This is a genomic window from Pseudomonas sp. B7 (assembly GCF_016735645.1).
GTDB classification, from domain to species: domain Bacteria; phylum Pseudomonadota; class Gammaproteobacteria; order Pseudomonadales; family Pseudomonadaceae; genus Aquipseudomonas; species Aquipseudomonas glycinae.
Window position 1 is genome coordinate 339,650 of sequence record NZ_JAERRE010000005.1, and the last position, 53,273, is coordinate 392,922.

The following is a 53,273-nucleotide window of genomic DNA, read 5'->3' on the forward strand; positions in this document are numbered from 1 at the left end:
CGAAGGCTTCCAGCCATTGCGCGGTGTCCTGTTCGCGACGGCCGTTGGCGCCGCTGATCATCGTGTGGGCAGCGGCGCCCTGGCCGAGAACCTGACCGCTGACAGCGTCGAGGATGATGGCTTTGGTGCCTTGGGTGCCGCAGTCGATGCCGAGGAATAGTTGTTGTTTGTGCATGGTGTGAACCTGTTGGTTTTTTGGCGACTTCTAAAGCCACCCCTCACCCCAACCCTCTCCCCAGAGGGGAGAGGGGGGAAAGGGAGCAGATTTGTATCGGTTTCAAAACCTGAGTTCGACTCAAAACGTTCAGGTCGATGTACCTCAACAGTGCACCTCGATCGGCTCCCTCTCCCTCTGGGAGAGGGCTGGGGTGAGGGGCTTTTCAGGCCAGAATACGCTCGAGAGTCCGAGTGACGCCTTCTTCACGCAAGCTATTCAGGCACCACTCGAACGCCGCAACAAACTCTGGCGAACGCGGTATCGCCACCCCGAAAATCTCCTCAACCCCCAATAACCGCTCAGTGATCAAAGCATCCTCTGCCACCAACCCCTGACAGAACGCCGCCCGAGGATCAGGAATCGAATAAGTGTCGCCATTTTCATCCACGCCCTTCAGGTAAAGGGCCCAGGCCGCCACCACCAAGGCCGCGCGTTTGGTCTCGCGCCCATCGGCAATCAACCGATTGATCGTCGGAATGGTGAACTTGGGAAACTTCGACGAGCCATCGGAGCAAACCCGTTCAAGCTGATCGGCAATCGCCTGATTGGAGAACCGCGCCACCAGCGTGTCCTTGTACTCGGTGAGGTCGATGCCCGGCACCGGCGCCAGCTGCGGAGTCACGTCCAGGTCCATATAGGCGCGCATGTAGCGCACGAACAGCGGGTCGTTCATGGTTTCGTGAACGAAGCGGTAACCCTTCAAAAAGCCCAGGTAAGTCAGCGCCAGATGGCTACCGTTGAGCAGTTTGATCTTCATCTCTTCGTAGGGGGAAACATCGTCGGTGAACTGCACGCCGACCTTTTCCCAGGCCGGGCGGCCGTTGACGAACTTGTCCTCCAGCACCCATTGCACAAACGGTTCGCAGACCACCGGCCAGGCGTCATCGACGGCGTGCTTGTCCGCCAGTTGCAGGCGATGGGCGATGCTGGTCATCGGCGTGATGCGATCGACCATGGCGTTGGGGAAGCTGACGTTGGCGTCGATCCAGTCGTGCAGGTCCGGATCCAGCGAAGCAGTAAAGGCCAACAGTGCCTTGCGGGTCACCGCGCCGTTGTGCGGCAGGTTATCGCACGACATCACCGTGAACGCCGGAGTGCCCGCCGCACGCCGCTTGGCCAACGCCGCACAGAGGAAACCGAACACGGTTTTCGGCTGTTGCGGGTTCGTCAGGTCGTGCTGAATCTGCGGCAGGTGCGCCATGAATTCGCCGTTGCTGTCGTCGATGCAATAACCGCCCTCGGTGATGGTCAGCGAGACGATGCGGATCTGCGGATCGGCGAGTTTGTCGATCAGCGCCTGGGCGCTGTCCTCGGCCAGCAGCATGTCGCGGATCGCGCCGATGACCCGGACTTCGGTGTCGTCGCTGTCGCCCAGTTCGAACAGGGTGAACAGGTAGTCCTGCTCCTTGAGATCGTCGCGGGCGCGGCGGTCTTCGGCGCGCAGGCCAACGCCGCAAATCGCCCAGTCCAGTGCTTCGCCGGTGTTCATCAGCGCATCGGTGTAATACGCCTGATGCGCGCGGTGGAAGCCGCCGACGCCAATGTGGGCGATGCCTTGGCGGGTGTCGCTGAGGCTGTAGGCCGGCAGTTTCACTTCGGCGGCCAGGCGGTTGAGGTTTTGCTGGTTCAGTTTCATCGGGTCAGTCTCGAAATCAGGCGGCCGCGCGCAACGGGCGGGTCAGCGCCACGCCGTTGGCATCGAACAGATGGCAGTGGGAGGCGTCCAGGTGCAGGTTCAGTTGTTCGCCGTAACGGCTCGCCAGATCACCGCGCACGCGCATGGTCAGGGCTTCGCCGGCGTTGGTCTTGACGTGGCAGAAGGTGTCGCTGCCCAGTCGTTCGCTGACGTCGGCGGTAACTTGCAGGGTGCAATCGCCCGCTTGCGCCAGTTCCAGATGTTCCGGGCGAATGCCGAGAGTCACGGCGCTGCCGACGCTCAGGTTCGACGCGTTGAACGGCAGGGTGATGCGGGTGCCGGCGTCCAGCGAGACTTCGCAGCTCGCGCCGTCGATACGGGCGATCTGGCCTTTGAGGAAACCCATTTTCGGCGTGCCGAGGAACCCGGCGACGAACAGGTTGGCGGGGTGGTGATACAGCTCCAGCGGCGAGCCGACCTGTTCGATCTTGCCGCCATTGAGCACCACGACCTTGTCGGCCATGGTCATGGCTTCGACCTGATCGTGGGTCACGTAGATCATCGTGGCTTTCAAATCTTTGTGCAGGCGCAGCAGTTCCAGACGCATCTGCACCCGCAAGGCGGCGTCGAGGTTGGACAGCGGCTCGTCGAACAGGAAGATTTTCGGGTTGCGCACGATCGCCCGGCCGATGGCCACGCGCTGACGCTGGCCGCCGGACAACTGTTTTGGCTTGCGCTCGAGCATCGGTCCGAGTTCGAGAATGCGCGCCGCTTCGCCGACTTTCTTCTCGACTTCAGCTTTCGGCACGCCGGCCAGATCGAGGGCGAACGACATGTTTTTCTTCACGGTCATGTGCGGGTACAGCGCGTAGGTCTGGAACACCATCGCCAGATCACGCTTGGCCGGGCTGACTTCAGTGATGTCGCGCCCATCCAGTTCGATGGTGCCGCCGCTGACCTCTTCAAGGCCTGCGATCAGTCGCAACAGGGTGGATTTGCCGCAGCCCGACGGGCCGACGAACACCACGAATTCCTTGTCGTTCACTTCAAGGTCGATGCCCTTGATGATGGAAAAACCTTCGAAGCCTTTTTGCAGATTCTTGATTTTCAGGTTGGCCATGGTGGCGCTCCTCATGCGAGTTCTTATTTCACGGCACCGAACGACAGGCCGCGCACCAGTTGTTTCTGGCTGATCCAGCCGAAGATCAGGATCGGCGCGCAGGCCAGGGTCGAGACGGCCGACAACTTGGCCCAGAACAAGCCTTCGGGGCTTGAGTAGGAAGCGATCAACGCGGTCAGTGGCGCGGCTTTGGACGAGGTCAGGTTCAACGACCAGAACGCCTCGTTCCAGCACAGGATCAGCGAGAGCAGTACGGTCGAAGCCAGGCCGCCCTTGGCGATCGGCAACAGCACGCGGAGCATTTCCTGGGCGAGGGTGGCGCCGTCGAGGCGGGCGGCTTCGAGGATGTCCTTGGGGATGTCCTTGAAGTAGGTGTAAACCATCCAGACCACGATCGGCAGGTTGATCAGCGTGTAGATCACGATCAGCGCGATGCGCGTGTCGAGCAGGCCGAAACTCTTGGCCAGCAGGTAGATCGGCATCAGCACACCCACCGGAGGCAGCATCTTGGTGGAGAGCATCCACAGCAGCGTGCCTTTGGTGCGCTGGGTTTCGTAGAACGCCATCGAGTAGGCCGCCGGCACCGCGATCAGCAGGCAAAGAGCCGTGGCGCTGAAGGAAATCACCACCGAGTTCCAGGCAAAACTGAAGTAGTCGCTGCGCTCGTTGATGTGCAGGTAGTTCTCCAGCGTCGGCGTGAAGATGAACTGCGGCGGCGTGGCGAAAGCGTCGATTTCGGTCTTGAAACTGGTCAGCACCATCCAGAAGATCGGGAAGAAAATGATGATCGCGATGGCCCAGGCCAGCGTGCCGAGCAGCAGGCTTTGCAGCCGGCGGGATTGTTGAAGAGTCATGGCAGGCCTCAGGCTTTGTCAGTCAGGTTTTTGCCGATCATCCGCACCAGAATGATCGCGGCGATGTTGGCGATGACCACGGCGATCAGGCCGCCGGCCGAGGCCATCCCGACGTCGAACTGCACCAGCGCCTGGTTGTAGATCAGGTAGGCGAGGTTGGTCGACGCGTAGCCGGGGCCGCCGTTGGTGGTAGTGAAGATTTCGGCGAACACCGACAGCAGGAAGATGGTTTCGATCATCACCACCACGGCAATCGGCCGCGCCAGGTGCGGCAGGGTCAGGTGCCAGAAGATCGCGATCGGGCCAGCGCCATCGAGGCGCGCGGCTTCTTTCTGTTCCTGGTCGAGGGACTGCATGGCGGTCATCAGGATCAGGATCGCGAAGGGCAGCCATTGCCACGAGACAATGATGATGATCGACAGCAGCGGGTAGTGCGCCAGCCAGTCCACCGGCTGCGCGCCGAACAGTTTCCAGAGGTAGGCGAGGATCCCGGACACCGGATGGAAAATCAGGTTCTTCCAGATCAGCGCACCGACCGTGGGCATGATGAAGAACGGCGAAATCAGCATCACTCGCACGATGCCGCGACCGAAGAATTCGCTGGCTTCCAGCAACGCACTGATCAACACGCCGAACACCACGCTGATCAACAGCACGCTGCCTACCAGCAATAAGGTGTTGGTGGCACCGGGCATGAAGCCGGAGTCGGTCAGAAAGTAGGTGAAGTTTTCCAGCCCGACGAATTCGTTGGTGCCCGGGTCGAGCAGGTTGTAGCGGATCATCGAGAAATAGACGGTCATGCCCAGCGGCACGATCATCCACAGCAGCAACAGGGCCACCGAAGGGCTGACCAGGAACCAGCCGGGATTGGCCACGCGGCTTTTGCGCCGGGGCTGCGACAGGTCGATGTGGGCTTTGGCAGTTGAAGTATTCATGGTGATCACAACCGTTTTAAAAGGCAGACTCGATCCACTCTGGGAGCGAGCCTGTTCGCGATGAGGGTGGTCCATCCGCCACATTTATTGAGACCGGATTACCGCTATCGCGAGCAGGCTCGCTCCCACATGGAAATGCGCAGGATTACTTCGGATAACCCGCGCGCTTCATCTCGCGTTCGGTGGTTTGCTGGGCGGCGGTCAGCGCTTGGTCGACCGTGGTCTGGCCGATCAGTGCGGCGGAGAACAGCTTGCCGACCTGTGTGCCGATCCCCTGAAACTCGGGAATGGTCACCAGTTGAATGCCGATGTACGGCACCGGTTTGAGGGTCGGTTTGCTCGGGTCGGCCGCTTTCAGTGATTCCAGCGTGACTTTGGCAAACGGTGCGGCGCTCATGTAAGCGTCGCTGTAGGTCGAGGCGCGAGTGCCCGGCGGTACGTTGGCGATGCCGTCGGTCTTGGCGACCAGTTCGCCGTACTCTTTGGAGGTAGCCCAGGCGCTGAATTGCTTGGCGGCGTCCTTGGCCTTGGAGCTGGTCGGAATCGCCAGCGCCCACGAGTACAACCAGGCCGAGCCTTTGTCGGTGACCTGATGCGGCGCGTAGGTGAAGCCGACGTGATCGGCGACCTTGCTTTGGGTCTTGTCGGTGACGAACGAGCCGGCGACGCTGGCATCGACCCAGATCGCACATTTGCCGCTGTTGAACAGGGCGAGGTTCTCGTTGAAACCGTTGCTGGAGGCGCCCGGCGGGCCGGATTTCTTCATGGTGTCGACGTAGAAGTTCAGCGCGTTTTTCCATTCCGGACCGCTGAATTCCGGTTTCCATTGCTCATCGAACCAGCGCGCGCCATAGGCGTTGGCCACGGTGGTGATCAGCGCCATGTTTTCCCCCCAACCAGCCTTGCCACGCAGGCAGATGCCGTACTGTTCCTTGTCCTTGTGGGTGAGCTTTTCGGCGAAGCCGGCGATCTGTTCCCAGGTCGGGCGCTCCGGCATGGTCAGGCCGGCGTCCTTGAACAGGTCGGTGCGGTAATAGGTGATCGAGCTTTCGGCGTAGAACGGCAGGGCGTACAGCGAACCCTTGACTGACAGGCCTTCGCGTACGGACGGGAACACATCATCGAGGGCGTAGCTGGCCGGCAGATCCTTCATCGGCTCCAGCCAACCCTTGGCCCCCCAGAGTGCGGCTTCGTACATGCCGATGGTCAACACGTCGAACTGACCGCCTTGGGTGGCGATGTCGGTGGTCAGGCGCTGACGCAGGACGTTTTCTTCCAGCACCACCCAATTGAGCTTGATGTCCGGATGCTCGGTCTCGAAGGTTTTCGAGAGCTTTTGCATGCGGATCATGTCGCTGTTATTGACGGTGGCGATGGTCAGGGTCTGGGCGCCAAGGCTGACGCTGCTGAGGGTCATGCAGGTGAGGGCCAGCAGAGCTTTTGCAGTGGGTTGCATCGTGCACTCCTTTTCTGCACCCGGCGGGGGGCAGAAGGACAGTTATTGTTTTTGTGTTCTTCCGGCGGGGGAAGAATGTGCACTGATTACAGCCTTCTGACGAAGGGCTGACAAATCATCCCTAGCACTTGAATCGATACTTTTTTGCACTCGGGATTGGCGCGATAACCGCAGGGAAGGGCGTTTCAGCATGGCGAAGGGCGCGAAACCGTACAGATTTTCCTGCTCAGCCGTGGTTTTGCTCGGTCAGGCGCTGCACCACCAGCCGCCGGTAATGCGATGGCGTCATGCCTTTGAGCTGCTGAAAGCGCCGATTGAAATTGGAAATATTGTTGAAGCCCGACTCGAAACACACCTCGGTCACCGGTTTGTCGCCATCGGCCAGTAACTCGCAGGATTTGCTGATGCGCAGGCGATTGACGAATTCGATGAAATTGCGCCCGGTGGCCTGCTTGAACACGCGGCTGAAATAGGTGGGTTTCATGCCCAGGTGCTCGGCGACTTCCTCAAGGGGTAGCTCGCGGGCGTAGTGGGCGAAGATGTAATCCACCGCGCGGTTGGTGCGGTCGATGTTGTGCTCGTCGGCCAGTTGCGGGGTGGTTGCGCCGGACAGCAGTTGGTAGTCGTCGCACGCCGCCAGCAATTCCATCAGGATGAAAAAGTGCCCGAGACGGGTGATGCCGGTTGAATCGGCGATGCGTTGCATCAGGGTCATGGCCTGGCGAATTGTCTGCGGCGAGCGGAATTCGATGCCGTACTGCGCACGTTCGAGCAGCGGTGCCAGGGTCTTGAGTTCGGCGAATACCTGATGGCCGCTTTCGAACAGTTCATCGGTGAAGTTGACCAGCATGTCGCGTTTCTCGACCACTTCATCTTCGGCCACCTGGCTGATCCAGTTATGCGGCAGATTCGGGCCGGTCAGGAACAGGGTCTGTGGATAGAAGTTGCCGATGTAGTCGCCGATGAACACCTTGCCCGAACTGGCGACGATCAGGTGCAGTTCGTACTCCTTGTGAAAATGCCAGCGCACCAGCGGGCAGGGGAAACCGTGCTGGCGATAGATGATGGACAACCCGTTGTGGTCATCCATCAGCTCATAAGAAGGGTCAGTCACGCGGGCTGTTCGGGTCATGGCAGAGCGCTTTTATTGTTATCGCCCGGTGATCATGCCTCGTTCCTCGTCGGTTGCGCCAGTTTCCATTGCCGCTCAGAGCGCCCGTTCTCGGGCTTTCATCAAGTTGGCAATCCGGCAAATCTCTACCAGGTCCGACTCTTCGATGAAGTCGACATTGATGATGTTGCACTTCAATGCCCAGTCACTGTTGTCCAGATCGAACCATTCGTTCAACTGGTCATGGATGTCGACGGGACCGCCCAGGTAGGTATAACTGGTGGCGGACAACGACCAGGGACGCCAGGAGCCCGGTGGATTCTGCATGACACTACCGATGAACGCCTTCAGCTCGTCAGGCGTAGTCGTATCGGTGCCTGACCACTTATGGCTTACATAATCGTGGAATATCGTGTGATCAAGTTCTATGCCTGGACCGGCAGCGAACACTCGCTGTTGCGGGCTGGCGCGCTTCAGCTCCCGCAGGCTCAGGGCCGCGTTCCAGCGCGGGATCAGTCGATGCCCGAGAAAACTGCTCATTATTTTATTGAAGTAGTCGTGGTCGAAGTCTTTGCCATCAAGTTTGTGGAAATCAAGAACAATGAACTCGTCAGGGTTTTTTTGCAGAAAAAGTTCTACGTCGTTGATCAGTTGCCCTAATGTCCGAGAGTTTCGAAAACCATTATGGTGAAGAATGAATTTTTTTGGACCTTCCGCACTGGCTTCATAGCTCAGGCGAATATCCAGCGCTCTGGAACCATTGTGCAGTTGGGCGTAAAAGGTATCGTGCTGACATACCAGCCAATGGCGAGACGGGGAGAGCGGGTAGTCGGCGCGCCAGTCACTGCCTGCGTTGTGGGTGCCGGGCAATGTCAGTTCAGCGATTGTCAGTGTATCAATGGCGGGCGTTGCGCCCATCCAGTTATTGGTGCTCATTTATGCATCCTGCTTGAATTAAAGATTAGTTGATCATCCAAACTTTTTGTTTGAATGGCACTTGCAGGATGTTTATAGCGTTTAACTTTTTTTATGGCTATTGGTGGATTGATACAAGTTATTGGAGATTGTTTTTATAGTTTTCCGTCGTGTCATGTGTTCCGGTTTTTTGCTTCGATCCACTGCGCCATGTACTGAGTACTCTTGTGTGCGTGATGACGCAACATGCTGCCTGTAAAGTTGTTTTTTCTTAGTTGCGCCAGATGTTCACGGCAATATTTTATTTTCTCAATAAGAGCAGGGCCATGAATCGCTTGTTGATAGCGATCACGCAATAGCGTGGTTCCTTGAGTTTGAACTGTTTGCCACAGAACCTCGTCCTTGTAGAGCTGAACCGCTGCATCGGCGAACGCCCGCGCCGACTGCGTCACGGCTCCTGGCCAGAGATGATCCGCGTGCATCCCCTCAGCACCGATCGGCGTCGTCACGCTGGGCGTTCCGCAGAGCATGGCATCGATCAGCTTGCCCTTGATGCCGGCGCCGAAACGCAGGGGGGCCAGGCAAATCCGGGCATCGGACATGACCTGCAATGCATCCTCCGCCCAGTTCATGATGTGAAAACCCTGGGACGCATTGTGCAGCGCTGTTGCCTTGGGCGGCGTATACGCGCCGTAGACATGTAATTGTGCCTTGGGCAGTTGATCGCGAATCAGCGGCCAGACTGTCGTCTTCAGCCACAGAACGGCGTCCCAGTTCGGGGCGTGACGGAAATTGCCGATACTGAGGAAGTGCGCGCGCTCCTCGAAGGGTTTTGACGGTGTGCCGAGTGGTTCGACCATCAACGGACACCAGTGCAACAACTCCGGTGGCAGCTTGAACTGTTGCACCAGCAACTCGATTTCCACTGGCGAGATCATCAGGTTCAGATCGCAACGATAAAGCGCGGCGATCTCGCGCTTGGCCAGATCGGTTTCGGCCATCAGTTCGAACTCTTCGGCGAGCGCCGGGGCAAACAATCCTCGGAAATCGTTGGCGTCGTCGCTGAGCTTCAGTCGATCTTTCAAGCGCTGGTGTCGAGCATGCCGCAGGCTCTGCAGGTCCGACGTTTCCAGAACGCGCAAGGCAGCGGGGCAGTGTTTCTCCACTCGCCAACCGAACTGTTCTTCGATCATGAACTGGTCGAACAACACGATGTCCGGGGCCAGTTCACTGATAAACACATCGAAACTGCTGTTGTTCAGTTCGATCGGTACTTCGTGAATGCCCAGCGCAGTCAGATCGGCGCGGTGCTCACCGGTACCGGCCGGGCTGGCAAAGGTAACTTGCCAGCCTTGTCGCAGGAACGTCTCGAGAATCTGCATCACATGTCCGCTCGCGGCGGAGGAGCGAGGTTCCGGCCAGACGTAACCAATGACGAGGACTTTGGTTGCGGGCTGACTCATGAGTAACGATTCCTGGGACAAAGGGACAAAAAAAGGCGCGCGAATTAGAACACAATGCGCGCGCCTGCCAATCCGCTTTTTATCAGATCGGTGCCTTGCTCAGTTTGAGTCGCAACGAGCCGTCGATGAAGCCAAGCCTGTTGGTGTTTTTCAAGCCGTTCTGAATGCGAGCGAGATTGAGCAAGAACGTTTCCCGGTGTGTCCGTGCCTGATCGAGCATTGATACCGCCAGTGAGTAGGAATCGGCGTTGAGCAATGCCGGATGCTTTTTAACGAGCGACGGCAGCGTATTTTCGATAAGCCCCAACAACTCGAAGCCCTCATCATGAGTGGCCCGGAAATGCGGATTGGAAAGGTTTTTAGGGTGCGCTTTGTGAGCATCCTTGGCGAAATCCAGCAATCCGGCCACGTCCATATCGGCAGGCCCGGCGCCGGCCTGTTTCAATTGCCCGTAATACAAGTCCAGTGTGTCCGGCGCGCCGTGAGCCATTTCATGAACCAACACATCTCCAATCCGGCCATCGTCGTACTTGGCCATACGGTAATAGTCGTCCAGTCCGTCGGGGTAGATCACCAGAAATCGCTCCGGAGGGTTTTTCAAGTACGAGCCGTCGAGGACGCTGGCCTTCCAGCGCCTGTAAACCGGCGGCCGCAACGCAGCGTTGGCTTCCGAGCCTTTTTTGAACGACATGTTGGCAAGCGTGACGTAATCCAGATCGTTGCGCATGTTGTGCAAATTGGCTTTCACATGCCTGAGTACTTCATCGGAATCATTGCCAAAGACGTGCTTGAGCACCGCGCGCATGTCAGCGTTGTCGTTATCCAGGAGCATCAGAACAGCATTATCGAGTTTTGATTTGGCTGTCGGCAGGGCTCTTTTCACATAGGCCCGGGTATAACTGAAGGGTTTCGAGCGACCGAAGAGTCGGCGAAGCGGCGCCAAGGGCGAGGCTTTAAGGTTTCTCAACTTGGGTCCCCAGGCACCGCCAACCCTGTGATTCAGTGCATACCAGTCACTGTTTCGCTGAAGTGCCAACAGACTGACCGCATCCCCCGGATTATTCGCAGCCTTCCAGGTACCCTGAAACAGGTCTGATTTCTGCGCAGCCTTGACCAGATCGTAGGATTGCGCGCTTCCAGTCAGTTTGCGCAACTGGCCGGTGGCGGTTTCCAGAGTGTTCAGCCCGTATTTGCTCAGAAGCAGCACGCCCTTTTTGGCCAGGCGCCCACCTTGCACAGCCAACGTCGGCAACCCGTCCAGCGGGTTGAAAATGGACACCGAAAAATGCGCCCCTGCCTTGGCAATGCTCAGAGCCTTGGCGGTCGTCGAGGTGGTCTTGCCGGCGATGCCGGCAATTGTGGCACCGAAACCGACAACCAGTCCCAGCAACGCCAGACCGTCGAGAATGCAGCCGCCGATGCCCTCGGTTACTTGAGACGCGTCGCCGGATCGCAGGTCCTCTATACATTTCTTGAAAGGCACGATGACATTGATGATGGCTTCATTCACCTGATCATTTTCGGCGCGTATTTGCTGCAGTTCGGTCTTTGCGTACAACGATGAATACAGTTCGTCACGAGTGGCCACCGGGTGATTGCCCAGTACCCCCTGCGCCAAGGATTGGAAGGCTGCGGAAAAGAAAAGCGGAACCGGATGCACTGCCTCGGACGTCAGGGTGAAATGCCAAAGCTTTTCCACGACCGCGCCAGACTTCACACCGTGTTTCGGCTCGCTGCCATTGAGATAGGCATCGAGGTCAAGAGGCCATTGGCGCTCGGGTTTTTTGGGCTGAAAGTCCGTGTCCGCGCCTTTGTAGGACAGTGAAGGCTCTTCATACACAACCCCGGTGGAACGCAACATGTCGGCCAGCTCCGGACGCTCGCGACAAAGTCCCCTGAGAGAGAACAGTTCATAACAATGGAATGCCTTACCGTTTTGGCAGCCCAGAATAATGCCGTAACGCCCCTTGGCAGCATTGCGATGGCGTTGGGTTTCTTCAAATGGATTGAGCGTGTTTACCGACTTTCGAACGGTATATAACGTGATGAAACCATTGGCCAGCATTGTCCTGTCACGTTTGGGCAAGTTTGACACTGCCATTTTGATGATGGACTGGAGGCTCTTCTGCAAAGTTTGATGGTATTGCTCAAAAACCTCGTCGAACAGCGAGTCGATTGGTTCCAGTTCGCCGAGCCGTGAGAAGGCGTTAGCGGGGGGATTGAATGCCTCGGTGGTTATGAACTTGTCCGTCAACTTGCCGTCAACGACCAGATCACCTGACAGGTAGAGGTCGAGAATCGAAACACGGAGTCTCTCTATTTTTGAATGTTCGCCGTTTGCATTACTCAGGCTGACAGGATGATAAAGCAGTAACCATTCCAGAATGTTGCGTTCACCCAATGACGGGTCGAACCTGGCTTTGAATACTCGTTGTTCAAGATAATCGCCTGCCGGCAAAACGCGTTTCAGCGCTTGCAGTGCCAACTCCCGTCGATCAGGCGGAACAACCGAAATACCTGTTTCGACCTCATTCAATGCTTCGGCATATTCGCTGAAACGGTTGGCGGCGATGATGAAGGCATCTACGTCATATTCATTTTCCATCGTCGCAGGCAAGACACCGTTGAGCATTGCCCACTGGATAACCGGTGTGATGGTTGCCAGTTCGTGCATCGCACGTTGAGCGCTACTGACGGGCGACAGTTCAGAAAATGCCTTCACCCGGGCGTAGGTCATCAGGCGCGAAGCGCCGGGCGCAGCGAGCTCAATCAGTGCGACCGCCTGGGACAGAATGACCCAGCCAGGCTTGCCGATCGTCAATTCGACGGGCATTTGCTGAACGAGGAACTGGGGTGCCGCGCCTGCCAGCAACAGGTGTGCGGCCAAAGGCCCCAGTTCAGGTTCCAGCTGCGTTTCGACGATCAGTTGTTTTTCAAATGCCTGCACCACCTGCGAAGGGGGCCTCAAAGCATTGTCCGGTTGATACAGAGCAAACCCGGCGATTGTTTTCGCATGCCGTTCGACATCGACTTTCAGATCCAGAATCAACGCGGTGGCTGCCAGACATTTGATTTGTCGTTTCGCCACTTCCCGGTCAGCTTGTTCCAGGTGCCATTGCAGCCGCTGATGCAGAACTTCACCCAGCATCCTGGCTTTCGGCGAATCGAGAAAGCGTTCCAGGTAGTCGGCCGCGCGTTCGCGCCGACCAACTTCAGGCACCTGGCGCAGATCGTCCGTTGCAATGAACTTCAACAGACTGGACTGACCTTGCGTGAGTTCGTCAGTGACCAGCGTGATGGTTTTGCGTGCCTCTGCCGACAGGTGAAAAGGCGAGTCGACGGGTTCCCCCAGCAATTGATAAAAGTCGGCTGTATCCGGGCTTTGCGGAATTTCGAACTGAAGAAACTCGACCAGATTACGCACTTGTTCAACATTGCCGGGCAGGGTGTATTCATGAAAGCGAAGCCACTGATCGACTGCAAAAAACTCCCCGGAAAAAACACAGCCGCCGGTTTTTACCGCGCAGTCCCCCAACATCAGGATGTCATTGAGCAAGTCGGTGCTAATGGCGGGGTCGTTGGTGATATCAACCCATCCATCCTTGATCAGGATCCTGAGTCTGGCCTGCTCATCAATACAGACAACAGTGTCATCAGGCAGGGAATGTTTCTGCGCAAGGAAAGCAAAGTCCTCGGTTTCAAGCATCTTTGACAAAGCGACGCGGGCAAATTCCAGGGCATTATCAAACGTCGTGCCGGACAAACGGGGCACCGTGGTGTCGCGCAAGTCGATGAGTTCAGTGTCCGGGCGTTTTCCTGCAAGGGTAGAGAGGCTTGAAGCAATGCTGGATTTTTCTGTTTGATCAAGCTTTCGACGCGAGGCAACATTCCCGAAATCGAATGTAGCGTCGTCTATATCCAGCAGGCTTGTGCCCTGTGCAAGTTGCATAAGCAATTTGTCCTTGATTTATATTCTGAATTAGTTGTCCTCGGCAGTTATGCGAAAGTTGGTGGTGCGTAAAAAACACAACTACGGAACGGCCGCAGAATAGTTTTGTTCTGCGGCTGATGAACAGTTGTAGTTGGTTTCAAAGTTGGTCAGGGCAGACCCGGGATCCGCCCTTTGAATAGTTCGGGAATGGAAGTTGAAACTTTCAGGAACACTCAAGTACGGCTTTGACTTTGTCTCGTAACTGATCGATTGAAAACGGCTTGCCGATCACATGCATGTCCGCCGGCACTTCAATGGCCTCGGCATAACCACTGGCAAACAAAATCGGCAGGGCCGGGCGAATGTTGCGAGCTTCGGTGGCCAGTTGGCGGCCATCCATGATCGGCAGACCAACGTCAGTCATCATCAGGTCGATGTGCTGATTCACATCCTTGAGGATGTCCAGTGCCTGCTCGCTGCCATCCGCCTCCAGAACCTTGAACTCCAATTCCTCCAGCACGTCGACGATCAGCATGCGCACGATGGCATCGTCTTCTACTACAAGGATGGTGGACACAGGGCTGGACATAATGGCGGCTCTCAAGAATGGGGGGGGGGGCGCCGGTCGATCAAAAATGCCGGGCTCTTGCATGAGTAAGTGGCGCATGGCCACAAGTTCCCGAGTGGATACAAAAAAAGAATAGGCGCAAACGGGCGGGCAAGGATACCTGTAGGCCCGCGATTCGGCGTAGGCAAATGTAGGAAAACAGTACTAAAGCAGTGAGAAAAATGGATCCATACCGCCGTTTTGGGGCAAACTCCCTGGTTTTCAACAGTTCGACAAGGCTGCCACATGTCCTCTCCGTCTTCGGTTGATGAGCAACGGTTCCGCAAACTCCTGAGCCGCAACGTCAGTTTGCCGTTGGGCGTCGGCGTCATCAGTGCCGTGTTCTTCGTTTCGCTGATCACCTATTTGTTGTCGGTTATCCAGTGGGTGGAGCACACCGACCGGGTGATCAATAACGCCAACGAAGCGGTGAAACTCACCGTGGATCTGGAAACCGGCATGCGCGGGTATCTGCTCAGCGGCGACGAGCATTTCCTCGATCCGTACGAGACGGCCAAGCCTCGCATTGCTGTGGCTCTGAATACCTTGCTCGAACTGACTGCCGACAATCCGGCTCAAACCGACCGCCTGCGTCGTCTTCAGGCGCTGCAAACCGAGTGGGCGACGTATGCGCAGTCGATGATCGATCTGCAACGCGCGAGCGGTGATTACAAGTCCGCGGTCAAAGCGGGGAAGGGCAAGCGCCTGACCGACGAAATACGTAAACAGTTCGAAGATGTAATTGAAACCGAACAGTTGCTGCGTGCTTCACGCAACGAAGACGTGCGCCGCACCACGATCTGGAGCATCAGCCTTTATCTGCTGTTTGTGGCCGGTATCAGCGGTCTGCTGGCCTATGTCGGTCGGCGCGATCTGGTCAACCTGTCGCAAAGCTATGGCGCGACCCTGGCGGCGCAAGAGGCCAGTGCAAAACGTCTGGAACAGCAAGCCTGGTTGCGCAACGGCCAGACCCAGCTCGCCGAGCAAGTGCTGGGGCAACTGACGGTCAATCTGCTGGGGCGCAATATTCTGCAATTCTGCGCCCAGTATCTCGGCAGCGCCGTGGCCGCGTTGTATGTGCGCGAGGAACATGGCGGCCTCAAACGCGTTGCGACTTATGGCTTCTCCCGCGAACAGGAACAACAGAACCAATCGATCTACAGCGAAGAAGGTCTGGTCGGGCAGGTCGCTCAGCAGGCGCGGTTGATTCGTCTCGATTCGGTGCCGTCCGACTACTTCAAGGTCAGTTCCGGCTTGGGCGAAGGCCTGCCGCACAGTGTGCTGGTGGTGCCTACCAGTGATGACGAACGAGTCAACGGCGTGATTGAGCTCGGTTTCCTGCGTCCGCTCACCGATCGCGATGTGGCGCTGCTGGAATTGATCGCCGGCAACATTGGTACGTCCATCGAAGCGGCGCGTTATCGCCAACGTTTGCAGGAAGTACTGGCCGAAACCCAGCAACTCAACGAAGAGTTGCAGGTACAACAGGAAGAGCTGAAAACCGCCAACGAAGAGCTGGAAGAACAGTCGCGGATTCTCAAGGAATCCCAGGCGCATCTGGAAACCCAGCAAGTCGAGCTGGAGCAGACCAACGAACAATTGGCCGAACAGGCCCAGACCCTGGCCGAGCAGCGCGACGCCATGGATCAGAAGAACACCGAGCTCAATCAGGCGCAGGTGCAGCTCGAAGAACGCGCCGAAGAGTTGCAGCGTTCGAGCAAGTACAAATCCGAATTCCTCGCCAACATGTCCCACGAACTGCGCACGCCGCTGAACAGTTCGCTGATCCTGGCCAAGCTGCTGGCGGAAAACCCGCAGGAAAACCTCAGCGCCGAGCAGGTCAAGTTTGCCGAGTCGATCTATTCCGCCGGCAACGACCTGCTCAACCTGATCAACGACATTCTCGATATTTCCAAGGTGGAAGCCGGCAAGCTCGAAGTGATGCCGGAAAACACCAGTGTCGCGCGCCTGGCCGACGGTTTGCGCGGGATGTTCGAACCGCTGGCGGCAGACAAGCAACTCGCATTCAGTGTCCAGTTGCAGCCCGATGCGCCGAGTACGCTGTTCACCGACCGCCAGCGTCTGGAACAGGTGATCAAGAACCTGCTGTCCAACGCCGTGAAATTCACCGAGCACGGCACCGTCAGTCTGACCATTGCCGGTCAGCCGGACGGCCGCATCGCCTTCATCGTGCGCGATTCGGGTATCGGGATCGCGGCAGACCAGCAGGAAAGCATTTTCGAAGCCTTCCGTCAGGCCGACGGCACCACCAACCGCAAATACGGCGGCACTGGCTTGGGCCTGTCGATTTCCCGGGATCTGGCGACGCTGTTGGGCGGCTCGATCAGCGTCAGCAGCGCGCCGGGGCAGGGCAGTGTCTTCACCCTGGTGCTGCCGCAGCACTACCGCGAACCGGGCGACGCGCCTGTCGCGCCGCTGACGTTCAGCCCGCCAGCCGCCGCTCCGGTCATGGCATCCGCTGTAGCGGTTTCGCCGCTGGCCTCTGTCGAGATTCCGCGCTTCAACGATGACCGCGATAAAGCGCCGTTCAATACCCGCTGCATTCTGGTGGTGGAAGACGAACCGAATTTCGCCCATATCCTCTACGACCTCGCCCATGAACTGGGTTATCAGTGCCTGGTTGCCCACGGCGCCGATGAAGGCTATGACCTGGCGAAAGAGTTCGTGCCGGACGCAATCCTGCTGGACATGCGCCTGCCGGACCATTCGGGCCTGACCGTTCTGCAACGCCTGAAAGAACACGCCGAAACCCGGCATATCCCGGTGCACGTGATTTCCGTGGAAGACCGCGTCGAAGCGGCCATGCACATGGGCGCCATCGGTTACGCGGTCAAGCCGACTACCCGTGAAGAGCTCAAGGACGTGTTCGCCCGTCTTGAAGCGAAGCTCACCCAGAAGGTCAAACGCGTGCTGCTGGTCGAGGACGACGATCTGCAACGGGAAAGCATCGCTCGGCTGATCGGCGACGACGACATCGAAATCACCGCCGTCGGCCTGGCGCAGGACGCACTGGAGCTACTGCGCACGACGATCTTCGATTGCATGGTCATCGACCTGAAGCTGCCGGACATGCTTGGCAACGACCTGCTCAAACGCATGTCCACCGAGGACATCTGCTCGTTCCCGCCTGTCATCGTCTATACCGGGCGTAACCTGACCCGCGACGAAGAGGCCGACCTGCGCAAGTATTCGCGTTCGATCATCATCAAGGGCGCCCGCTCGCCAGAGCGTCTGCTGGACGAGGTCACACTCTTTCTGCACAAAGTCGAATCGCAGTTGTCCCATGAACGGCAGAAGATGCTCAAGACCGCCCGCAGTCGCGACAAGGTCTTCGAAGGCCGCAAAGTGCTGCTGGTGGACGACGATGTTCGCAACATCTTCGCCCTGACCAGTGCGCTGGAAACCAAGGGTGCAGTCGTGGTGATCGGCCGAAACGGTCGTGAAGCGATTGAAAAACTGAATGAAGTCGAGGACATCGACCTGGTGCTGATGGACGTGATGATGCCGGAAATGGATGGTTTCGAAGCCACCATGGAAATCCGCAAGGATCCGCGCTGGCGCAAGCTGCCGATCATCGCGGTGACGGCCAAGGCCATGAAGGACGATCAGGAGCGCTGCCTGCAGGCGGGCGCCAATGATTACCTGGCCAAGCCCATTGACCTGGATCGCCTGTTCTCGCTGATTCGCGTGTGGTTGCCGAAGATGGAACGCATTTAGTGGAACGTAGTAATCCCGTTGAACGAAACAGTGAAATCGAACTGCGGCTGTTGATTGAGGCAATTTATCTCAAGTACAGCTATGACTTTCGCGATTACTCCGGCGCCTCGATCAAGCGCCGGGTGCAACATGCGCTGAGCCAGTTCGAGTGCGCGACCATCTCGGCCCTGCAGGAGAAAGTCCTCCATGACCCGACGGCGTTCATGCAGTTGCTGCAATTGCTGACGATCCCGGTCAGCGAGATGTTCCGCGATCCGTCGCACTTCCTGGCGATCCGTCAGGAGGTGGTGCCGCTGCTCAAGACCTATCCGTCGATCAAGATCTGGATCGCCGGTTGCAGCACCGGCGAGGAGGTCTACTCGATGGCGATCCTGCTGCGTGAAGAAGGCCTGCTCGACCGCACGATCATCTATGCCACCGACATCAATCCGCGCTCGCTGGACAAGGCCAAGCAGGGGATCTTTTCGATGGAAAACGTGCGCGCCTACACCGCCAACTACCAGCAGGCCGGCGGCCAGCGCTCGTTCGCCGACTACTACACTGCTGCCTATGGCTACGCGATTTTCGACAAGAGCCTGTGCGAAAACGTGACCTTCGCCGATCACAGCCTGGCGACCGATAGTGTATTCTCCGAAACTCAATTAATTTCATGTCGTAACGTGTTGATTTACTTCAATAAAAAACTTCAGGATCGAGCGTTCGGATTGTTCCATGAGTCGTTGTGCCATCGTGGATTCCTGGTATTGGGCAGCAAGGAAACTTTGGATTTTTCCGGCTACTCCAACCAGTTCGAGCCGCTGGTGAAACAAGAACGGATCTACCGCAAATCATGAACAGTGCAGCGGATTTGCCTCGGGTCGAGGCGATTGTGGTCGGAGCTTCCGCCGGTGGCGTCGAGGCTTTGTTGACGATGCTCGGTTCCTTGAGGGCCGGGTTCGGACTGCCGATCATTATCGTGCTGCATCTGCCGGAAGAGCGCCGCAGTCAGCTCGCCGAGGTGTTTGCCCGGCGAGTGGCGCTGCCGGTGGCAGAAGCCATCGACAAGCAGGACATCACACCGGGCACCGTGTACTTCGCGACGCCGGGTTATCACCTGTCGGTGGAGCAGGACTTCAGCCTGTCGCTGAGCCTTGAAGACCGCCTGCATCATTCGCGGCCTTCGATCGACTTCCTGTTCGAATCCGCCGCCGATGCCTACGGGCCGGCGCTGGCCGCCGTGTTGCTGACCGGCGCCAACCACGATGGCGCGCGGGGCCTGGCGCAAGTCAAACGCCTGGGCGGCCTGACCATCGTGCAGGACCCCGACGAGGCGCAGGTCGCCACCATGCCTCGCGCGGCACTGAAAACGCATCAACCGGATTACATACTTCCCATACACGGCATCGGCCGTCTGCTTGTCGAGCTGGAACGAATCGCATGCTGAGTAATATCCAGGCAAAACTGCTGATCGTCGACGATCTGCCCGAGAACCTGCTGGCCCTCGAAGCGCTGATCAAACGCGAAGACCGCACCGTCTATAAAGCGTTATCGGCGGACGAAGCGCTGTCGCTGCTGCTGCAACACGAATTCGCCATGGCCATTCTCGACGTGCAGATGCCCGGCATGAACGGCTTCGAACTGGCCGAGCTGATGCGCGGCACCGAGAAAACCAAGAACATCCCGATCATCTTCGTCAGCGCTGCCGGCCGTGAACTCAATTACGCGTTCAAGGGCTATGAAAGCGGCGCGGTAGACTTCCTGCACAAACCGCTGGATATCCACGCGGTGAAGAGCAAGGTCAATGTCTTCGTCGACCTTTACCGCCAGAGCAAGGCGATGAAGCAACAGGTCGAAGCCCTCGAGCAGAGCCGCCGCGAACAGGAAGCGCTGTTGCTGCAACTGCAAAGCACCCAGGGCGAACTGGAGCAAGCGGTACGCATGCGCGACGATTTCATGTCGATCGTCGCCCACGAAGTGCGTACGCCGCTTAACGGCCTTATCCTCGAAACCCAACTGCGCAAGATGCACCTGGCTCGGGACAACGCCGCCGCGTTCACCCTCGACAAGATGCACGCCATGGTCGACCGCGACGAGCGCCAGATCAAAAGCCTGATCCGCTTGATCGAGGACATGCTCGACGTGTCGCGGATCCGCACCGGCAAGCTGTCGATCCGACCGAGTCGCTTCGACCTCGCGCAGCTGGTGGGCAGTCTGCTGGAGAATTTCGCCCAACAGATCGAGGCCGCCGAGACTGAGGTCAGTTTCACTGCCGCCGAACCGGTGGAAGGCCAGTGGGACGAATTCCGCATTGAGCAGGTGGTGTCGAACCTGCTGACCAACGCCTTGCGTTATGGCGGTAAAAGTCCGATCCAGGTACGGGTCTATCGCGAAGGCAATGAAGCCCGGGTTGAAGTTCAGGATCAGGGCATCGGCATCAGCGAGGAGAACCAGAAACGCATTTTTCAACAGTTCGAACGGGTTTCCGCCAAAACGGTGGTGGCCGGCCTCGGGCTGGGGCTGTTCATCTCCGAGCAGATCGTCGCCGCCCATGGCGGCTCCATCGTCGTCGAAAGCAAGATCAACGAGGGCGCCCTGTTTCGCGTTTGTCTGCCGCTCCAGGAAAACGGCAAAACAAACGCAACCTCTGAGTGACCACACGGTCGTATCAGCAGCTATTGACCGAACAAAGGCTTCCCATGAGCGTAGATGCACAAGATGTAGTACTCGTCGTCGAGGACGAACCGGTGATCCTGATGGTCCTGACCGATTATTTGTCAGGCCAGGGCTATCGCGTATTGCAGGCCGAAAACGGCGAGCAGGCGTTCGAGATTCTCGCGAGCAAGCCGCATCTGGACATGTTGATTACTGATTTCCGCCTGCCTGGCGGGATCTCCGGCGTGCAGATCGCCGAACCTGCCGTCAAATTGCGCCCTGATCTGAAGGTGATCTTCATCAGCGGCTATCCGCAGGAAATCCGTGAGACCGGCAGTCCGATCACTCGTCGTGCACCGATCCTGGAAAAACCGTTCGATCTGGATGTGTTGCAGGAGAAGATTCAGGAACTGCTGGCCTGAGATCCAGCTCTTAGCAGGCGTTTTCAGGGTTAGGCGTACATTCCTCTTCCGCCTGGTCTGCCGGGTTGAATGTAAAAGTGGCATTGCCTGAGGCGGAGGTTGGTAGTGTGATTTTGATGATTGGCTTAAACATTCCATTGGTTGCTTTGAAAAAATCGCGTTGGTCGTGTTGCGCGCCAGCCAAGCCAGTCGTGGTATAGAAAAACGCCAGAATGGGTAATTGATCGGGAATGTTTTGTGGCCACGTTTCTAAAACCAGTTCATTTTGCTCACCGAACCACTCGGGTCCCAGCATGTTTCTTGCGCGAATGGTCTGGTAAAACCGATCGGCAGCCGGCGTGGCTTTAACTACATTGAATCCGCATTGATAGGTGTGCGGATAACCGCCTGGAGCAGAGGCCCAATGAGCCATCCATTTTTCGGCAGTATCGATTCCGATAATCTCGCAGCTTCGGCTTTGATTGGGATGGTCTGGGTGGGCTCCACAGGGCGTTAGTCGACGCTGTGTCCAGCCATCGATAGGGAAACTGCAAAGAGGTTTCAACTGGATTTTGCCGGGTAAAGCTTCTGCGAGGGGTGCCACGATAAATCCGTTTGTCATTCCATAAGCAAGCCTCGAAAATTTTGAATCTTTGCGCAAGTAAGAGGCCGATACCCCTCCATTCCGTTGTGAAACGGGACTGGGATTCCATGAAAAGTAATTCGGAGAAGGGACAGTCCCTCTTATAACTACGCCAGAACAGTCGAATGCCGCCAGAGTTCCGCAGGTTGGGCTGTCATTCGAATAGTTGGCAGTTAGAGTCGCTGCGACTTGTGCGCCACTCTGCGAAGCGGTCAATGAAGTCTGACTGATACCCGCTCGATTTACTGACGTTTGCGGTGGGGCTTGTGTCTGTTCCAGGGTCTGACAAGACGCGATGGATAGCGTCATCAAAAGCACGAGCGCTTTTTTAAGCTCCATGTGTTCCTACCTCACAAGTTGGTCTTCAGGCCCAATGCCCAAACTCACCAGCCAAGCAGCGAGAGACCTTCTTGAAGTGGATTTCAACATCATGAATAGATGTCGAATAGCTGTCAGAGTTGACAGGTTTCGAGCATGCAAAAGCGGCCTATGCTTCGCAGTTGGCCGCTTATGGGAAGTTACCGTCTGTCAGGGAGGACAAGGAGCAAAGCGTCACCCGCGAATCATCTCCCGCACCTTCGCCGTCAGCAGGTCGAACGTGAACGGCTTGGTGATCATCTGCATGCCCGGGTCGAGGAACCCGCCGCGCACTGCCGCGTGTTCGGCATAACCTGTGATGAACAGGACCTTCAGGTCTGGCCGGTATTGCCGGCCGATTTCCGCCAGTTGCCGACCGTTCATGCCCGGCAGACCGACGTCGCTGATCAGCAGGTCGATGCGCTGCTCCGAATCCAGAATCGGCACGGCACCGTCGGCATCGCTGGCTTCGACAAATCCGTAACCCAATTCACTCAATACCGCACTGACCAGCACGCGCACGGCCGGGTCGTCTTCGACGATCAAGACGGTTTCGCCTTCCACGGCGTCGGGCGCCTGTTCCATGTCCGTCGGTGCGTGAGGCAGCGATTCGCCCTGGAAACGCGGCAGATAGAGTTTGACCGTGGTGCCCTCATCGATCTTGCTGTCGATCGACACATGCCCCCCGGATTGCTTGCTGAAACCATAGATCATCGACAGGCCCAGGCCTGTACCCTGGCCGATCGGCTTGGTGGTGAAAAACGGGTCGAACGCGCGATTGATCACACTTTCGGGCATGCCGCAGCCGTTGTCCGTCACGCTCAAAACGACATAATCGCCGGGTTCCAGGTTGCTGTAAGCGTCGGTGAAATCCCGCTCAAGCACCTGATTTCCGGTCTCGACCACCAGGTTGCCGCCATCGGGCATCGCGTCACGCGCGTTGATCACCAGGTTGAGCAGGGCGCTTTCCAGTTGATTCGGATCCGCCTCGGCCACCCACAATTCTTTATGCAGGCGCATGTCCAGCTGAACGCTTTCGTTGAGGCTGCGCTGCAGGAGTTCACCCATCGATTGCACCAGATCGTTCATCTGTACGGCTTTGGAATCCAGCGATTGGCGACGGGAAAACGCCAGCAGACGATGGGTCAGACCGGCGGCGCGGTTGGCCGAAGTCACTCCGAGATCGATCAGGCTGTCGAGATCGTCAAGCCGGCCACGAGCCAGTCGCCGACGCAGCAGTTCGAGACTGCCGATGATGCCGGTCAGCATGTTGTTGAAGTCGTGGGCGATACCGCCGGTGAGTTGACCGACCGCTTCCATCTTTTGTGACTGACGAAGAGCTTCTTCGTTGTGCCGCAGTTGCGCCGTGCGTTCCTCGACTTGTTGCTCGAGGGTTTCGAGGGTTGATTGCAGGCGCCGCTCGCTATTGCTCAGGTCGATCAGGCGATCGCGGGCCTCGTATTGTCGTCGTCGCCCTCGCAGGGCCGTGGAGATCAGGCTGACCAAGGTCACCGGATGGAAAGGGCGCTCAAGAAACGTCACGTTGCCCAGTAATTTGCTGAGCTGAGACGAGGGGCCCTGTCCTGAGCCGCCATGGTGTGTCAGTAGCACAATCGGCAGGTCTGACCAGGCGGGCTGTTGATCGAGATATGACAGCAGGGATTCCAGCTCCGGGCCACGCAGGGCCTCGGCGGCGATTAGCAGTAACCCGGCGCCGGGTTCAAGTTCGGCACAGAGCGTAGCCAGATCGGGCGTGATCAGACCACCGTAGCCGGCCTCGTTGAGGATCATCAGCGCAACCTGGCTGTCGCGCCCCAGGGGCGCAAGGATCAGTGCTCGTTCCGACAGCGGCACGGTGACGGTCACAAGTTGTCATCCTTGAGCAGCGGATTACTCGCGCCGAGGTAAGTAGGCACGCCGCGCAGTACGCCCTGGAAGGCGTCCAGCGGTTCACCGATGGTCATGCCACGCTTGGAAATACGGTACTCGCGAATGGTTGATTCGTGGCTGCCGGTGCGTTTCTTGATAATCGAAATTGCCCTGCGAACCTTGCCGAGGGCTTCGAAATAACGCAGCAGAATCACAGTGTCGGCGAGGTAAGTGATGTCGACCGGGGCCTGCATGTCGCCCACCAGTCCATGCTGGGCGACGGTCATGAACGTCGCGGCGCCCTTGCGGTTCAGGTACAGCAACAGTTCATGCATGTGCAGCACCAGGGCGTTCTCTTCCGGCATCGCGGCCTGATAGCCGTTGATGCTGTCGATCACCACGGTCTTGATGTCACCTTCATCGACGCAGCGTCGAACCCGGTGAGAGAACTCGCCGGGGGACAATTCGGCGGCGTCCACCTGTTCGATCAGCAGATTGCCGGTGGCCTGCAACGCCTTGAGGTCAATGCCGATGTTGTTCATGCGCTCAAACAGCAAGCCCAGCTCTTCGTCGAAAATGAACAGGGCGGCCTTTTCTCCACGGGCCACGGCCGCCGCCGCGAAAATCATCGTGATCAAGGATTTGCCCGTGCCCGCCGGTCCGAGAATCAGCGTGCTGGAGCCGGTTTCGATACCGCCACCGAGCAAGGCGTCCATTTCCTTGATTCCGCTGGACAGTTGCAGCCGTGGGTAATCACCCCGATGTTCCGCCGCCACCAGACGCGGGAAGACGTGCACGCCATCGCCCATGATGGTGAAGTCATGAAAGCCGCCACGGTATTTCTGGCCACGGTACTTGATCACCCGCACGCGACGGCGTTCGGCGCCGTAGTTGGGGGTCAGTTCTTCGAGGCGGATCACGCCGTGAGCGACACTGTGAACGGTTTTGTCGAGGGATTCGGTGGTCAGGTCGTCCAGCAACAATACCGTGGCGTCGTAGCGCACGAAGTAATGCTTGATCGCCAGAATCTGTCGACGATAGCGCAGGGAGCTTTGCGCCAGCAGGCGGATTTCCGAGAGGCTGTCGAGCACAACCCGGGTGGGCTTGAAGCGCTCGACCACTTCGAAAATCTGCTTGGTTGCCTCGCCCAGCTCAAGATCCGAGGAGTACAGCAGGCTCTGATGATGCTCGGCGTTCAACAGACTTTCCGGGGGCGTCAGCTCGAAAATTTCGATGTTTTCGTTCAGTTCCCAACCGTGGGAAGCCGCGCCCTGGCGCAATTCGCGCTCGGTTTCGGACAACGTGATGTACAACGAACGTTCGCCGGCACGGGCGCCGGCCAGCAGAAAATGCAACGCGACTGTGGTTTTACCGGTTCCAGGCTCGCCCTCCAGCAAGAAAACGTGACTGCGGGACAGACCACCGGCGAGGATATCGTCCAACCCTTCGATGCCGGTGGCGGCTTTTGCACTGATCAACGCGTTCGATGTAGACAAAAAATGCCCTCTCATGACTAGGGGAAACGAGGCAGCGGGCGCCGGACGCCGTTTTGCACTGCCTGATTACTTGACCTTTTGCCGAGACGGCGGTTCCGAGTTTCTTGCAGGTTGCGTCGAGAAGGTCGCTAGAGACCTTGCTGCAACGAGGGATCGTCAGGGTTCATCTGTTCGAGCTGGGCCAGCAGAATCTGTACGTTCTGCAACTGGCCGCTTTCTTTCCAGTAATTGATCAGCAGCACCCGCGCCTTGCGGTCGGCAGGGTGGCGCTGGACGATTTCCTGCAACTGCTTTTGCGCCGCTTCCAGTTCTTCGGCGCTGTGCAGGGTGGTGGCGAGGTCGTAGCGATAGTCTTTGTTGTCGGGCTCCAGTTCCACGGCTTTGGACAAGCCGAGCAGGGCATATTCGCGTTGATCATGGTGCAGCAGCCAGAGGCCCAGGGCATGCTGCAGATAGGCCGAATCGGGCTGGGCCTTCAGCTGTCGGGCCAGCAGTTGCCGGGCGGCATCGCTCTGTCCCTGACGGTCGAGCACTTCGATCTGCATTACCAGCGCCGGAAGGTTGCCGGGATCCAGGCGCAAGGTCTGCTCCAGTGCTTGCTGTGCCTGTTTCAGTTCGGCGTTGTGCAGATACAGGCGCGCCAGCTGCGCATAGTTGGCGGCGCTTTCCGGCTGGCTCTTGAGCGCTTGCTCCCACACGTCGATGCCTTGCTGGAGCGGGGCGAAATACAGGCCCAGCTGATCCGGCGACAAGCCGAGCAGGGCGTTGATCGCAGCAAAGCGTACGGTTTGATCCTCATCGTCGAGCAACGGGCCCAGCAGCAGACTGCGCTGGCCGCCCGGCACCAGGCCGGTCACGCTTTTTATTGCCGCCAGCCGGACCTCCGGCGATTGGTTTTGCAGATCGGCATCCGCCAGTTTCAGGGCCTGGGGGCTCGGGTAATTGGGTAACTCCGCATGCAGCCAGACGCGACGTTTGACCGACAGGTCCGGACGTCCCAGTTGCTGGTACAAAACCCGCGCGGCACCCGGCTGGCCGGCGCGAGCAGCGGCCAGCGCTTCACTGTAACCATGCTTGATCGCTTCCGGCACCACGGGCGCGGTACTGCGCAATGACAGCCAGGCCACAAAGAGGGCCAGCACAAGGCCGAGGCTGATGAGCAAATAGCGGCGAGACTGAGGCATGCGAATTTCCGAAACTTTCGTTTTGTAGCGGAGGTCGCAAGCTTCTGTCAGCTCGCGCCGTGAGTCAAACCCTCTCCCCGATATGACCTACTACAGGCGTTGAATCGACCTACAGCTTGTGTCGACCCTGTTTGCCGTCATGCCCTCCATGCAGTGTCTACGCTTGCAGAAGTTGTTTCGAAGAGGCTACCCATGCAATCCCTGCTTATTTATTTCAAGGCGGTGATCCACCCCAGCCAGGCAGTGCTGCTGTTTGGTTTGCGCACGATTGCCGCCGGATTGCTGACGTTGTACCTGGCGTTCCTGTTCGATCTGGACCAGCCGAAGTGGTCGATCATGGCCGTGGTGATCATCAGCCAGCCCTTGGCCGGGATGGCGCTGGCTCGCAGCTTCGGACAAATCATCGGAACGACCCTCGGCGCGATGGTGGCGGTGCTGCTGATGGCGATCTTTCCCCAGGCACCGTTGCCATTCATCACGACCCTGGCGCTGTGGCTGGCCCTGTGCACGGCCGGCGGCACGTTATTGCGCTACACCAGTTCCCAGGCGTTCGTGCTCAGCGGGTACACCGCCGTAGTGGTGGCGCTGCTGGCGATTCCGGATCAGGACGGCACCTTTTTGCTGGCGGTGACCCGGGTCACCGAAACCTTGCTGGCGGTGGCATGCGTTTGCGTGGTCAGCCTGCTGACGGCTCGGCCGGAGGCGGTATCGCGCAACTATTTCGCGAAGGTCGATCAGGTGATCAGACTGGTCGCCAGCCATTCAGCCGCGGTGCTTCGAACCGAAGAAAGCGAAGCGGACTTTCAGCGTCGGCAAATGCAGCTGCTGGGGGAAATCAGCGCTCTTGAAGGGCTGCGCCGGCATTTGTATTTCGATGCTCCGCGTCTGCGCAGCGCCAACAATCTGGTTTTGTTACTCGGCAATCAACTGATGCTGCTGACTTCGCGCCTCACCGCGTTGCGTCACCAGCGGGAATTGCTTACCGAGCGCTGGGAGGGCGATCTGCCGCTGGACATCCAGCAATTGCGCGCCGAGGAGCTGGCACTTCTTGATCAGCTCGCACAGCAAGGGCGCTCATTGCCGGCCGAGGTGCGGCACCAGTTCGTCGCGCTGCAACAGCAATTCGAAGCGCTGGCCTACAAGGCCGAACAACTGATGGAAGACATGAGTGCAACCCTGCGCTCGCTGGCCTGGGCGCTGCGCTGGGAACAGGCGCGGCTGTTGCAGCAGCTGGAGCAGATTCTCGAACTGAGCGACGCGATACAGGAAGGGCGGGAGGCCAGCTGCATGTTCCGTGGCCAGTCCAGCCCCTTGCACCTGGATTTCACCCTCGCAACGATGAACGCCATTCGCGCCTTCAGCGCGTTGCTGGTAGCCGGGCTGATCTGGATCGAAACCGCGTGGGACGGCGCGCGGGGCGGAATGATCCTGGTGGGGATCCTGTGTTCGTTGATGGCGACGTTTCCACGCCCATTGGTTGCCGCGCAGAGTTACGCCCGAGGGCTGGGACTGGCCTTGGTGGTGTCGGCCTTCTATCAGTTCATGCTGGTCCCGGCGATCAGCGATTTCGAGATGCTGGCCTTGCTGCTTGCGCCTTTGCTGTATGTGATCGCAGTCGGACTGTCCAGCCCGGCCACCGCCGGTATCGGCATGGGCCTGGGCCTGTCGAGTTTCCTGATGCTCGGGCCGCAGAACGTCGGCACCGGGCAGAACACCGCCATCCAATGGTTCGAATTTGCCGGCGCCTACGTCAGTGCGGCGATACTGGCTCTGATCGTCTACGCCTGGATCTTCCCGTTCCGCCCGGCCTTTCGAATCAGGCGCTTTTATAACGAGGCGCGGGAGCAGGTCTATCAACTGACAAAAAGCCCGGCTACCGACGAACAGCAATTCGCCTTCGAAAGTCGCATGGTCGATCGCCTGACCTCGATGCTGGGGGTGTTGCCAGCCGCCAATGATCGGGACATGCAGCGTTTGTATGAAATCAGTCTCGCCTGTGTAGCGCTGGGCGTGGCCATGCACCAGCTCAGGCAACAGGCACAGAACAATACTCTGCTCACTGACGCATTCGTTCGGCAGCTGTCGACGGCATTGCGTCAGACCGGTCGTTTTGTCGCCGGCCGACCAGATGTGCGCCTGACACCGTTACTGACTACGCTGCAAGCGCTCGGCGATGATCTGGATGCCTTGCATGTCGCCACCCATGAGCACTTGTGGTCGGTCTTTCGCATGCGTGTGGCCCTGTTGATCGTGGTGTCGTTTCTGGAACGACATGGCGAGCATTTGCAGCCCGACAATTCTGTAGGAGAGCCCGTCCTTGCCCATTGATTTCGAGATTGGCGGCGTCTACCTGCCTCCCATTGCCCAGGCCCTGTTAATGGCCATACCGGTTTTTCTGGTGCTCGACTGGGGTTTGCGCCGGCTTGGCGTCCTGCGTTTTGTCTGGCACGAGGCGCTGTTCGAAGGCGCCTTGTACGCCTGTGTATGCGCCGCACTGATTTTGCTGATGGGAGCCTGAAATCTTGAAGACGTTGCTTACTCGATTGACGACATTGGCGGTGGTGCTGCTGGCAATCGTGCTTGGCTGGTTCGCCTGGGAACATTACACCCGGGCCCCGTGGACGCGGGATGCGCGGGTGAGGGCGGATGTGGTGACGCTGTCGGCGGATGTTTCGGGTCGCATCGTCACGCTCGCCGTGCAGGACAACCAGCATGTCGACAAGGGGCAATTGCTGCTGGAGATCGACCCGGCTCGCTACAGCCTGGCCGTCGAGCATGCGAAACGCTCGGTGGAGGTCTCGAAGGCCACGCTTGGGCAGTCACAAGCAGCCATTGTCGCCAGCGAGGCATTGCTCAAACAACGCCAGAGCGAAGAACGTCGGCGACGAACGCTCAAGCAAGGGTTCGCGATTTCCGGGGAGGAATGGGAGAAGTCCAGTACCGACGTGGCCGTGGCCCAGGCGGATCTGTTGCGCAATCAGGCGAATCTCGGTCTGGCCGAAGCCAACGTGCAACTGGCGATTGCTGCATTGACCGAGGCTGAACTGGATCTGCAACGTACCCGAGTCGAAGCGCCGGTCAGCGGATATGTCACCAATTTGTTGACCCGTCAGGGGGATTACGCGGTGGCCGGCAGTGCCTTGCTGGCGCTGGTGGACAGCAGCTCCTTTTATGTCAGCGGCTATTTCGAAGAAACCAAGTTGCCAAGAATCGAGGAGGGTGACCGGGTGCGGATCGAATTGATGAGCGGGGAAAAATTCGGCGGCACCGTGCAGAGCATCGCCTTCGCCATTGCTGACCGGGAAAACGCGCCGGGCAGTCGATTGCTGGCCAACATCAACCCCAGCTACACCTGGGTAAAACTGGCGCAACGAGTACCGGTGCGGATCGGTATCGATCCCGATTATTCAGGCAAGGACCGACTGAGAGCCGGCACCACAGCGACAGTTACGGTGCTGGAAAACCCTGAAAGACAGGCGCAAAAAAGCCCCGCGACCGAATGATACGCGGGGCAAAAAATTTGGTTGGTTGCGGCCAACCAAAGGAGCTCTTTAAAAACTGTTACTTGCTGGCGACCGTCTCTGGCTGCCAGCCACCACCAAGAGCCTTGTAGATCGCGACGATGCCGCGGTACAGATCCACTTCGGCCTGGGCCTGGCTGTCTTCGGCGTTCAGGCGTTCACGCTGGGCGTCGAGCAGCACCAGGAAATCGGTGGTGCCTTCGCGGTAGCGAATCTCGGCGAGGTCGGCAGCCTTGCGGCTCGATTCGCTTTGACGGATCAGCGAAATCAGACGTTGCTGACGTTTGCCGTAATCACTGAAGGCGTTTTCCGACTCTTCCAGTGCCAGCAACACTTGCTGCTCGTAGGTCGCCAGTGCGCCTTCGGCATCGGCATCGGCGCCGCGCAGACGGGCCCGCACGCTACCGAGGTCGAACGCTGCCCAGGTAATGCTCGGGCCCAGCGCCCAGGCGTTGGCCGCCGAAGAACCGATCTGCGAGCCACGTCCGGCCGTCCAGCCGAGGAAACCGCTGAGGCTGACCCGAGGAAACAGGTCGGCCTTGGCCACACCGATACGCGCCGTGGCCGAAGCCAGTTTGCGTTCGGCGCTGAGGATGTCCGGACGACGTTGCAGCAGTTCGCCCGGATCACCGATCGGCAAGGCCTTGGCAATCGCCGGCAGGTCTTTCGGGCTCAAGTCGACGGTCAGTTTGTCCGGACGTTCACCCAGCAGGGTGGCGATGCGGTTTTTCTGCCGGGCCTGTTCCGCCTGCAATTGCGGCACGCTGGCTTCGACCGACGCCAGACGAGCATCGGCACGTTCGACATCGAGCTGATCGCCAACGCCGGCGTCACGCAGGCTGATGGTGATCTTGCGCGACTCCTGCTGGTTGTTCAGGTTGGCCAGGGCGATCTTTTCCCGCAATTGAGCGCCGCGCAGTTGACCGTAAGCGTCTACCAGTTCGGCAATCATGGTGACTTGCAGTTGGTACAGATCGGCTTCAGCCGCTTGCTGGTCGGCGTCGCTGGCTTCCAGATTGCGCTGGATGCGTCCGAACAGGTCCAGCTCCCACGCCATGTCCAGGCCCAGGTCATAGCGTTCACTGTTGACCCGTTTGGTGGTCTGGCCCGGAATCTGACCTTTGGCCAGATCGCTGCTGGCGCGGCTGGTGATGGTCGGCATCGCATCGTTGCTGACGTCGTCGCGGATCGCCCGGGCGGCTTTCCAGCGGGCGAACGCCACGCGCAGTTCACGGTTGCCTTGCAGCGATTGGGTCACCAACTGGTTGAGAGTCGGATCGTCGAACTGCTGCCACCAGATGCCTTCGAATTTCGAACGGTCGAAGTTCTTCTGGTCGGCGGCGCCGTCGGTGGCGGACGTTATGTTCGCCGCCTCCGTTGTCGGGGTCTTGTAGTCAGGGCCGACGGCGCAGGCACTCAGGGCCAGCACCAGCAGGCTCGGCAGAAAGACTTTCAGACTCATGGGTGCGCCTCCAGTGGCTTTTGAAGATTTTGCGCCTTGGCCGCTTTGCGCGCTTCACTGCGCTCCACGAAGTTGCGGATCAGCACATAGAAGACAGGGGTCAGCAGCAGACCGAAGAAGGTCACACCGAGCATCCCGGAGAACACCGCCACACCCATGGCATGACGCATCTCGGCACCGGCACCGCTGGAGAACACCAGTGGCACAACACCCATGATGAACGCGAACGAGGTCATCAGGATCGGCCGCAGACGCAGACGGCAGGCTTCCAGTACAGCAGCCAGCGGATCCAGGCCTTCCTGCTGTTTGTCCTTGGCAAACTCGACGATCAGAATCGCGTTCTTACACGCCAGGCCCACCAGTACGATCAGACCGATCTGGGTGAAGATGTTGTTGTCGCCGCCAGAGATGATCACACCGGTGATGGCCGACAGCAGGGTCATCGGTACGATCAGGATCACTGCCAGTGGCAGGCTCCAGCTTTCGTATTGCGCCGCGAGTACCAGGAACGCCAGCAATACGCAGAGCGGGAATACGAACAGCGCAGTGTTGCCGGACAGAATCTGCTGGTAGGTCAGGTCGGTCCACTCGTAGGTCATGCCGTTCGGAAGTTCATCCTTGAGCAGTTTCTCGATGGCTTTTTCGGCCTGGCCGGAGCTGTAGCCCGGGGCTGCCGCACCGTTGATTTCAGCGGTGATGAAGCCGTTGTAGTGCATCACGCGATCCGGGCCCGAGGTGTCGCTGACCTTGATGAAGGTCGCCAGCGGGATCATTTCGCCCTTGTTGTTGCGTACTTTCAGCTGGCCGATCTGGTCGGATTCAAGACGGAACTGCTGCTCTGCCTGAACGTTGACCTGATAGGTACGACCGAAGCGGTTGAAGTCGTTGGCATACAGCGAACCCAGGTAGATCTGCAGGGTGTCGAAGATGTCGCTGACGGCCACGCCGTGGGTCTTGGCTTTTTCGCGGTCGATGGCGGCATCGACCTGCGGCACGTTCACGGTGTAGCTGGTGAACAGGTTGGCCAGTTCCGGAACGTTATGGCTCTTGGCAATAATGTTCATGGTTTCCTTGTACAGCTCTTCGTAGCCCAGGTTACCCCGGTCTTCGATTTGCAGGCGGAAACCACCGATGGTGCCCAGACCCTGTACCGGCGGCGGCGGGAAGATCGCCATGTAGGCTTCCTGAATCCCGGCGTACTGGCCGTTCAAGGCACCGGCAATCGCACCGGCGGACATGCTCGGGTCTTTACGCTCGTCGAACGGTTTCAGGGTCACGAACACGATGCCGGCGTTCGGGCTGTTGGTGAAACCGTTGATCGACAGGCCCGGGAACGCTACGGCACTTTCCACGCCTGGCTGCTTCAGTGCCAGGTCGGACATGCGCTTGATCACGTCTTCAGTGCGGTCCAGGCTCGCGGCGTCCGGCAGTTGCGCGAAGGCCACCAGGTATTGCTTGTCCTGGCCGGGTACGAAACCGGTCGGTGTGCTGGAGAAACCGAAGAAGGTCAGCACCATCAGGCCTGCGTACAGGAAGAGGGCGATGCCGCTGCCACGGATGACCCGGCGTACGGTGCCGACGTAGCCATGACTGGCACGGTCGAAGAAACGGTTGAACGGACGGAACAGCCAGCCACCGAAGATCTTGTCCAGCACTCGCGAGAAGCGGTCTTTCGGGGCGTCATGACCTTTGAGCAACACAGCGGCCAGTGCTGGCGACAGGGTCAGCGAGTTGAACGCCGAGATCACGGTCGAGATCGCGATGGTCAGTGCGAACTGCTTGTAGAACTGACCGGTCAGGCCCGAGATGAATGCCGCCGGTACGAACACCGCACACAGCACCAGCGCCGTGGCAATGATCGGGCCGGTTACTTCACCCATGGCCTTTTTAGTCGCATCGAAGGGGTTGAGCCCCAGTTCAATGTTCCGCTCGACGTTCTCCACCACCACGATGGCGTCGTCCACCACGATACCGATCGCCAGTACCAGACCGAACAGCGACAGGGCGTTGAGCGAGAAGCCGAACAGGTGCATCACTGCAAACGTACCGATCAACGATACCGGCACCGCCACCAACGGAATGATCGAGGCGCGCCAGGTCTGCAGAAACAGGATTACCACCAGAACCACGAGAATCAGTGCTTCGAAGAGAGTGTGAACCACCGCCTCGATGGAGCCGCGTACGAAGATTGTCGGGTCATAGACGATGCTGTAGTCCATGCCTTGCGGGAAGCCTTTCTTCAACTCTTCCATCTTCGCCCGAACGTCGTTCGAAATATCGATGGCGTTGGAGCCTGGGCGCTGGAAGATCGGGATCGCTACGGCCGGCTGGTTGTTCAGCAACGAACGCAGGGCGTACTGGCTGGAACCGAGTTCAACGCGAGCGATGTCCTTCAGGCGAGTGATTTCACCATCCTCGCCTGCACGAATGACGATGTTCTCGAACTCTTCCTCGGTGACCAGGCGGCCTTGAGTGTTGATCGACAGCTGGAAGCTTTGCGCAGTCGGGGCAGGAGGAGCACCCAGTTGACCGGCGGCAACCTGACGGTTCTGCTCACGAATGGCGGTGACAACATCAGTCGCGGTCAGATTGCGCGAAGCGGTCTTGTTCGGATCGAGCCATACACGCAGCGAGTAGTCGCCCATACCGAACAGCTGCACGTCACCCACACCACCGAGGCGAGCAAGCTCATCCTTGATGTTGAGGATCGCGTAGTTGGACAGGTACAGCATGTCGTAGCGTTTGTCCGGCGAGGTCAAGTGCACAACCATGGTCAGGTCGGGCGACGCCTTGTCGACGGTGATACCGATGCGCGTCACTTCCTCGGGAAGTTTCGGCTCGGTCCGGGTCACGCGGTTCTGTACCTGCACCTGCGCGTTGTCCAGGTCAGTGCCCAGGGCGAAGGTGATGGTCAGGGTGATCTTGCCGTCAGCGGTGGATTGCGAGGACATGTACAGCATGTTCTCGACGCCGGTGATGGCCTGCTCCAATGGAGCGGCCACGGTTTCACCGATGACTTTTGGGTTGGCGCCCGGGAAGTTGGCACGCACCACCACGGTCGGTGGCACGACTTCCGGGTATTCGCTGATCGGCAACTGGAACAGCGAAATCGCACCGGCGATCAGGATCAACAGCGAAAGCACCGCTGCGAAGATCGGCCGTGAAATGAAGAATTGGGAAAAATTCATCGGAGTTGTCGTCCCTTAACCGCGTGGGGTCGCAGCAGCCAGTTTCACAACCGAACCCGGCGCGCCTTTGGCAGGTGCGACTTTAGGCAGGTTGCTGGCTTCCAGCGCTTGTCGTTGTTGAGCGAGAGCGGCAATGGTTTGCTCGCTGGCCATCGGGATCACTTCAGGCGAAACCGGGGAGCCAGGGCGAACCCGTTGCAGACCCTTGACGACGATCGTGTCGTCCTTGTTCAGGCCGCTGCGCACGATACGCAGCCCTTCGATCTTCGGACCGAGTTCAACGGCGCGGTAGGCGGTCTTGTTGTCGCCATCCATCACCAGCACGAACTTCTTGCCGAGGTCGGTACCGACCGCTTCGTCGTTGATCAGCATGGCGTTGTAGGTGCCGCTGCCGACCAGTTTCAGGCGTGCGTACAGACCCGGGGTGTAGCTGCCGTCGCTGTTGTCGAACACCGCGCGACCACGGATGGTGCCGGTCTTCGGGTTGACCTGGTTGTCGATAAAGTTCATCTGGCCCAGGTGCGGGTTGCCGTCTTCATTGGACAGGCCCATGTACACCGGGGTGGTCGCGCCGCGCTGACCCTGACGGGCGAGTTGGGTGTATTTGAGGAATACACGCTCGTCGGCGTCGAAGTAGGCGTAGACCTTGTCGGTGGACACCACGCTGGTCAGCGGGGTGGTATCGGCAGTCACCAGGTTACCGGCGGTGATCTCGGCACGGCTGACGCGGCCGCTGATTGGCGCGGTGACGCGGGTGAAGCTCAGGTTGAGTTTGGCCAGATCCAGTTGCGCTTGCAGGGCGCCGACAGCGGCGCGTGCTTCCTGTGCAGCGCTGGTGCGCGAGTCGGCCAGTTCAGCGGAGATGGCGTTGCTGGCACGCAGGCGTTCGCCTCGGCCGGCTTCGTTTTCACTGCGGGTGGCGTTGGCGCGGGCCTGGGCAACCAGAGCTTCGAGGCGGCGGACCTCAGCCTGGAACGGACGCGGGTCGATCTGGAACAGCAGGTCGCCTTTCTTGACCAGCGCACCTTCGGTGAAGGCGACTTCGTCGATCTGGCCGGAGACCCGCGGACGGATTTCAACGGTTTCCGGCGCCTCGAGGCGCCCGGTGAATTCGTCCCACTCGTTGACCGGTTGTTCCAGCACCTTGGCCACACTGACTTTGGCAGCGGGCATGGTGGCGGCAGTTTCCGGAGTCTTGCCGCACGCGCTCATCACCAGCACGGCCAACAGAGCCAACGGGAAGCGCAAATGTTTGAGTGATTGTTCCATGGATGCATCCGCCAATGTATTGAAGATGGGCGGATGATGCTCGGCGGGTAGGTAGCAAACGAATCGAATGACACGAAGGTAACTATCATTCGGAATGATATAAACCCGAGGGAAGCCCTCTAGCATGCACCTTTCGTTAGGGGGCTATCAATTGGTTTCAGGGCAATTCTGTGTTGCCCGGCGTGCAAGAGTCGGGGTGAAGTTGTGGGGTGAGGATTATCTGACGATTAATAAATGGTGGCGAGACCGCAAAGATCTATCCACACGCCGGCAGTGATGGCACCATGCGATCACTTTCAAGGGACGGAATGACATCAGTGGCGCCAACCTATTTCACCCAAGACCAATTCCAATGCTTGCGTACCTGGCATGACAGGCCTTTTGACAAAACCGATGCTTCTCACCGGCAAGCCTATCGTCAATTGCGCGAAGCCTATGACATCACCAAGGATTGGGCGTATGCATTGCAACATCGCGTCTTCCCCGATAGCACAGCCCCCCGCGTTATTCGCAGACCCATAAGCCAGTGGTACAGAAAATTTTTGGGCTACAACTGGGCCCGTATCTACCCTCGCAGGGATGCTCCCCTGGGGCTGGCTTATACCGTAGGGATTGATGCCACCAAGGGCTTCGTCGTCAAACTCGATCTGGTCGACACAAAAATTGCAGATGATGGCTTGCGCGAACGTTATGAGAAGTTGCGTGGCCCTTTTGGAGCTTCACCCATTGTCGCGATCTTGCCGGCTGAAGAAGGCCTGAAGCGAGGCTTTCACGGCATTGTCGAATGGAGCGCCGCGGCTATTACACACTTTGGAATCGGATACGACGAAATGGCTGACCAACTTGGCTTGACCACTGCACCCACCGACGCCGAAATATTGAGGCACTTCGAGGTCAGCAAGGATTTCAAACTGCGGCAACCACAATGGAGCCGCGAGACGACACAGTTATTTGTGCGCTTGGCCGTCGCGATACATAGAGTGGGTTTTGATTGGTGGTCTACAAAGTCTACTAACGCCCAGTTGGTATTCGGGTGGAAGCAGAAGAGCGCGATAAGGGGATCATCGGTCGGAGTGCTGTTCGTGCAAGCGAATCGTGTGTCGGTCAGGTGGGTCTCATTCGGTGACGTGAGTACGATATCGAAAAACCTGGAACTGAGTGAGGAGCTGGTGGCATCGGTCGAAGCGGTAAACGCCCAGAAGACTGGTGTCTGGCCCCAGCAAATTCAACAATCCAATCGTCCTGGCTTCTGGCCGGATGATTACAGCAGCGAAGAAGAAGCCGGCGGGGAGGAGGGCGAGCAGCCAGTTGGCCTCGTATTGACCGTGGGAGCTACCGCCCCACGCAATGAAATCTATTTTGGTCCTCCGGGCACTGGCAAGACCCGCACGCTGCAACATTTGCTCAGTGGCAAATACACATCTGCCGATGGGATAAAACGCTATGAGTTTGTGACCTTTCACCAGTCCTACGGCTACGAAGAATTCGTTGAAGGCCTGCGCCCGGTGCTGGTCGATTCAGAGGGGCCGACGGTTGATGGAAACGCTGAATCAGCCGCTTCAAAGGATGTACGATACGAGATCAAAAAAGGTGCCTTTCTTCGACTGTGCGAAAAGGCCCAGGCCGATCCACACCAGCAATACGCGATGGTGATTGACGAGATCAATCGCGGCAACATCAGCAAGATCTTCGGTGAGTTGATCACGCTGATCGAAGCCGACAAGCGCAAGGGTGGCGAGTATGAGGTGACACTAACATTGCCTTACTCGGGCAAATCGTTCAGCGTCCCCTCAAACGTTGACGTAATCGGCACAATGAACACCGCTGATCGTTCGCTGGCGCTAGTTGATACGGCATTGCGCCGGCGCTTTGAGTTCGTCGAATTGATGCCCGATCCTCGTGTGCTGACCGAAATCAAGGTTGTCAGTGGAGAGCATGAAATACAGCTTGATCGTTTGCTGACGGCACTTAACGCACGCATCGAGGCGTTGTATGACCGTGAACATACGATCGGACACGCGTACTTCACACCGTTGAAAAACCTTGTCCCTGAGGCACGTTTCGAGGCGCTCGTCACCATTTTCCGGACACGTATCCTTCCACTGCTGGAAGAATACTTTTTCGAGGATTGGCAGAAAGTCCGCCTGGTACTGGGCGATAACCAGAAAACCGACGAAGCGCTTCAGTTTGTCCACGAGCGAAACGCCGACAGGGGTTCCAAAACGCTGTTCGGCACCCGTGATGATCTGGATGAATACTCGTTGCGGCCTCAATACCGCTTGAATAAGGAGGTGTTTGGTAGCCCGCCAGCCTATGTCGGTGTCTATGCGACGTTTGCTGAATGACGGCGATACAGATTTTCGAGTTCGATACGCTGGTCGCCTCGGATGAAGACTCCAATGGCACGACTGTTCCCCTTAAGGTCTTCGCTTGGCTGGAAGAGCAGTGCCTGACCCCTGACGAACGCGCTCCGGTCTGGTTGAAACTAACCAGTCGGCAGGGCCGGCGCGCCATTCGGTTCAGCAATTACGTTGGCGTGCTGCGTGCTCCCTGCGGTTATCAAATCGAGATCCTGCCCAAGATCGGTCGCGATATGTGTGCGGACAGATCACGCAGATTGCTGATCGATATGCTCAAGTGCCTGCGCGGCTTTCGCCATATCAAAACGTCGAACGCTGATCTGAAAATGAAACACATGCCGCTGCTCGAGGTGTTCCTACGCCAATTTCTTGAGGCCGTGCGACATGTCGTGAATCGGGGATTGCGCAGCGACTACAGCGCTCGGCAGGCTAACCTTTCCAGCCTGCGCGGCAAGCTGTTAATGGCCCCTCACCTGGCGCAGAATCTGCTGCGCCGTGACCGGTTCTTTACCGAATTCGACGAGTTCATCCAGGATCGAGCAGAAAACAGGCTTATTCATAGCGCCCTGCGCAAAACGCTGAATATGTGCAAAACGCCCGATAATCAGCGGTTGGCGCGAGAGTTGAGTTTTGTTTTTGCCGAAGTGCCCCTGTGTAGCGACATCAGCCAAGACCTCAAGCGCATACGGCTTGACCGAGGCATGGCTTATTACGAGCCTGCGCTTGATTGGGCGCGATTCATCCTGCAGGGCGACAGTCCGGTAGCAGGCGCAGGCAAACACGACGCGCCTTCATTGCTGTTTCCCATGGAGGCATTGTTCGAAGCCTACGTGGCGAAACATCTTAAAGCTCAAGTTCAGCAAGGTTTCACTCTGCGGACCCAGACCAGCAAGCACCATCTCGTGAGCCATCGGCAACAGGACTGGTTTCGCCTCAAGCCGGATCTGCTGATCGAGCAGGGCGCTGAGCCCCATATGGTGCTTGATACCAAGTGGAAGCTTCTGGACAGCATTAAAGGCAACAGTCGTGAGAAATACCTGCTCAGCCAGGCCGACTTTTACCAGTTGCATGCGTATGCACATGTCTACCTGAAAGACGCCGGCAATGTTGTGTTGATCTACCCATGGACAGATTCATTTGCGGAACCGTTGCCGGTATTTCACTTCAGCAGCTCGAATGACTTAAAACTCTGGGTTCTACCTTTTTGTATCGAGAACCGCAGGTTGTTGCTGCCAGAGCAGTCTGTCCTTGATAAATACCTTTCTCGCTGAGAGCAAAACGCCGGAACCAAGACGTCTATGCGACAGAAGTGAACTTGACAGTCGTGATGGCAAAATGCAATTTGTGGGCTGAATTGGATCCAGCCGAAAACAACAGGGAACGATATGAGTAAGGCTCAAGATTTCTCCAGGCTATATGCCCGCGTAGCCAGCGACATTGCCACCGCGCTGGATGATGTCTCCAGGCTTGATGTGAGTAATGACAAGGGCAATCTCCACCTCGCCAGCGTCAAGGAAAAGCTCGGCGAAATGAAGTCGCGTTTTGATGGCGAGATTTCCTATCTGGAAAAGCACGCCGAGTGGGATAACTTCACCATTGCCTTTTTTGGCGAAACCAACGCTGGCAAGAGCACCATCATCGAGAGTCTGCGCATCCTCTTCGAAGAGAAGAAACGCCAAGCCCTGATTCAGCGCAACCAGGCGACCGCGGCTGATATTCAAGCGGTGTTCTCGCACAAAAGCGATGAGCTCATCGAAGAGCTCAGTACTCGTTATGTGAGCTTCTGTGAAGATATAGCTGCACTGGGCGACGACATCGGTGCGCTGGTCAATCAGACCCAGCGCGATCTGCAGACGACCCGCCAGCAGCTCGAACATACTCGGCAGGATTACGCGTACTGCAAAGAGCGCCTGAGCCTTGCCGTCAGCGATCTCGACAGCACTCGTCAGGCATTGCAAGCCACCGAAACACGTCTGGCTGACAGCCAGAAAAACCACACGCAAACCCAGAGCGAGCTGCAGCAGACAGGCTTACAGCTTCAGGGCGTGCGTGGCGACCTTCAGCGCCTTGAGCAACAGTTGGTGGAGAAGGGCAGTCAGTTGCAGGCCACCCAGGCGCAATTGAGCGAGTGCCAACGTCAGAGTGAGTCTGCCCGTATTTCGCTGGAGCAGCGGGCCAGGATGAAGCTGGTATTCGGATTAGTGGGAGGGATTGTGTTGGGAGCCATTGCAGGTGCCCTGGGTTATGCGCAATTGCTGTGAGCCATTGCATTGATGCCCTTGCAATGACCTTCTCTTCGTAGAATCCGGACCTACTCATGCACGAACAACACTCTTTGAGCGAGCTGGTTAGCGACAGGCTCCCGACATTGCTCACACAACAGAAAGAACTCGAAAGCCTGCAGCGTTGTGCCGGCCAGGTCGACGGCGAGATCGTTGGCACCGGCCAAGCAGACTTCACCCAGGACAACGTGATCTACCAGTTCTGCCATCAGGGCAAGAACTTTCACCTTATCGACGTCCCCGGTATCGAGGGTAACGAGTCGAAATACGAAGCAATGGTTCAGGCGGCCATCGCCAAAGCCCATCTGGTGTTCTACGTAAACGGCACCAATAAAAAACCAGAGGCCGAGACCGCCCGGAAGATCAAGCACTACCTCAATCGCGATGCCAAGGTGTATGCGATTTGCAATCTGCGCGGCAAGGCGGACTCCTACGAGTTCGACAGTGACCGTGAATCGCTTGAGCTGACTCATAAAGATGCCGTCGCGACCCGCGAACAGACTCGTGAGGTGCTTGAAGACATCCTGGGTACCGAACTCGTTAGCGGCTGCCAAAGCCTGCAAGGATTGCTCGGTTTTACGGGGGTCGCATTCGATGAGCGTGGCCTGACCAGCATTCACCCCGCTCGAACCGACCTGCTCAAGTCGCAACGTGCCTACAAACAGGACTTTGTCAGCCAACAAGCGATGCGTAGCTTCAGCCAGTTGGATCAGTTACACCAGGTCATCGGCGATGGCTGCGCCAGTTTTGAGGTCGACATCGTCGAAAGTAACAAGCGCAAAGTGCTGCGCCTGCTGCAAGACACCATCGCGGACCTGCAGAAGCAACGAGACGAGCATCAGGCAGTCTGCGCCCGGATCGGTGTGGAAGTTCTCGAGTGCCAAGAGGTCATTCGCAAAAGTTTCCAGGACCTAGCGAGCAGCTTCGGCTCCAAGCGCAATAGCGCACTGGATCGGTTTTTCAATGATCTGACTTCGGAGGCGCGCGAAGCTGTCGAAGTGCACTTCAGTGACAAGGATGATGTCGAGCGTGTCATTCAGCGCCACGTCAGCGACGGACAGTCACAACTGTCCAATAGGCTGGAGGAGATCCAGGAGCAGTTGCTTGAAGACCTGTCCCGGACCATCGAGCGTGCACTCAAGCGCCTGCAGGAAAATGCCGAGCGAGTGAGTTTCCAGCAGCGTTTGAGCGAAGCAGCGAATAACTCCATTTCGCTGTCCAGTGCCATGGACGCCATCAGTTTCAATTTCTCTGACGTAGGCAGTTTCCTGCTGAGCGTCGGCGGCTATGCCTTGAGCGGGTTCAGTATCGGTACGTTTTTTCCGGTGATCGGCAACATCGTCGGAGCGATTGTCGGCGGCGTGATCGGCGTGTTCGCCGCGGCGTTTGGTTACTTCCTCGGCGGTCGCGGCAAGAAAATTGCCGAAGCCCAGGAGCAAGTCGCCAAGGCCATCAAGGCCGAGCGTGAAAAGGTAACGAAGACCTTCAAGCGTGATACCGAAGACATGCTGGCGAAGATCAAGGACAAAATCGAAAGCTCAGTCTTGAGCCAATTAACGGACGAACGCCGCAAGATGGCCGACGTCACTCGCTTGTTCGATGAAAAGATCGCCTCGATTCAGGCACTGAAAAACGAGGTGGGAGATAGACCCTATGGAACAATTTAAACAGTTCAATGCCAGCAAGACCGAGGTGATCAAGTCGCTCGACAACCTCCAGAAACTGGTGGGCGCGCTGGAGGCACTTGGGCTGGACGTCTCTCAGGACATCGAAAAGATCAGGAAGGCGATCGGCGACGTTCAGTCCGATGCCTTGCGTATCGCTTTGCTGGGTGCATTTTCCGACGGCAAGACCAGCGTAGTTGCCGGCTGGCTGGGCCAGGTCATGAAAGACATGAAGATCGACACCAATGAGTCTTCGGACGCATTGGCGATCTATCGTCCCGACAATCTTCAGGACCGTTGTGAGATTGTTGACACTCCCGGTCTGTTCGGTGACAAGGAAAAGGCAGCTGAAAACGGCGCGCTGGTGCAATACGGCGATATCACCAAGAACTATATTTCCGAGGCGCATCTGATCTTCTATGTGGTCGATGCCACGAACCCGCTCAAGGAAAGTCACCAGGACATCGTCCGCTGGGTACTGCGCGATCTTAACAAGTTGAGTTCGACCATTTTCGTCATCAATAAAATGGATGAAGTTGCCGATCTGCGCGATGCCGAAGAGTTCGAGCAGCAGAGCACAATCAAAAAGAACAACCTGCTGGATAAATTGCAGCGTTTTGTCGACCTCTCTGCGGCCGAGCGTGATGCGATCAATGTGGTCTGCGTAGCCTCCAACCCGAATAGCCGCGGACTGGAGTTCTGGCTGGAGCAAAAGGACCTGTATGACCAGCGCTCGCGAATCAGCGAACTCAAAGTGGTGACGCAACAAGTACTCGATGGCAGCGGTCGTGAAACCCTGATCAAGAAGACCGGCATCGATGTCGTGCGTGATGTGCTGGGCAAGAAAATCGCCCTGGCTCAGGACGAGTTGATCAAGTTCAGGCTGTTGGCCGATAACCAGCGACGTGATTCCGCACGCATCCAGGAGGACATTGCCGAGGGCAAACGGAAAGTCCTAGCGACGGTCGGCAACCTCTACGAAGAGTTGAACAACCTCGAAACCGATTTGCTTAACAGCATTCGCACATTGCCGCGCGACCAGGTACGCGCCTTTCTCGAATCGCAGATTGGTTTTTCGAACAATGATATCGGCGAGAAGCTGCGCTTTCGCATAGATCACCTGTTCAGCACCGCATTCAACCAGTCCTCAAGCATCATGAGCGGCATCAGTGCCAAGATCGAACATCAACTAGACAGCTCTTCGGACTTCGCCGACAGCATCACCGCGTCGGCGTTGTCAGCGTCGAGCCGTGCGCTGACGGCCGTATCGAAAATTCCTGTTGAAAGCATCAAGAGTGGCGTATTCCTGGCCCGTGAGACCCTGAAAAACCTCACCGGCTATGTCTACAAATTCAAACCTTGGGAAGCAACCAAGCTGGCTGCCAACATCAGCCGGTGGGCCGGCCCGATTGGTGCAGGCATTCAGGTGTTGACTGACGTCATTAGTGTTGCCCAGCAGCAGCGTGCGGAAACCGAACTGAAACAGTTGCAGGGCGATTTGGCCGAAGTGGTCAAAAGCTACTTTGCCGAGCCAATGAAACTGCTGATGGATCACGAAAAAGTCATGGATATTTTCGCGCCACAAATCAAGGCGTTCGAGAAGATCCTGGTCGAGCAGGAAGCTAGCCTCGATGACCTGCGCAACCGCCAGACTCAACTGGCAGAGCTTGAGACCCACTTAAGCCAAGCGTTTGACTCGCAAAATGTCATCGAAGGCGAGTACGGCGTGGTTTGATCCGGTGAGCCTGGCCAGCAGCCGCTGGCCAGGTTTTATATCAGCACGTCAGAGCAACCCTTCATTGTTCAGCTTCAAGCGCGCGTAGAAGACAGCCGCAACCGCTGGAATCAATGCCGAGTAGCCCGGTTTGACCGCACTTTTCAGATTGATCACCGCTGCCTTCATACGTTCGGTCGGCATCAGAGTGCTGAACGATGTCAGGAACGACCCGCTAGCGAGCACCAACTCTTTACTGTCACCCGTCTGTGCGGAGCCGGTCTTGCGATAAACCGGTGCGGGCGTTTCCGGGGTCGAGATGTACGAGGTAACGGTCAGACTCGCTGCCAGGGCATCGACCTGTTCGAAATACTCCTTCTCTGACAGGCCATGTATTTGCTGAACAATGTCCTGCATCGATGCGAGCACATGCTCTTCGCCGAATGACGACTGGAAGCATTTGCTGATCAGCAGCGCCTCCATTTCGATCACTTGCGCACAGTCGTGCAACTCGCTTACCAACCCGTAATGTTCGGCCAGCATGAGCAGGATCTGAACGTACTTGAGACCTTTTCCCCGCGCCAGGTTGACCAGGCAGTGACCGCCCAGCAGTTGGAATTCCTTGGTCAGCAGATAGAGCGGATGCTCTGTTTCCAGTTTTGTCCAGCTACTGCTACGCAGGTGCTTGACGACCTGGCTGCGAATTCCGTCGCTGGTCAATTCAAGCAGGTCATAGAGAAGGTGGTCGGCCACGACCGGATCGGGGTTCTTGATGACCAACTCGGGTTGTATTGCAGAGGGCAGGCCACCCCTGTAACCATGGAAGCCTGATGCCCGCAGCACCCGATCCAGACGTGGCCAATAGTCTGTATGGCCAAACCCATGCATTGGCACGTTCTGGCAATGGTCGATCTCCTGACGACCGGCACTGTTTTCCCCGAGATTGAACAACAGGACCTTGTCGTCGCTCGACCAGGCATTGTAGAGCTTGCCATTGATGCGTTCGCCAATGGTTTTCGCTTCATCTCCCGACAGCGTGCTCGCCGCAGCCATCAGAAGAACATCGCCGATCACCAGGCTGTCATCCGCAGGTTTGCCTTGCAAGTCGAGCAGGGCATGGATGACGACACGACCGCCGAGTGAATGTCCGACCAGATTGACTTTTGAAACGTAGGGATGATGTTTTAGCAGATAGGTTTCAAGCTGCGATAGCAGCGTTTTACCCATGGCTGTGGCGCGCTTGCGACTGGTATTGAAGTGGAACGCGCGATCAGCCACCGCGAGCCCTGCACCGGCCAGAAAACTGAGTCGGCCCGCCGCAAGGATACTTTTGCTTGACCAATCATCGAACTTAGCCCAATGACCTGACGGCCAGAAGGCGAAGATGTTGATGCAGTTGTGTAAAGAGGACGGTATGCATTTGCGTAGCGCGCATCGGTCTTCCATGTCGTGACCGGCCGAATAGCCGTGAATGAAAACGTTCGCGACCTCTCCGGAACGGTGAGGAAGGGTCAGGAATTTGAACTTGTGGCTCACGCAACGTCCTTGGCTAAAGCTATCGGTGCGCGAATGATGGCATTTGGCTAGCTGCTTGTAAAATCAAGCGCAAGCAAGAGCTTGCGCTATAGCGATTCGCATTTTTAGATGTTCGTCCTCGGTTCAGAGACTATCCGGATCCCCAAAAAACATCTGAATCCGCGACCTTAACCATCGCTCCCCAGGATCATTATCCTGCGACCCCCGCCAAGCCATATGCAGTTCAAACGTGCGCGTCGGCAACGGCGGGTCTTCCGCGCGCAGACCGCCCGCCGCCGTCAGTGCATCCGCCGTGTAATCGGGCACGGTCGCGACGATGTCGGTGCCCGCCAGCAGCGTACCCAGTCCGTTGAACTGCGGCACCGCCAGTACCACGTGCCGTTTACGCTCGAGCTTTTCCAGCTCTTCATCGACGAAACCACTGAGGTCGCCGGCAAACGACACCAGCGCATGCGGGCGCGCGCAGTAATCGTCCAGGCTCAGCGGCCCCGGCACGGTGTCGGCGCGCAGTAATTTGGGGGCGCTGCGGCGCAGGACCTTGCGTTTGGCGTTTGCCGGCAGGTCGGTGGTGTAGCTGACGCCGATGGAGATTTCGCCGGAGGCGAGCAGGCCCGGCATCAGGATGTAGTTGACGCGGCGCACCACCAGCACGATCCCGGGTGCTTCGGCGCGCAGGCGTTTGAGCAGCATCGGCAGCAGCGCGAATTCGACGTCGTCCGACAGGCCGATGCGGAATACCGACGTGCTGGTCGCCGGATCGAACTCCGCCGCGCGGCTGACGGCGGTCGAAATCGAGTCCAGGGCCGGGGAGAGCAGGGCGAAGATTTCCACCGCGCGGGCGGAAGGCTCCATGCTGCGCCCGGTGCGCACAAACAAAGGATCGTCGAACAGGCCGCGCAGACGCGAGAGCGCCGCGCTGATCGCCGGCTGGCCGAGAAACAGCTTTTCCGCCGCACGGGTCACGCTGCGCTCATGCATCAGCGTTTCGAACACGATCAACAGGTTGAGGTCGACACGACGCAGGTCATTACGATTCATCTGGAGTCCTGGCAGAGTCATCAAGCTTGACGAGAGCGACCATATGAGAACAATGGCCGGCATGAATCTTACGGGGAAAGGCTGGTAGTCTGCACCGGGTAATTCAGCTTTACTGAGAAGGCGGCAGCAGTTTTTTCATGGATTTTCTCAATGCTGACCATGCTGCGGAATCAATGACAGGCATGTCGACTATTAATAGCCACTGATAGTCTTGGCTGGAAAGCCCAGATAGAGTTCATGGCATTAGAGGTTACTTTGACGAGGTTTGCGATGTCCCGCACGATCCGTTTTCACAAGTTTGGTCCGGCCGAGGTGCTCAAATGCGAAGAGCATGCGGCTGCTCAGCCAGGTCCTGGCGAAGTGCAGGTGCGTGTCGAGGCGATCGGCATCAGCTGGTATGACACGCTCTGGCGCCAGAATCTGGCGTCGTCCCAGGCGCGCCTGCCTTCAGGCCTGGGTCATGAAATGGCCGGCGTGGTCACGGCCATCGGCGATGGCGTCGAAGATCTGGCAGTGGGCGACAAGGTGGCCAGTTTCCCGGCCGAGAGTCCCAACGATTACCCGGTCTACGGCGAACTGATCGTTCTGCCGCGCACCGCGCTGACCCGCTATCCGGATGTGCTCAGCCCGATTGAAGCCAGCGTGCATTACACGCCGCTGTTGATCGCCTATTTCGGATACGTTGATCTGGCACGGGTCAAACCCGGGCAGTTCGCCCTGGTAACCGACGCCAGCCACTGCGCCGGCCCATCCTTCGTTCAGTTGGGCAAAGCACTGGGTGTGCGGGTGATTGCCGCCACCAAAACAGCGGAGGAGCGTGAGTACCTGCTGTCGCTCGGTGCCGAGAAAGTGATTGTCACCGAAGAAGAAGACCTGTTGATGCGGATCAACAAGATCACCGACAACCGCGGTGTCGACGTGGTGTTCGATGGTCTCGGCGGGCCACAGATGTCGCTGCTCGGCGATGTGCTGGCACCGCGTGGCAGCCTGGTGCTGTACGGCCTGCAGGGCGGCAACCAGACGCCATTCCCGGCCTGTGCGGCGTTCCAGAAGAACATTCAGTTCTTCGTACATTGCATCGGCAACTTCACCGGCAAACCGGAGCTCGGCATCATTCAGGACCACGTCGCCTTGCAGCGTGCCTTGCGTGATATCAACCAGCTCACCGCTGACCGTGTGCTGCTGCCGCTCAAGACCCGGGTGTTTCCGTTCAACGAGTTTGTCGAAGCTCACCGCTACATGGACGAGTGCCCATGCCGCGAGCGGGTTGCCCTGCAAATCGAACCTGCCTGATCCTTCCAGTCAGAGTCCGTGGCCCCACGGACTCTTGTGCGTTTTATCCTTCATACATCGAGAATCCCTGGGCCAGACACCCGGGAACGTTCAGCAACTGAACTGGTTTTTGCTCTCGATCTGTATCTTCTAATTGGCCTCCAGACCCTGATAATTGAATGACTATTTTCATCTCAAGGAATGAGCTATGTCTGTGCATTCTATTTGTTCCGTGCACTATCAATCGCCTGTTTATCATCGCGCCTCAAACTTCTGTTTAAAGTTTGTAGGGGTGCCATGTAATCCCTTCTTTTTTTCTTGTGCTCATTATGTGCAGGGGCTTGTAAGAAGTTTCCTAAGAAAGCCCGTTCTTGCAGGCAGCCCAGGCAAGGCGGGGCTTTCAGCCATGTCGCTCAAGATCCTGAAATACTACGCACTCAACTGTTTCAAATAACTACAAAAACTTAAGTGTTAGCATTTCAGCGTCTATTAATTAATGAAGAGTGATCGTGCGTCCGCCATTCGTGGTCGCGCGATATAAAACCTTTGATACCGGGTGAAGTACTGATGAGCACGATCCATGATCAAGCAATGAATTATGTCTACCAGCAAGTTTTGCAACGCCTGCTGAGTTTTTTTTCCCGAGCCGAGCGCACGGCTTTGCAACTATTGATACAGCGACTGGCGGTGGCTGCCGGCGGTATGGACCGCATCGGCGAATTCAAGGTCATGGTGACTCAATCCGGCACACGTGACTGTTGCTACAGCCTGGCCCTGTTGCGTGCGGCGCAATTGAGCATCGCAGGACGCGCTCCGGCCACTTTCCAGTTGCGTGTCGCCACCCTGCGCTGGAGCGGCGCACCGACGTCGGCGCTGCACAACATGCATCGTAGCTTCGGCGCACTGTTCCTGTATGACGATCCAAGGGTGGAGCTACTGATGGTGGATCATCGCGAGGTTCTGCCCTTCAACCATGAGGTTTGCGTCAGCGAAGAAGGGCGCGAGTCCGGTCGCCTCAACCTGCTGATGCTGGGGCATCGTCGCACATGGAATGAGAGCCTGGCATTGTGGGATGAGTTGTACCTGAGCACAGCCGAGTTCTACGGTCAGGTTGCACGTTGGGGCAATGGTGTCGATGCGTTGATAGCCAGTGACAGCGTGTACCAGCAGGAGCAATTCATCGCAGGCCTGGATCGGGCGGCGCGCAAGGCAAGCATCGGCGCGTTGCCACGAACGGCCGGTGGGTTCGCCGATTTGTTCCGTCTGCTCGACAACATGGGCGGCGATTATTACCGCGAACTCTACCCCGAAAAGGAACTGACTCAGTGGCGGCCGCTTGGCGAGTTTGAAGCCTGTCGGCGAACCAGCTACATCGGCATCGACGATATGGTCGTTGGCAAGATGGAGGAGCGATGGCCGTTGCTCAGCGATTTCCTGGGCTTTCAGGCCGACGAGCTGATGTTCGAACCACGCCCCGGTGAATGTGCCGATCCTTTGGTCGGCGCTTATCTGAGCGGGCTGCAGGCCAGCTACGTAGAAGGTCGCAACTACGAGGTCGGTGTCACGGAATACCTGCAGCAGTGCCTGGCAACGATGCGTCGCAAAGGTACCCCCGAGCAGCTTTGTGACCGTTTCCTTTCGACATTCGGCAATCTGTCCAACCTCACCGAGCAGCGCGCGCACGCTACCTCTTCCCTGCAGCGGAACTTTGGCCTCAGTGAGGCGCAATTGATATGCCTGATATTTGCCCCTTTCATCGATGGAGCCGCTGGTCTTGAGCGGTTTTTGCGCACCTGCCACCCCGGCATGCTGGTCGCGATGCCGGAGTTGCACCGGGCGATGCAGGGACTGCACGCTCCGGAGCAGGTTCTGCAATGGATGACCGATGTCAGTGGACTGCCCGTAAGACTGATCAACCGATTGTATGCAATGGATGGCATCCGGATGGACGAACAGGCAGCGAGTACCGCTGAAGTATCAGGTCATGAGACTTCACATGTTGACCGCAAGGCGGAAGGCTGAGTGTGAACGTATTGCCCGGACAAGGAAAAATGCCTGCGGACCCTGGCTCATGAGTGCATCACGAGAATCGGGTTTCGCCTATCAGGCTGTCTATCGTTATCTGACTCAGTTGATCGATGAACCAGGCAATCAAGGAGCGATCAGGTTGCCGTCACTAAGGCAGTTGTCCGAGCGACTGAACGTGTCCATCTCGACCATTCAGTACGCTTATGCCTTGCTGGAGAAGGAAGGCCGGGTCTACTCCGTAGCCAAATCAGGTTATTTTGCACAAGCAACGCCATCGTTCATGCCGCCGGGAGGTGGCAACGATCTGCTGGAAACGGTCTGCGTAAGTGCCAGGTGCAACGGCATGCGCGTATTGAGCGGTGATGACCCGGCGGCGGCCCAGCCTCTGGACAGCCCGTTGTTGATGGTGGAGCGAGAACTGTTGCGTCAGTATCCACGGTATCTGCAGACAGCCGCGCAGCCTTGCGGCGAGCTGGAACTGCGCACGCTTCTGGCTGCCCGCTATACCGCCTCGGCGACACATTGCTGGCATCCCGAAGACGTCTACATCGGCGCCGACTTGCGGGGGGTGCTGGAAATCCTGATTGCAGTTCTTGAACTGCGACATGCAACGGTGCTGATCGAATCCCCCTGCGACTGGGCGGTCCTGCGTCTGCTTCAGTCTTTTGACGTACAAGTCATTGAACTGCCACTGCAGCCTGATGGCACATTTGATACAGAGCAACTTGAAACACTGCTCAAGATCGAACCTGTTCGGCTGATCCTGTTGTCTTCCAGATTGAGCATGCCCCACGGCAGCCGTTTTCCTCAGGACAACCGGCATGCTGTCGCGCAGTTGCTCATCGGTCATGGCATCTGGGTACTGGAAAACGACTGTCATGGCGAGTTGCTGGACGATGCTGGAGGTCAACCTCTGCGCGAGTTGCTGGATCCCGACCGCTTGTTGGTGTTTTCCAGCTTCGAAAAACACATTGGTGTCGAAGCCCCCTATGGTTTTGTGCTGTCACGCCAATGGCGCAATGCTCTGCAGCGTCACTTCCTGCTGCGTTCGTTCCGGCTCTCGCCGATCCGCCAGAAAGCCATTGCGCGTCTCTATGCCAGCGGTCGAGTCGATCAGCATCTGGTGATACTGAAACGACTGCTCAGGGAGCGGCGTTCGCAATGGGTGCAGCTCATTCGCGAGCGCCTGGGCGATGTGCTGGATGTCGTCGAGCCACAGGGCGGCGCAACGATCTGGTTGCAATCCCGGCATGCGGTAGCGATGGACGCCGTGTTTCAACGGCTGCTGAAACAAAACGTATTGATTGCGCCTGGGGAGTTGTTCAGTATCCAGGGACTGCATGCGCAGAACCTGCGTCTCGGCGTGATCGGCGGGGACGAGGAGGCGTTGTTAATACTTGTCGGACTGCTCGGGGATGCGTTGCGACTGGCTCCGCGCACGAATTCACCCAAACACTCGGTTTGTACCGGATAGCCCCCATCGCACTCTGGTCAAACTGCCAGTAAACTCCGCTGTAATTTCCTGAACCACTCTATTTCAGAGGTTTTGCATGACACTCAGTCCTTTTGCGGGCAAACCGGCACCGGCAGAACTGTTGGTCGACATCCCGCGACTGGTTACGGCGTATTACACCGGTCAACCCGACGCCTCGGTTTCCACCCAGCGCGTGGCGTTCGGCACCTCCGGGCACCGGGGCAGTTCCTTTGATTTGAGTTTCAACGAGTGGCACGTTCTGGCTATCAGCCAGGCGATCTGCCTGTATCGCGAAGCCCAGGGCATCACCGGGCCGCTGTTCGTCGGCATCGACACCCATGCGTTGTCGACCCCGGCCGGGGCGAGCGCCCTGGAAGTGCTGGCGGCCAACGGCGTGACCGTGATGATCGCCGAAGGCGATGAGTACACCCCGACCCCGGCGGTCTCCCACGCCATTCTTTGCTACAACCGGGGGCGCACCACCGGCCTGGCCGACGGCATCGTCATCACCCCGTCGCACAACCCGCCACAAAGCGGCGGTTACAAATACAATCCAACCAACGGCGGCCCGGCCGATACCCACATCACCAAGTGGATCGAAGCCAAGGCCAACGAGCTGCTGGCCAACAAACTGGCCGGTGTCAAACGCATCAGCTACGAGCAGGCGCTCAAGGCCGCAACCACCCATCGTCACGACTACGTCAACACCTACGTGGCCGACCTGATCAACGTCATCGACTTCGATGCCATTCGCGGCGCCAAACTGCGCCTGGGTGTCGATCCGCTGGGCGGAGCAGGGGTGCGCTACTGGTCGGCGATTGCCGAGCACTATCGTCTGGACCTGGACGTGGTGAACAAGGAAGTCGATTCGACGTTCCGTTTCATGACCGTCGACTGGGACGGGCAGATTCGTATGGACCCATCGTCCAGCCATGCCATGCAAGGCCTGATCGGTCTGAAAGAACGCTTTGACGTGGCCTTCGCCTGCGATCCGGATCACGACCGTCACGGCATCGTCACGCCGTCCGGCGGCCTGCTGGCACCGAACAACTACCTGGCCGTGTCGATCGACTACCTGTTCCAGAACCGTCCGCAGTGGCGCGCCGATGCGGCCGTGGGCAAAACCGTGGTCAGCAGCGGTCTGATCGATCGCGTGGCCAAGCGTCTGGGCCGTCGCCTGTACGAAGTGCCGGTCGGCTTCAAATGGTTCGCCGATGGCCTGTTTGACGGCTCGCTGGGTTTTGGCGGCGAAGAAAGCGCCGGCGCCTCGTTCCTGCGCAAGGACGGCGGGGTCTGGAGCACCGACAAGGACGGTCTGATTCCAGCCCTGCTGGCCGCTGAAATGACTGCCCGTACCGGCCGCGACCCAAGTCAGGCCTACCGCGCGCTGACCGACGAACTGGGCGAACCGTTCTCGGTGCGTGTCGACGCCAAGGCCAATCCTGAGCAGAAAGCCCTGCTGAGCAAGCTGTCGCCGGAACAGGTCACCTCGACCGAACTGGCGGGCGAGAAGATCCAGAGCATTCTCAGCAAAGCGCCGGGCAACGATCAGGCCATTGGCGGTCTGAAGGTGATGACCGAAAACGGCTGGTTCGCCGCACGTCCGTCGGGCACCGAAGACATCTACAAGATTTACGCCGAGAGCTTTATCGGCGACGACCACCTCAAGCAACTGGTGGCTGAAGCGCAAATGCTGGTAGACGGTGCGATCAGCACCCAGTAAATCCAGGCAACGGAAAAGGGCGACCCTGAGGTCGCCCTTTTTTGTACCCGCTGTCTCGTCCTGAATAAGGTTTACACCTTCTGACCCATTCTCAGGAGGGAGTAATGAATACAGGAAAAAGGCGCAGTCAGCGTGATTACACGCGGACCTTTAAATTGTCGGTCGTCGATCAGGTCGA

General features: G+C 57.9%; 37 protein-coding genes (1 of these 37 cut by a window edge). 17 read left to right on the forward strand and 20 right to left on the reverse strand.

Features of this window, described 5'->3' with window-relative positions; all coding sequences use genetic code 11:
* From xylB to JKA62_RS14635, 11 genes are all read right to left on the reverse strand, one after another.
* Nucleotides 1–175, reverse strand: partial view of a xylulokinase gene (gene xylB, locus JKA62_RS14585; RefSeq protein ID WP_201818366.1) — the 5' end (the start) only. Its footprint begins 1,322 nt before the window's first position; the window shows 175 of its 1,497 coding nt (coding positions 1–175); its start codon is at nt 173–175; its stop codon lies beyond the left edge, outside the window.
* Between the two features lie 205 nt (nt 176–380).
* The gene (locus JKA62_RS14590; RefSeq protein ID WP_201818368.1) at nt 381–1,853 is read right to left on the reverse strand and encodes a mannitol dehydrogenase family protein; all 1,473 of its coding nucleotides are present in this window, start codon (nt 1,851–1,853) and stop codon (nt 381–383) included.
* A gap of 16 nt (nt 1,854–1,869) precedes the next feature.
* Nucleotides 1,870–2,973 (reverse strand): ABC transporter ATP-binding protein, encoded by a 1,104-nt coding sequence (locus JKA62_RS14595; protein ID WP_041475265.1) that lies wholly within the window; start codon nt 2,971–2,973, stop codon nt 1,870–1,872.
* A 23-nt stretch (nt 2,974–2,996) separates the two neighbouring features.
* A complete protein-coding gene (locus JKA62_RS14600) occupies nt 2,997–3,827 on the reverse strand; it encodes a carbohydrate ABC transporter permease (RefSeq protein WP_007957423.1) in 831 nt (276 codons plus the stop codon).
* Nucleotides 3,828–3,835: 8 nt separating this feature from the next.
* Nucleotides 3,836–4,762 (reverse strand): carbohydrate ABC transporter permease, encoded by a 927-nt coding sequence (locus JKA62_RS14605; protein ID WP_011334053.1) that lies wholly within the window; start codon nt 4,760–4,762, stop codon nt 3,836–3,838.
* A 145-nt stretch (nt 4,763–4,907) separates the two neighbouring features.
* Nucleotides 4,908–6,218, reverse strand: coding sequence for an ABC transporter substrate-binding protein (locus tag JKA62_RS14610; protein WP_201818370.1), 1,311 nt, complete (start codon nt 6,216–6,218; stop codon nt 4,908–4,910).
* Between the two features lie 226 nt (nt 6,219–6,444).
* On the reverse strand, nt 6,445–7,350 hold the full coding sequence (locus JKA62_RS14615) for an AraC family transcriptional regulator (protein WP_011334055.1): 906 nt from the start codon (nt 7,348–7,350) through the stop codon (nt 6,445–6,447).
* A 75-nt stretch (nt 7,351–7,425) separates the two neighbouring features.
* Nucleotides 7,426–8,265, reverse strand: coding sequence for a phospholipase (locus JKA62_RS14620; protein WP_201818372.1), 840 nt, complete (start codon nt 8,263–8,265; stop codon nt 7,426–7,428).
* Nucleotides 8,266–8,417: 152 nt separating this feature from the next.
* Complete coding sequence (locus JKA62_RS14625) at nt 8,418–9,707, reverse strand: glycosyltransferase (RefSeq protein WP_201818374.1); 1,290 nt, start codon at nt 9,705–9,707, stop codon at nt 8,418–8,420.
* Between the two features lie 82 nt (nt 9,708–9,789).
* A complete protein-coding gene (locus JKA62_RS14630) occupies nt 9,790–13,656 on the reverse strand; it encodes a hypothetical protein (protein ID WP_201818376.1) in 3,867 nt (1,288 codons plus the stop codon).
* Nucleotides 13,657–13,861: 205 nt separating this feature from the next.
* Nucleotides 13,862–14,227 (reverse strand): response regulator, encoded by a 366-nt coding sequence (locus JKA62_RS14635; protein ID WP_201818378.1) that lies wholly within the window; start codon nt 14,225–14,227, stop codon nt 13,862–13,864.
* 264 nt (nt 14,228–14,491) lie between these two features.
* Here JKA62_RS14635 and JKA62_RS14640 point away from each other — a divergent pair, with 264 nt between their 5' ends.
* The 5 genes from JKA62_RS14640 to JKA62_RS14660 are packed head-to-tail and all read left to right on the forward strand — an operon-like array spanning nt 14,492 to nt 21,036.
* Nucleotides 14,492–17,983 carry a response regulator gene (locus JKA62_RS14640; RefSeq protein ID WP_201818380.1) on the forward strand — a complete coding sequence of 1,164 codons (3,492 nt, stop codon included), beginning with the start codon at nt 14,492–14,494 and terminating at the stop codon, nt 17,981–17,983.
* On the forward strand, nt 17,983–18,816 hold the full coding sequence (locus JKA62_RS14645) for a CheR family methyltransferase (protein WP_085603817.1): 834 nt from the start codon (nt 17,983–17,985) through the stop codon (nt 18,814–18,816). The genes JKA62_RS14640 and JKA62_RS14645 overlap by 1 nt, the downstream gene beginning before the upstream one ends.
* Nucleotides 18,813–19,406: a chemotaxis protein CheB gene (locus tag JKA62_RS14650; RefSeq protein WP_011334062.1), complete on the forward strand. Its 594-nt coding sequence runs from the start codon at nt 18,813–18,815 to the stop codon at nt 19,404–19,406. Before JKA62_RS14645 ends, JKA62_RS14650 begins: the two co-directional genes overlap by 4 nt.
* Nucleotides 19,400–20,614 carry a hybrid sensor histidine kinase/response regulator gene (locus tag JKA62_RS14655; protein ID WP_011334063.1) on the forward strand — a complete coding sequence of 405 codons (1,215 nt, stop codon included), beginning with the start codon at nt 19,400–19,402 and terminating at the stop codon, nt 20,612–20,614. The genes JKA62_RS14650 and JKA62_RS14655 overlap by 7 nt, the downstream gene beginning before the upstream one ends.
* 44 nt (nt 20,615–20,658) lie before the next feature.
* Nucleotides 20,659–21,036, forward strand: coding sequence for a response regulator (locus tag JKA62_RS14660; RefSeq protein WP_007954537.1), 378 nt, complete (start codon nt 20,659–20,661; stop codon nt 21,034–21,036).
* A 10-nt stretch (nt 21,037–21,046) separates the two neighbouring features.
* Here JKA62_RS14660 and JKA62_RS14665 read toward each other — a convergent pair whose 3' ends face one another.
* From JKA62_RS14665 to JKA62_RS14680, 4 genes are all read right to left on the reverse strand, one after another.
* Nucleotides 21,047–21,997 (reverse strand): hypothetical protein, encoded by a 951-nt coding sequence (locus JKA62_RS14665; protein WP_011334064.1) that lies wholly within the window; start codon nt 21,995–21,997, stop codon nt 21,047–21,049.
* Between the two features lie 213 nt (nt 21,998–22,210).
* Nucleotides 22,211–23,881, reverse strand: a complete 1,671-nt coding sequence (locus tag JKA62_RS14670; RefSeq protein ID WP_011334065.1) for an ATP-binding protein — start codon at nt 23,879–23,881, stop codon at nt 22,211–22,213.
* Entirely contained in the window at nt 23,878–25,380 is a 1,503-nt protein-coding gene (locus JKA62_RS14675) for an ATPase domain-containing protein (RefSeq protein WP_041475266.1), read from the reverse strand. Before JKA62_RS14675 ends, JKA62_RS14670 begins: the two co-directional genes overlap by 4 nt.
* 128 nt (nt 25,381–25,508) lie before the next feature.
* Complete coding sequence (locus tag JKA62_RS14680; RefSeq protein WP_011334067.1) at nt 25,509–26,564, reverse strand: tetratricopeptide repeat protein; 1,056 nt, start codon at nt 26,562–26,564, stop codon at nt 25,509–25,511.
* Between the two features lie 192 nt (nt 26,565–26,756).
* Here JKA62_RS14680 and JKA62_RS14685 point away from each other — a divergent pair, with 192 nt between their 5' ends.
* From JKA62_RS14685 to JKA62_RS14695, 3 genes are read left to right on the forward strand one after another with little or no spacing between them, the layout of a single operon-like run.
* On the forward strand, nt 26,757–28,892 hold the full coding sequence (locus JKA62_RS14685) for an FUSC family protein (RefSeq protein ID WP_201818382.1): 2,136 nt from the start codon (nt 26,757–26,759) through the stop codon (nt 28,890–28,892).
* Nucleotides 28,882–29,082 carry a DUF1656 domain-containing protein gene (locus JKA62_RS14690; protein WP_041475267.1) on the forward strand — a complete coding sequence of 67 codons (201 nt, stop codon included), beginning with the start codon at nt 28,882–28,884 and terminating at the stop codon, nt 29,080–29,082. Before JKA62_RS14685 ends, JKA62_RS14690 begins: the two co-directional genes overlap by 11 nt.
* A gap of 4 nt (nt 29,083–29,086) precedes the next feature.
* Nucleotides 29,087–30,067 carry an HlyD family efflux transporter periplasmic adaptor subunit gene (locus JKA62_RS14695; protein ID WP_201818383.1) on the forward strand — a complete coding sequence of 327 codons (981 nt, stop codon included), beginning with the start codon at nt 29,087–29,089 and terminating at the stop codon, nt 30,065–30,067.
* A 58-nt stretch (nt 30,068–30,125) separates the two neighbouring features.
* Here the strand turns inward: JKA62_RS14695 and JKA62_RS14700 are convergent, their stop codons facing one another.
* From JKA62_RS14700 to mexE, 3 genes are read right to left on the reverse strand one after another with little or no spacing between them, the layout of a single operon-like run.
* Nucleotides 30,126–31,547: an efflux transporter outer membrane subunit gene (locus tag JKA62_RS14700; protein ID WP_201818384.1), complete on the reverse strand. Its 1,422-nt coding sequence runs from the start codon at nt 31,545–31,547 to the stop codon at nt 30,126–30,128.
* Complete coding sequence (locus JKA62_RS14705; protein ID WP_201818385.1) at nt 31,544–34,735, reverse strand: efflux RND transporter permease subunit; 3,192 nt, start codon at nt 34,733–34,735, stop codon at nt 31,544–31,546. The genes JKA62_RS14700 and JKA62_RS14705 overlap by 4 nt, the downstream gene beginning before the upstream one ends.
* Nucleotides 34,736–34,750: 15 nt before the next feature.
* Nucleotides 34,751–36,004 carry a multidrug efflux RND transporter periplasmic adaptor subunit MexE gene (gene mexE, locus JKA62_RS14710; protein WP_011334072.1) on the reverse strand — a complete coding sequence of 418 codons (1,254 nt, stop codon included), beginning with the start codon at nt 36,002–36,004 and terminating at the stop codon, nt 34,751–34,753.
* Between the two features lie 308 nt (nt 36,005–36,312).
* Here mexE and JKA62_RS14715 point away from each other — a divergent pair, with 308 nt between their 5' ends.
* From JKA62_RS14715 to JKA62_RS14735, 5 genes are all read left to right on the forward strand, one after another.
* Nucleotides 36,313–38,349: an McrB family protein gene (locus JKA62_RS14715; protein ID WP_011334073.1), complete on the forward strand. Its 2,037-nt coding sequence runs from the start codon at nt 36,313–36,315 to the stop codon at nt 38,347–38,349.
* On the forward strand, nt 38,346–39,635 hold the full coding sequence (locus JKA62_RS14720) for an McrC family protein (RefSeq protein WP_201818386.1): 1,290 nt from the start codon (nt 38,346–38,348) through the stop codon (nt 39,633–39,635). The genes JKA62_RS14715 and JKA62_RS14720 overlap by 4 nt, the downstream gene beginning before the upstream one ends.
* A gap of 114 nt (nt 39,636–39,749) precedes the next feature.
* The gene (locus tag JKA62_RS14725; RefSeq protein WP_011334075.1) at nt 39,750–40,625 is read left to right on the forward strand and encodes a hypothetical protein; all 876 of its coding nucleotides are present in this window, start codon (nt 39,750–39,752) and stop codon (nt 40,623–40,625) included.
* A 56-nt stretch (nt 40,626–40,681) separates the two neighbouring features.
* Complete coding sequence (locus tag JKA62_RS14730) at nt 40,682–42,313, forward strand: GTPase (protein WP_011334076.1); 1,632 nt, start codon at nt 40,682–40,684, stop codon at nt 42,311–42,313.
* A complete protein-coding gene (locus tag JKA62_RS14735; RefSeq protein WP_011334077.1) occupies nt 42,300–44,045 on the forward strand; it encodes a LeoA/HP0731 family dynamin-like GTPase in 1,746 nt (581 codons plus the stop codon). Before JKA62_RS14730 ends, JKA62_RS14735 begins: the two co-directional genes overlap by 14 nt.
* Nucleotides 44,046–44,093: 48 nt before the next feature.
* Here the strand turns inward: JKA62_RS14735 and JKA62_RS14740 are convergent, their stop codons facing one another.
* Nucleotides 44,094–45,560, reverse strand: a complete 1,467-nt coding sequence (locus JKA62_RS14740; protein WP_201818387.1) for a DUF726 domain-containing protein — start codon at nt 45,558–45,560, stop codon at nt 44,094–44,096.
* A gap of 123 nt (nt 45,561–45,683) precedes the next feature.
* Nucleotides 45,684–46,598 carry a LysR family transcriptional regulator gene (locus JKA62_RS14745; RefSeq protein ID WP_236676534.1) on the reverse strand — a complete coding sequence of 305 codons (915 nt, stop codon included), beginning with the start codon at nt 46,596–46,598 and terminating at the stop codon, nt 45,684–45,686.
* A gap of 270 nt (nt 46,599–46,868) precedes the next feature.
* Here JKA62_RS14745 and JKA62_RS14750 point away from each other — a divergent pair, with 270 nt between their 5' ends.
* The 4 genes from JKA62_RS14750 to pgm all read left to right on the forward strand — a co-directional run bounded on the left by JKA62_RS14750 (nt 46,869) and on the right by pgm (nt 53,095).
* Nucleotides 46,869–47,891, forward strand: coding sequence for a zinc-dependent alcohol dehydrogenase family protein (locus JKA62_RS14750; RefSeq protein ID WP_011334080.1), 1,023 nt, complete (start codon nt 46,869–46,871; stop codon nt 47,889–47,891).
* A 546-nt stretch (nt 47,892–48,437) separates the two neighbouring features.
* Nucleotides 48,438–49,892 (forward strand): hypothetical protein, encoded by a 1,455-nt coding sequence (locus JKA62_RS14755; RefSeq protein ID WP_011334081.1) that lies wholly within the window; start codon nt 48,438–48,440, stop codon nt 49,890–49,892.
* A 49-nt stretch (nt 49,893–49,941) separates the two neighbouring features.
* Entirely contained in the window at nt 49,942–51,372 is a 1,431-nt protein-coding gene (locus tag JKA62_RS14760; RefSeq protein ID WP_201818388.1) for an aminotransferase-like domain-containing protein, read from the forward strand.
* A gap of 76 nt (nt 51,373–51,448) precedes the next feature.
* On the forward strand, nt 51,449–53,095 hold the full coding sequence (pgm, locus tag JKA62_RS14765) for a phosphoglucomutase (alpha-D-glucose-1,6-bisphosphate-dependent) (RefSeq protein WP_064381675.1): 1,647 nt from the start codon (nt 51,449–51,451) through the stop codon (nt 53,093–53,095).
* Nucleotides 53,096–53,273 lie beyond the last annotated feature (178 nt).

What these genes read in the sequence shown, in the direction of transcription:
- JKA62_RS14665 (WP_011334064.1), bottom strand. Translation starts at nt 21,997, where the DNA reads ATGGAGCTTAAAAAAGCGCTCGTGCTTTTGATGACGCTATCCATCGCG.
- JKA62_RS14705 (WP_201818385.1), bottom strand. Translation starts at nt 34,735, where the DNA reads ATGAATTTTTCCCAATTCTTCATTTCACGGCCGATCTTCGCAGCGGTG.
- JKA62_RS14635 (WP_201818378.1), bottom strand. Translation starts at nt 14,227, where the DNA reads ATGTCCAGCCCTGTGTCCACCATCCTTGTAGTAGAAGACGATGCCATC.
- JKA62_RS14730 (WP_011334076.1), top strand. Translation starts at nt 40,682, where the DNA reads ATGCACGAACAACACTCTTTGAGCGAGCTGGTTAGCGACAGGCTCCCG.
- JKA62_RS14755 (WP_011334081.1), top strand. Translation starts at nt 48,438, where the DNA reads ATGAGCACGATCCATGATCAAGCAATGAATTATGTCTACCAGCAAGTT.
- JKA62_RS14605 (WP_011334053.1), bottom strand. Translation starts at nt 4,762, where the DNA reads ATGAATACTTCAACTGCCAAAGCCCACATCGACCTGTCGCAGCCCCGG.
- pgm (WP_064381675.1), top strand. Translation starts at nt 51,449, where the DNA reads ATGACACTCAGTCCTTTTGCGGGCAAACCGGCACCGGCAGAACTGTTG.
- JKA62_RS14760 (WP_201818388.1), top strand. Translation starts at nt 49,942, where the DNA reads ATGAGTGCATCACGAGAATCGGGTTTCGCCTATCAGGCTGTCTATCGT.
- JKA62_RS14600 (WP_007957423.1), bottom strand. Translation starts at nt 3,827, where the DNA reads ATGACTCTTCAACAATCCCGCCGGCTGCAAAGCCTGCTGCTCGGCACG.
- JKA62_RS14700 (WP_201818384.1), bottom strand. Translation starts at nt 31,547, where the DNA reads ATGAGTCTGAAAGTCTTTCTGCCGAGCCTGCTGGTGCTGGCCCTGAGT.
- JKA62_RS14595 (WP_041475265.1), bottom strand. Translation starts at nt 2,973, where the DNA reads ATGGCCAACCTGAAAATCAAGAATCTGCAAAAAGGCTTCGAAGGTTTT.
- JKA62_RS14615 (WP_011334055.1), bottom strand. Translation starts at nt 7,350, where the DNA reads ATGACCCGAACAGCCCGCGTGACTGACCCTTCTTATGAGCTGATGGAT.
- JKA62_RS14660 (WP_007954537.1), top strand. Translation starts at nt 20,659, where the DNA reads ATGAGCGTAGATGCACAAGATGTAGTACTCGTCGTCGAGGACGAACCG.
- JKA62_RS14620 (WP_201818372.1), bottom strand. Translation starts at nt 8,265, where the DNA reads ATGAGCACCAATAACTGGATGGGCGCAACGCCCGCCATTGATACACTG.
- JKA62_RS14590 (WP_201818368.1), bottom strand. Translation starts at nt 1,853, where the DNA reads ATGAAACTGAACCAGCAAAACCTCAACCGCCTGGCCGCCGAAGTGAAA.
- mexE (WP_011334072.1), bottom strand. Translation starts at nt 36,004, where the DNA reads ATGGAACAATCACTCAAACATTTGCGCTTCCCGTTGGCTCTGTTGGCC.
- JKA62_RS14680 (WP_011334067.1), bottom strand. Translation starts at nt 26,564, where the DNA reads ATGCCTCAGTCTCGCCGCTATTTGCTCATCAGCCTCGGCCTTGTGCTG.
- JKA62_RS14750 (WP_011334080.1), top strand. Translation starts at nt 46,869, where the DNA reads ATGTCCCGCACGATCCGTTTTCACAAGTTTGGTCCGGCCGAGGTGCTC.
- JKA62_RS14685 (WP_201818382.1), top strand. Translation starts at nt 26,757, where the DNA reads ATGCAATCCCTGCTTATTTATTTCAAGGCGGTGATCCACCCCAGCCAG.
- JKA62_RS14725 (WP_011334075.1), top strand. Translation starts at nt 39,750, where the DNA reads ATGAGTAAGGCTCAAGATTTCTCCAGGCTATATGCCCGCGTAGCCAGC.
- JKA62_RS14650 (WP_011334062.1), top strand. Translation starts at nt 18,813, where the DNA reads ATGAACAGTGCAGCGGATTTGCCTCGGGTCGAGGCGATTGTGGTCGGA.
- JKA62_RS14655 (WP_011334063.1), top strand. Translation starts at nt 19,400, where the DNA reads ATGCTGAGTAATATCCAGGCAAAACTGCTGATCGTCGACGATCTGCCC.
- JKA62_RS14630 (WP_201818376.1), bottom strand. Translation starts at nt 13,656, where the DNA reads ATGCAACTTGCACAGGGCACAAGCCTGCTGGATATAGACGACGCTACA.
- JKA62_RS14610 (WP_201818370.1), bottom strand. Translation starts at nt 6,218, where the DNA reads ATGCAACCCACTGCAAAAGCTCTGCTGGCCCTCACCTGCATGACCCTC.
- JKA62_RS14625 (WP_201818374.1), bottom strand. Translation starts at nt 9,707, where the DNA reads ATGAGTCAGCCCGCAACCAAAGTCCTCGTCATTGGTTACGTCTGGCCG.
- JKA62_RS14715 (WP_011334073.1), top strand. Translation starts at nt 36,313, where the DNA reads ATGACATCAGTGGCGCCAACCTATTTCACCCAAGACCAATTCCAATGC.
- JKA62_RS14640 (WP_201818380.1), top strand. Translation starts at nt 14,492, where the DNA reads ATGTCCTCTCCGTCTTCGGTTGATGAGCAACGGTTCCGCAAACTCCTG.
- JKA62_RS14720 (WP_201818386.1), top strand. Translation starts at nt 38,346, where the DNA reads ATGACGGCGATACAGATTTTCGAGTTCGATACGCTGGTCGCCTCGGAT.
- JKA62_RS14735 (WP_011334077.1), top strand. Translation starts at nt 42,300, where the DNA reads ATGGAACAATTTAAACAGTTCAATGCCAGCAAGACCGAGGTGATCAAG.
- JKA62_RS14745 (WP_236676534.1), bottom strand. Translation starts at nt 46,598, where the DNA reads ATGAATCGTAATGACCTGCGTCGTGTCGACCTCAACCTGTTGATCGTG.